This window comes from Pseudomonas neuropathica (assembly GCF_015461835.1).
Lineage (GTDB): Bacteria > Pseudomonadota > Gammaproteobacteria > Pseudomonadales > Pseudomonadaceae > Aquipseudomonas > Aquipseudomonas neuropathica.
Window position 1 is genome coordinate 114,800 of record NZ_JACOPX010000016.1, and the last position, 57,671, is coordinate 172,470.

At 59.2% G+C, this 57,671-nt stretch carries 45 protein-coding genes, 1 pseudogene and 1 riboswitch (2 of these 47 running past the window's edge); of the genes and pseudogenes, 32 read left to right on the forward strand and 14 right to left on the reverse strand.

The features are described 5' to 3' along the window. A protein-coding gene (gene putA, locus H8F23_RS22805; protein WP_194935851.1) for a trifunctional transcriptional regulator/proline dehydrogenase/L-glutamate gamma-semialdehyde dehydrogenase crosses the window boundary here: on the reverse strand, positions 1 to 864 show its 5' portion. 3,090 nt of this gene lie to the left of the window's left edge; 864 of the gene's 3,954 nt are visible here — the first part of the coding sequence; it begins with the start codon at positions 862 to 864; the stop codon falls past the left edge of the window. 457 nt (positions 865 to 1,321) lie between these two features. Here putA and putP point away from each other — a divergent pair, with 457 nt between their 5' ends. From putP to H8F23_RS22840, 7 genes and pseudogenes are all read left to right on the forward strand, one after another. After that, a complete protein-coding gene (gene putP, locus H8F23_RS22810) occupies positions 1,322 to 2,806 on the forward strand; it encodes a sodium/proline symporter PutP (protein ID WP_194935852.1) in 1,485 nt (494 codons plus the stop codon). A gap of 351 nt (positions 2,807 to 3,157) precedes the next feature. Continuing rightward, a pseudogene (locus H8F23_RS22815) lies at positions 3,158 to 5,164 on the forward strand (type VI secretion system Vgr family protein); the annotation flags it as partial. A 1,040-nt stretch (positions 5,165 to 6,204) separates the two neighbouring features. Then, on the forward strand, positions 6,205 to 6,594 hold the full coding sequence (locus H8F23_RS22820; RefSeq protein WP_194935853.1) for a hypothetical protein: 390 nt from the start codon (positions 6,205 to 6,207) through the stop codon (positions 6,592 to 6,594). 185 nt (positions 6,595 to 6,779) lie between these two features. Beyond that, positions 6,780 to 7,115: a hypothetical protein gene (locus tag H8F23_RS22825; protein ID WP_194935854.1), complete on the forward strand. Its 336-nt coding sequence runs from the start codon at positions 6,780 to 6,782 to the stop codon at positions 7,113 to 7,115. A 57-nt stretch (positions 7,116 to 7,172) separates the two neighbouring features. Further along, the gene (locus tag H8F23_RS22830; RefSeq protein ID WP_194935855.1) at positions 7,173 to 7,643 is read left to right on the forward strand and encodes a hypothetical protein; all 471 of its coding nucleotides are present in this window, start codon (positions 7,173 to 7,175) and stop codon (positions 7,641 to 7,643) included. A 10-nt stretch (positions 7,644 to 7,653) separates the two neighbouring features. Next, positions 7,654 to 8,376 carry a DUF4123 domain-containing protein gene (locus H8F23_RS22835; RefSeq protein ID WP_194935856.1) on the forward strand — a complete coding sequence of 241 codons (723 nt, stop codon included), beginning with the start codon at positions 7,654 to 7,656 and terminating at the stop codon, positions 8,374 to 8,376. Positions 8,377 to 8,708: 332 nt separating this feature from the next. Then, a complete protein-coding gene (locus H8F23_RS22840; protein WP_194935857.1) occupies positions 8,709 to 9,029 on the forward strand; it encodes a hypothetical protein in 321 nt (106 codons plus the stop codon). A gap of 90 nt (positions 9,030 to 9,119) precedes the next feature. Here H8F23_RS22840 and H8F23_RS22845 read toward each other — a convergent pair whose 3' ends face one another. Beyond that, positions 9,120 to 9,551 carry a hypothetical protein gene (locus H8F23_RS22845; RefSeq protein ID WP_194935858.1) on the reverse strand — a complete coding sequence of 144 codons (432 nt, stop codon included), beginning with the start codon at positions 9,549 to 9,551 and terminating at the stop codon, positions 9,120 to 9,122. A gap of 423 nt (positions 9,552 to 9,974) precedes the next feature. On the opposite strand from H8F23_RS22845, the gene H8F23_RS22850 reads away from it, so the two are divergent. Further along, positions 9,975 to 10,814, forward strand: a complete 840-nt coding sequence (locus H8F23_RS22850; RefSeq protein ID WP_007915674.1) for a 23S rRNA (adenine(2030)-N(6))-methyltransferase RlmJ — start codon at positions 9,975 to 9,977, stop codon at positions 10,812 to 10,814. A gap of 129 nt (positions 10,815 to 10,943) precedes the next feature. Here H8F23_RS22850 and msrA read toward each other — a convergent pair whose 3' ends face one another. The 5 genes from msrA to aceE all read right to left on the reverse strand — a co-directional run bounded on the left by msrA (position 10,944) and on the right by aceE (position 21,055). Beyond that, entirely contained in the window at positions 10,944 to 11,609 is a 666-nt protein-coding gene (gene msrA, locus H8F23_RS22855) for a peptide-methionine (S)-S-oxide reductase MsrA (protein ID WP_194935859.1), read from the reverse strand. A gap of 202 nt (positions 11,610 to 11,811) precedes the next feature. Next, positions 11,812 to 14,508, reverse strand: coding sequence for a putative bifunctional diguanylate cyclase/phosphodiesterase (locus tag H8F23_RS22860; protein WP_194935860.1), 2,697 nt, complete (start codon positions 14,506 to 14,508; stop codon positions 11,812 to 11,814). A 252-nt stretch (positions 14,509 to 14,760) separates the two neighbouring features. After that, on the reverse strand, positions 14,761 to 16,158 hold the full coding sequence (locus tag H8F23_RS22865; protein WP_194935861.1) for an alkaline phosphatase D family protein: 1,398 nt from the start codon (positions 16,156 to 16,158) through the stop codon (positions 14,761 to 14,763). 275 nt (positions 16,159 to 16,433) lie between these two features. Beyond that, positions 16,434 to 18,398 (reverse strand): dihydrolipoyllysine-residue acetyltransferase, encoded by a 1,965-nt coding sequence (aceF, locus tag H8F23_RS22870; RefSeq protein ID WP_194935862.1) that lies wholly within the window; start codon positions 18,396 to 18,398, stop codon positions 16,434 to 16,436. Between the two features lie 11 nt (positions 18,399 to 18,409). After that, positions 18,410 to 21,055 (reverse strand): pyruvate dehydrogenase (acetyl-transferring), homodimeric type, encoded by a 2,646-nt coding sequence (gene aceE, locus H8F23_RS22875; RefSeq protein ID WP_007915682.1) that lies wholly within the window; start codon positions 21,053 to 21,055, stop codon positions 18,410 to 18,412. Between the two features lie 384 nt (positions 21,056 to 21,439). Between aceE and glnE the strand changes: the two genes are divergently transcribed. The 12 genes from glnE to H8F23_RS22935 all read left to right on the forward strand — a co-directional run bounded on the left by glnE (position 21,440) and on the right by H8F23_RS22935 (position 36,446). Further along, complete coding sequence (gene glnE, locus H8F23_RS22880) at positions 21,440 to 24,379, forward strand: bifunctional [glutamate--ammonia ligase]-adenylyl-L-tyrosine phosphorylase/[glutamate--ammonia-ligase] adenylyltransferase (protein WP_194935863.1); 2,940 nt, start codon at positions 21,440 to 21,442, stop codon at positions 24,377 to 24,379. 310 nt (positions 24,380 to 24,689) lie between these two features. After that, positions 24,690 to 25,724 carry a lipopolysaccharide heptosyltransferase II gene (waaF, locus tag H8F23_RS22885; protein WP_194935864.1) on the forward strand — a complete coding sequence of 345 codons (1,035 nt, stop codon included), beginning with the start codon at positions 24,690 to 24,692 and terminating at the stop codon, positions 25,722 to 25,724. A gap of 1 nt (position 25,725) precedes the next feature. After that, positions 25,726 to 26,787: a lipopolysaccharide heptosyltransferase I gene (gene waaC, locus H8F23_RS22890; RefSeq protein ID WP_077570514.1), complete on the forward strand. Its 1,062-nt coding sequence runs from the start codon at positions 25,726 to 25,728 to the stop codon at positions 26,785 to 26,787. Then, positions 26,787 to 27,908 carry a glycosyltransferase family 4 protein gene (locus H8F23_RS22895; protein ID WP_194935865.1) on the forward strand — a complete coding sequence of 374 codons (1,122 nt, stop codon included), beginning with the start codon at positions 26,787 to 26,789 and terminating at the stop codon, positions 27,906 to 27,908. The genes waaC and H8F23_RS22895 overlap by 1 nt, the downstream gene beginning before the upstream one ends. Continuing rightward, positions 27,908 to 28,714 carry a lipopolysaccharide core heptose(I) kinase RfaP gene (gene rfaP, locus H8F23_RS22900; protein WP_194935866.1) on the forward strand — a complete coding sequence of 269 codons (807 nt, stop codon included), beginning with the start codon at positions 27,908 to 27,910 and terminating at the stop codon, positions 28,712 to 28,714. The genes H8F23_RS22895 and rfaP overlap by 1 nt, the downstream gene beginning before the upstream one ends. Next, positions 28,714 to 29,448 (forward strand): lipopolysaccharide kinase InaA family protein, encoded by a 735-nt coding sequence (locus tag H8F23_RS22905; RefSeq protein ID WP_093430128.1) that lies wholly within the window; start codon positions 28,714 to 28,716, stop codon positions 29,446 to 29,448. Before rfaP ends, H8F23_RS22905 begins: the two co-directional genes overlap by 1 nt. Beyond that, positions 29,445 to 30,197: a lipopolysaccharide kinase InaA family protein gene (locus H8F23_RS22910; protein ID WP_095125331.1), complete on the forward strand. Its 753-nt coding sequence runs from the start codon at positions 29,445 to 29,447 to the stop codon at positions 30,195 to 30,197. The genes H8F23_RS22905 and H8F23_RS22910 overlap by 4 nt, the downstream gene beginning before the upstream one ends. Beyond that, positions 30,197 to 31,648: a lipopolysaccharide kinase InaA family protein gene (locus H8F23_RS22915; protein ID WP_194935867.1), complete on the forward strand. Its 1,452-nt coding sequence runs from the start codon at positions 30,197 to 30,199 to the stop codon at positions 31,646 to 31,648. Before H8F23_RS22910 ends, H8F23_RS22915 begins: the two co-directional genes overlap by 1 nt. 119 nt (positions 31,649 to 31,767) lie before the next feature. Next, entirely contained in the window at positions 31,768 to 32,103 is a 336-nt protein-coding gene (locus H8F23_RS22920; protein WP_194935868.1) for a YceK/YidQ family lipoprotein, read from the forward strand. Between the two features lie 172 nt (positions 32,104 to 32,275). Then, positions 32,276 to 34,030, forward strand: coding sequence for a carbamoyltransferase family protein (locus H8F23_RS22925; protein WP_093430132.1), 1,755 nt, complete (start codon positions 32,276 to 32,278; stop codon positions 34,028 to 34,030). Further along, the gene (locus H8F23_RS22930) at positions 34,023 to 34,931 is read left to right on the forward strand and encodes a glycosyltransferase family 2 protein (protein ID WP_194935869.1); all 909 of its coding nucleotides are present in this window, start codon (positions 34,023 to 34,025) and stop codon (positions 34,929 to 34,931) included. Before H8F23_RS22925 ends, H8F23_RS22930 begins: the two co-directional genes overlap by 8 nt. Positions 34,932 to 35,006: 75 nt before the next feature. After that, entirely contained in the window at positions 35,007 to 36,446 is a 1,440-nt protein-coding gene (locus H8F23_RS22935) for a hypothetical protein (protein WP_324187896.1), read from the forward strand. 3 nt (positions 36,447 to 36,449) lie between these two features. Here the strand turns inward: H8F23_RS22935 and H8F23_RS22940 are convergent, their stop codons facing one another. After that, the gene (locus H8F23_RS22940; protein WP_194935871.1) at positions 36,450 to 37,103 is read right to left on the reverse strand and encodes a toluene tolerance protein; all 654 of its coding nucleotides are present in this window, start codon (positions 37,101 to 37,103) and stop codon (positions 36,450 to 36,452) included. Between the two features lie 125 nt (positions 37,104 to 37,228). Between H8F23_RS22940 and msbA the strand changes: the two genes are divergently transcribed. The 7 genes from msbA (at position 37,229) to H8F23_RS22975 (ending at position 45,508) form a co-directional block, all read left to right on the forward strand. Further along, the gene (gene msbA / locus H8F23_RS22945) at positions 37,229 to 39,055 is read left to right on the forward strand and encodes a lipid A export permease/ATP-binding protein MsbA (protein WP_093430136.1); all 1,827 of its coding nucleotides are present in this window, start codon (positions 37,229 to 37,231) and stop codon (positions 39,053 to 39,055) included. Then, positions 39,049 to 39,945 (forward strand): GNAT family N-acetyltransferase, encoded by an 897-nt coding sequence (locus tag H8F23_RS22950; protein WP_186621211.1) that lies wholly within the window; start codon positions 39,049 to 39,051, stop codon positions 39,943 to 39,945. The genes msbA and H8F23_RS22950 overlap by 7 nt, the downstream gene beginning before the upstream one ends. Before the next feature lie 4 nt (positions 39,946 to 39,949). Further along, on the forward strand, positions 39,950 to 41,350 hold the full coding sequence (locus H8F23_RS22955; RefSeq protein ID WP_194935872.1) for a PIG-L deacetylase family protein: 1,401 nt from the start codon (positions 39,950 to 39,952) through the stop codon (positions 41,348 to 41,350). A 64-nt stretch (positions 41,351 to 41,414) separates the two neighbouring features. Then, on the forward strand, positions 41,415 to 42,836 hold the full coding sequence (gene hldE / locus H8F23_RS22960; RefSeq protein ID WP_093430139.1) for a bifunctional D-glycero-beta-D-manno-heptose-7-phosphate kinase/D-glycero-beta-D-manno-heptose 1-phosphate adenylyltransferase HldE: 1,422 nt from the start codon (positions 41,415 to 41,417) through the stop codon (positions 42,834 to 42,836). Positions 42,837 to 42,966: 130 nt separating this feature from the next. Continuing rightward, positions 42,967 to 43,941, forward strand: a complete 975-nt coding sequence (locus H8F23_RS22965) for a glycosyltransferase family protein (RefSeq protein WP_095047266.1) — start codon at positions 42,967 to 42,969, stop codon at positions 43,939 to 43,941. Then, entirely contained in the window at positions 43,942 to 44,649 is a 708-nt protein-coding gene (locus H8F23_RS22970; protein WP_194935873.1) for a hypothetical protein, read from the forward strand. A gap of 58 nt (positions 44,650 to 44,707) precedes the next feature. Beyond that, on the forward strand, positions 44,708 to 45,508 hold the full coding sequence (locus H8F23_RS22975) for a hypothetical protein (protein WP_194935874.1): 801 nt from the start codon (positions 44,708 to 44,710) through the stop codon (positions 45,506 to 45,508). Positions 45,509 to 45,512: 4 nt separating this feature from the next. Here the strand turns inward: H8F23_RS22975 and H8F23_RS22980 are convergent, their stop codons facing one another. The 4 genes from H8F23_RS22980 to H8F23_RS22995 form a co-directional block, all read right to left on the reverse strand. Next, a complete protein-coding gene (locus tag H8F23_RS22980; RefSeq protein ID WP_093430143.1) occupies positions 45,513 to 46,475 on the reverse strand; it encodes a metal ABC transporter ATPase in 963 nt (320 codons plus the stop codon). A 31-nt stretch (positions 46,476 to 46,506) separates the two neighbouring features. Continuing rightward, complete coding sequence (locus tag H8F23_RS22985; protein WP_194935875.1) at positions 46,507 to 47,319, reverse strand: aldo/keto reductase; 813 nt, start codon at positions 47,317 to 47,319, stop codon at positions 46,507 to 46,509. Beyond that, positions 47,316 to 48,491, reverse strand: coding sequence for an NAD(P)/FAD-dependent oxidoreductase (locus H8F23_RS22990; RefSeq protein ID WP_194935876.1), 1,176 nt, complete (start codon positions 48,489 to 48,491; stop codon positions 47,316 to 47,318). Before H8F23_RS22990 ends, H8F23_RS22985 begins: the two co-directional genes overlap by 4 nt. Before the next feature lie 194 nt (positions 48,492 to 48,685). Beyond that, on the reverse strand, positions 48,686 to 49,018 hold the full coding sequence (locus H8F23_RS22995; RefSeq protein ID WP_007915730.1) for a DMT family transporter: 333 nt from the start codon (positions 49,016 to 49,018) through the stop codon (positions 48,686 to 48,688). 110 nt (positions 49,019 to 49,128) lie between these two features. On the opposite strand from H8F23_RS22995, the gene H8F23_RS23000 reads away from it, so the two are divergent. Both H8F23_RS23000 and waaA read left to right on the forward strand, forming a co-directional pair. After that, positions 49,129 to 50,025, forward strand: coding sequence for a LysR family transcriptional regulator (locus tag H8F23_RS23000; protein WP_093430146.1), 897 nt, complete (start codon positions 49,129 to 49,131; stop codon positions 50,023 to 50,025). An 11-nt stretch (positions 50,026 to 50,036) separates the two neighbouring features. After that, positions 50,037 to 51,311, forward strand: a complete 1,275-nt coding sequence (gene waaA, locus H8F23_RS23005) for a lipid IV(A) 3-deoxy-D-manno-octulosonic acid transferase (RefSeq protein WP_194935877.1) — start codon at positions 50,037 to 50,039, stop codon at positions 51,309 to 51,311. A gap of 91 nt (positions 51,312 to 51,402) precedes the next feature. Here the strand turns inward: waaA and H8F23_RS23010 are convergent, their stop codons facing one another. Further along, positions 51,403 to 52,836, reverse strand: coding sequence for a TolC family outer membrane protein (locus tag H8F23_RS23010; protein WP_093430148.1), 1,434 nt, complete (start codon positions 52,834 to 52,836; stop codon positions 51,403 to 51,405). A 206-nt stretch (positions 52,837 to 53,042) separates the two neighbouring features. Further along, positions 53,043 to 53,148, forward strand: a riboswitch (TPP riboswitch). A 146-nt stretch (positions 53,149 to 53,294) separates the two neighbouring features. Here H8F23_RS23010 and thiC point away from each other — a divergent pair. Together thiC and cytX are read left to right on the forward strand one after the other, a co-directional pair. Then, complete coding sequence (thiC, locus tag H8F23_RS23015) at positions 53,295 to 55,184, forward strand: phosphomethylpyrimidine synthase ThiC (RefSeq protein WP_194935878.1); 1,890 nt, start codon at positions 53,295 to 53,297, stop codon at positions 55,182 to 55,184. A gap of 159 nt (positions 55,185 to 55,343) precedes the next feature. Further along, positions 55,344 to 56,636 carry a putative hydroxymethylpyrimidine transporter CytX gene (gene cytX / locus H8F23_RS23020; RefSeq protein WP_194935879.1) on the forward strand — a complete coding sequence of 431 codons (1,293 nt, stop codon included), beginning with the start codon at positions 55,344 to 55,346 and terminating at the stop codon, positions 56,634 to 56,636. Here cytX and H8F23_RS23025 read toward each other — a convergent pair. Beyond that, on the reverse strand, positions 56,605 to 57,351 hold the full coding sequence (locus H8F23_RS23025) for an RsiV family protein (protein ID WP_194935880.1): 747 nt from the start codon (positions 57,349 to 57,351) through the stop codon (positions 56,605 to 56,607). The two genes, cytX and H8F23_RS23025, sit on opposite strands and share 32 nt — an antisense overlap. A gap of 228 nt (positions 57,352 to 57,579) precedes the next feature. On the opposite strand from H8F23_RS23025, the gene H8F23_RS23030 reads away from it, so the two are divergent. Then, on the forward strand, positions 57,580 to 57,671 hold the 5' portion of the coding sequence (locus tag H8F23_RS23030) for an NUDIX domain-containing protein (RefSeq protein WP_034151670.1). 526 nt of this gene lie beyond the right edge of the window; 92 of the gene's 618 nt are visible here — the first part of the coding sequence; its start codon is at positions 57,580 to 57,582; its stop codon lies off the right edge, out of view.

Here is a 57,671-nt window from a genome sequence, read left to right on the forward strand (position 1 = left end):
CGCTTCACCGAGCATGTCGTAGGAATAACGGAAGCCCTTGGCTTCGAACTTGCTCGCGTTGGCCAAGGCTTCGGCGATGGTTTCGCCGGTCACGAACTGCTCGCCCATCAGGCGCATGGCCATGTCGACGCCCTTGCGGATCATCGGCTCGCCGCTCTTGCCGATGATGCGGCTCAGCGACGACGTCAGGCCGGCTTCGTTGTGCGTCGAGACCAGTTTGCCGGTCAACAGCAGGCCCCAAGTGGCGGCGTTGACGAACAGTGAAGGGCTGTTGCCCAAATGCGGATGCCAGTTGCCGGTGCTGATCTTGTCGCGGATCAGTGCGTCGCGAGTGCCCTTGTCCGGGATACGCAGCAGCGCTTCGGCGAGGCACATCAGCGCTACGCCTTCCTGGGACGACAGGGAAAATTCCTGCAGCAGACCTTGAACAATGCCTGCACGACCGCCGGCACTTTTCTGGTTACGCAGTTTTTCCGCAATGGACGCGGCAAGCTTGTTGGTGGCTTCAGCCATGGCGACCGGCAGGCGAGCCTGTTCGATCAGCATCGGCACCACTTCCGGCTCAGGGCGACGGTAAGCAGCGGTGATCGAGGCGCGCAGAACGGACTGCGGCAGGATGCTTTCCGCAAATTCGAGGAAGCATTGGTGGGCGTGATCGGTGTGGACTTCGCCCGCCTCATCGGCGTCCTTGGCGGTCAAACCGTTCAGCTCGGTCAGGGTTGCACCACCCTCGAGTTTTTCCAGGTAATTGAAAATTGCCTGCTTGATCAGCCAGTGCGGCGTGCGATCAATCGAGGTTGCGGCGGCCTTCAGGCGTTCGCGGGTCGGGTCATCGAGTTTGACCCCAAGGGTGGTGGTAGCCATATTTTTATCCTCATGGTTGCCACAGTTGCGTGGCATCAGCTGGCGGCAAGATTAGCCGTGCGCCGAAAGAGGTGCAACCGGGTGCAACCCTTTTTTTGTCGGAAAAATAAACGCTTCGTCAGGAATTATTTTCTGGTACGGAAGTGCCGCACTTGCTTGGTGCTTTTGCTTCTAGCAACGCGCTGTGACTGCGCTAAAAGGGAGCAAAAACCGCCTGTTTCTCGGAATATCCGACTAGGTGCAACTAATTCGCACGAAACTGGTTGCACCTTTTTTGGTTTGTTGCATAGCATTCGCGCCCTAGGTGCAACCGGGATAACCCGGTGTATCGGCTGGTGGCTTTCCTGGGGAAACATCAGTCCTAAATGCGCGGGATCCCGAATCGTCTGCCAAACGTCGTCGTTTGCGCGCGGTTCATCACCGCTGCTACATAAAAACAAAGCCAGGGCGTAACTTAATGAGCGTAAGCAATCCAACACTGATCACGTTCGTGATCTACATCGCAGCAATGGTGCTGATCGGCTTCATGGCCTATCGCTCCACCAATAACCTTTCTGACTATATTCTTGGCGGCCGTAGCCTGGGCAGCGTCGTGACGGCTCTGTCTGCCGGTGCTTCCGACATGAGCGGCTGGTTGTTGATGGGCCTGCCGGGCGCCATCTACATGTCCGGTCTGTCCGAAAGCTGGATCGCCATCGGCCTGATCGTCGGTGCCTACCTGAACTGGCTGTTCGTTGCCGGCCGTCTGCGTGTGCAGACCGAGCACAACGGCGATGCCCTGACCCTGCCGGACTACTTCTCCAGCCGTTTCGAAGATAAAAGCGGCTTGCTGCGCATTATTTCGGCGATCGTGATCCTGGTGTTCTTCACCATTTATTGCGCTTCCGGCATCGTGGCTGGCGCCCGTCTGTTTGAAAGCACCTTCGGCATGTCCTACGAAACGGCGCTGTGGGCCGGTGCTGCGGCGACGATTGCCTACACCTTCGTTGGTGGTTTCCTTGCGGTGAGCTGGACCGACACCGTGCAAGCGACCCTGATGATTTTCGCGCTGATCCTTACGCCGATCATCGTCCTGCTGGCCACCGGCGGCGTCGACACCACGTTCCTGGCCATCGAAGCCAACGATCCAAGCAACTTCGACATGCTCAAAGGCACCACCTTCATCGGCATCATCTCGCTGATGGGCTGGGGTCTGGGCTACTTCGGTCAGCCGCACATCCTCGCGCGTTTCATGGCGGCGGATTCGGTTAAGTCGATCGCCAAGGCGCGTCGCATTTCCATGACCTGGATGATCCTGTGCCTGGGCGGCACCGTGGCCGTGGGCTTCTTCGGCATCGCCTACTTCTCGGCACACCCGGAAGTGGCCGGTCCCGTGACCGAGAACCACGAGCGCGTGTTCATCGAACTGGCGAAAATCCTCTTCAACCCTTGGATTGCCGGTGTACTGCTGTCGGCCATTCTGGCTGCGGTGATGAGCACCCTGAGCTGCCAGTTGCTGGTGTGCTCGAGCGCCCTGACCGAAGACTTCTACAAAACCTTCCTGCGTAAATCCGCTTCCCAGGTTGAACTGGTGTGGGTCGGCCGCGCGATGGTGCTGCTGGTTGCACTTATCGCGATCGGTCTGGCCGCCAATCCGGAAAACCGCGTACTCGGCCTGGTGTCCTACGCCTGGGCCGGTTTCGGTGCTGCGTTCGGTCCGGTTGTACTGATCTCGGTCATCTGGAAAGGCATGACCCGCGACGGCGCACTGGCCGGTATCCTGGTCGGCGCGATCACCGTGGTGGTCTGGAAGCATTTCGAACTGCTGGGTCTGTACGAAATCATCCCGGGCTTCATCTTCGCCAGCCTGGCTATCCTGATCGTCAGCAAGCTCGGCACGCCGACTGCTGGCATGGTGCAGCGCTTTGAAGCGGCGGAAAAAGATTTCCACCTGAACAAGTAATGCCCTGAGCTTCGGCTTACCCGAAAACGGCCCGTTTCCTACAGGAGACGGGCCGTTTTTTTGTGCCTGTGATTTCTCTGATTCACCGCGTGTCCCTGTAGGAGTGAGTCTGCTCGCGATAGCGGTTCATCAGTAACGAATATGTTGACTGACACACTGCTATCGCGAGCAGGCTCACTCCTACAAGGGATGGAGGTGAACTTGAGAGACTTGTCTGTAGTTGAAGGCGTCGCTTTTTGCAGGGTTTTTCGTCAATGAAAGTAGGGCAAATCTGATTTTCCCGTCACCCATTCATCACCCCTTGCCCCTCATGCAGAATCGCCCGCCCTTCATTCTGCAGAGAGACATCGGATGTTCGCGCCTGCCAATCAACCGCGTTTCACGTTGACCCTCGAAGGCGCCCAACATGACCTCAAAGTCCTTGAGTTCACGGGCAAGGAAGCCATCAGCCAACCCTTTCGTTTCGAGCTGGAACTGGTCAGTGAACGACCGGATCTGGATCTCGAAAGCCTGCTGCATTGTCAGGCGTTTCTGAATCTGGATGCTCAGGGTTCCGGTATCCACGGTCAGATTTATCAGGTCGGGCAGGGCGATTCGGGGAAACGTCTGACGCGCTATCACTTAAGCCTCGTGCCACGTCTGACGTATCTGGGACACCGCATCAATCAGCGGATTTTCCAGCATCAGAGCGTGCCGCAAATTGTTGCGCAGGTGCTTAAGGACCACGCGATCCTTCGTGATGCTTTCGATTTCCGGTTAGGCAGTGAATACCCGGTTCGTGAGTATTGCGTGCAGTACGCCGAGAGCGATCTGGCGTTTATCCAACGCCTGTGTGCCGAGGTCGGCATTCATTACCACTTTCAGCACAGCCCGCAAGGTCACTTGTTGGTGTTCGGCGATGACCAGACCGTGTTCCCGCGTCTCGCCGAGCCAACGGTTTATCTGCCGGGAAGTGGCATGTCCGCTGGGGCGGCGGCGATTCAGCGTTTCAATGTTCGCGTGGAAACCCGCACCAGCGTGGTGACCCGGCGCGATTACAACTTTGAAAAACCACGCCTGCACCTGCAAACCCGTATCGACGGCGAGCAGCGCCCAGTGCTCGAGGACTATCACTTCCCCGGTCAATTCAATGATCGTGAAACCGGAAAGCACCTCGCCCAGCGGGCACTTGAGCGACATGTCGCCGATTACCGTCAGGCCGAAGGCATCGGCGACGAATCCGCACTGGTTTGCGGACATTTCCTGCAACTGACCGAGCATCCGCGCCACGACTGGAATGACCTGTGGCTGCTGACCGCCGTTGAACACCATGGCCGCCAGCCGCAAGTGCTGGAGGAGTCGGTAACCAGCGATGGCGAGGGATTTCAGGGGTACCGTAATAGCTTTCTCGCCACGCCGTGGGACGTGTTTTTCCGCCCGGCGCTGGGGCCGGAAAAACCACGCATGCTCGGTTACCAACCGGGCGTTGTGACCGGGCCGAAAGACACGGAAATCCACTGCGACGAGTACGGTCGGGTCAAGGTGCAGTTGGCTTGGGATCGCGACGGTGAATTGAACGAACACTCGAGCTGCTGGCTGCGCGTTGCCACTAACTGGGCGCACGACCGTTACGGCAGCGTGTTGATCCCGCGAGTCGGCATGGAAGTGCTGGTCGGCTTCATCGATGCCGACGCCGACAAACCCCTGGTCGTGGGCTGCCTGCCCAACGCCGCGACCCCGATCCCGCTGGACCTGCCGGCGGACAAGACCCGCAGCATTTTCCGCAGCCAGAGCAGCCCCGGCGGGGGCGGTTACAACGAACTGCGCATCGAGGATCGCAAAGGCGCCGAGGAAATCTACCTGCGCGCCCAGCGCAACTGGACGCAGCATGTGTTGCACGATCAACAAGTGCAGGTCGATAACCAGCGCAGCATCGTCGTCACCGGCACCGCCCGCCATGAGTTGAAGGCTGATGAACAGCGCATCACTCATGGTCGGCGCCAGACCGAAGTGAAGCAGGACGATCATCTGAGCGTGAGCGGCGACCGGCATATTCGCGTGAGCAATCAGGCGATCAGCGCCAGTGGGCAATTCCACGTCAGCGCCGGTCAGCAAGTGGTCATCGACGGTGGCGCGAGTGCGACGATTCAGGCCGGCGGGCAGTGGATCAACATCGGTCCCGGCGGCATTTTCAGCAGTGTGCCGATTGTCGTGGGCGGCGCGCCGATGGCGGCGATGAGTGCCGCGCCGGTTGTACCGGGATTGCCGGAGAAGCTGGCGGCAGCGTCCGCCGCCATCCTCACGCCGGCACAGATTATGAGCCTGAAAAGCGATGCGCCGTTCTGCGAAGAGTGCGAGCGCTGCAAGAATGGCATTTGCCCGACGCCCGACACGTTGTCGCAACCCCGAAAGTCCTCAGCCCGGCCGGCGCCTTCGGGCGCTGAGCCGGGCTTTCATATTGTTGAACAGGGAATGTCTCGGTCTGCACTGGAATCCACACTGTTCCCGCAGCCGGACCCGGCCGTGCTGGAGAAATTTCGTAGCCTCAATCCGCAACTCACTCAATACGCCAAACCCGGCCAACTGATCGTGCTGAGCGATCCGCGTAATACACAATGCACTCGGGAAGAGGCGTTGCTGATGGAGGCGGCGCAGAAAGTTGATACGGCACTCGAACCTTTGAGCGATGCAGAAGCTGAGTTTGTATCGCGCCACCATGAAGAAATTGGATCGTTTCTATCGCAAGGTTCCACCGGTCTGGGCATAGGCTCGGCGATGTTCGCCACACACTTGGGCAATCTCAAAGACATCCTTGTAGATATAGAAAGCCTGCATAAGCGGACGTTTGACAAACATGGGAAGCTTCAAGGTGCGGAGTTTTTTGCCGAACGCAAAAAGCTGATGGGACGGCTGGATAGCAATCTTGGCCCTTTAGTACGCAAAGGAGTGGGCATACCCAATCATCCGAAACTGAAAAGTGCATTGGGGATTTCAAGTCGCAGCCTTGTACATCATTGGACCAAGGCAGGTACTGCGGGTGGTATTCCAGGTTACGCGACGCACATTGATGGGGTGAGCAGAGCCGGTAAGGTGATGAAAGTAGGTGGGTTGGTTGGTATTGCAATAGGGGCTTCCGCCTCCGGGCTCAAAGTGAAGGAGACCTGCCGGATTGGAACTGAAGCAGCGTGCAGGAAGGTTCGGTTTTCGGAAGGCGGGAAGTTTGCCGGTGCCGTGGGAGGAAGTATGGCAGGCGGGGCTCTTGGATCTCTTGTTTGTGTGGGTATCGGGCTTGTCACTGCAGGAGCTGGCGTAGTCGGTTGCTCTCTTGTTTTAGTCGGTGTCGGAACGCTCGGCGGTGGGGTGGGCGGAGAAGTAGCGGGGGAGAAATTTGGAGAAGTCATTTATGAGGGGGTGTATGAATGACCAATGACGACGAATTTTGGTTTGTTTTGATTTTTGGTGGTTTGTTTTTTGGGCTTGTTTTTATATCTGCTGTAGGCCAGGCATATCTATATTTTTTTAAAAGACAAAGGATTCTAAGTCACCTTGATAATTCCCTGGGCGTTTTGAAGCGTAAGTCTTTTTTGTCTGGGGGGGTGTTTGGTGCTTTTTTTGTATTTGCGTGCTTGGGGTCATGCTTGGTACTGCCGTCTTGGGCAATTAAGGGCGGTTCTTTGGACGAAGATGACTATTTGAATTTTCCTCTCGGTTTACTGAGAGCTATTCGATTTTTTTATCTGGCTGCACTTGGCGGCGGAGTGGCGCTGATCGTTTTTTTGATTGGTTGTAAATATATGGGTTGGATTTAACGTAACAGTCTCACCTACGCAGGGGCTGCTTGTCTGTGGCGTAATCGCAACAGGCGTTGGTGTATTTGGAGGTGCAGTATTAGGCGAAGCTATCGGTGAAGGTGTTGGCGAAAAAATATATCAATGGAGTGAGTGATGTATAACTCGGAGAATATTTTTTTGTAATTGCAATACTCGATATCGGTTTGGGTATTGTGCTGTTTTTTCTTCAGTTGCATTTTTCATATTTAAAATTTGACAGGCTTTTTGAGTTTTTTAGGCATTCATGTGGTATTCAAATCCGTCAGCATTTTCTGAAGAAGGGGATTGCCAGCAGAATGTTTTTAACGATGAATCTAGGTTGGATGATTTTTCGCTACAAGAGATCTATCAGTAATGGCGAATTGGATTCCCGAGATTATGAAGCTGTCCCGTCAGGCCTGAGGATCTATATTCAAGGTATGCATCTTTCAGCGCTCGTGCTGGGTGTGGTTATGGTTGTGCTTTTTGTTATTGGTAAATATATGGGATGGTTGAAATAAGATTTTTCGACATCTTTGGGAACGCAACCTGTTGCGGACTACGCGCGGAATGGATAAGTGGATTTTCTGATTTTAAATGCGATTGAATGGTTTGATGTATACGGTTATGAGGTGTTTCTCTGGATAAAAACCACTGCGGCTCTTCTTTTTTTTGCTGCGATCTTCATGTCGGTTTATTTGGTCTTGTTCAGAATGGAGGAAATATTTGAATCTCTTGGTCAGTCTGAGGCGATAAAGTGTCGGGGTCCGATAAAGGGAGCAAGTTTTCATTCAAAAGGTGAAATATTAGCTGCCGTCTGGACTGTTTTGACATTTTCGTCGCTTTCGATACGGCGAGGGGATTTGAGTCAGGATGATTTCGAAAAATTTCCCGCGGGCTTGAGGGTGTTGATCAAAGTTAATTTTTTGTCCTTTGTTTTTGCATTTTCTTATTCCTTGATTTATGAATTTGTTCTTGAGTATTTGAGCTGGGTTGATTGGATATCAGCAACTCTGCATTATTTTGGTTTGGTGGTGAACTGGGGCTAGAGGAGATTTTATGCAGGGACATAGCAGCAAAGAATGGCTACAAATCCATCCTCTTAACAGCACCGAAAAACTTTTCGCCATATTCAGCAACGTGAGCGATTCCGAGCCATTCAAGGCCTGGCAGGTATCAGCGAAAGCTCAAGCGCCAAGTCCGATTTGGGCGGACACTATTTACGCCGAGTGGGATGCGGTGATGCCCTTCGTGGGAATTGTCCCGGCAGACAGTGAGTTTCTCGATTGGGTGGCGACTACTGAGTCTCTTGATTGGGGCTGGTTGGCGGTGTCTTCGGCGAGCCAGGAAGTGGTGGTTGAGCATTTTCGCAGCCTGACGCAGGTGCTGATGCCGGACGGCAAAGCGGTGTTTTTTCGGTTTTGGGATGGACGTTTTTTGTTGCCGATCCTGCAATCCGATGCCGTAGATGCGGCGCAGTTGTTGCCGGTGATTTCACGCGGACTGATCAATGGTCAGGCCTTGGAAATCGGGGGGCGGGCGCCGGTTTCGGGGCGGGTGTTTCCTTGGTGGGCGGTGCCTGATTCGGTGTTGGCTTCGGCGGGTGATGAAGTCCGGGTCGGCAACGCTGTGCAGTGGCTGAGCGAGGAGCATCCGGCATTGTTCGAGGCATTTCCCGAGGTGGTTTTGCGCTGCAAGGTTGGGCAGTTTTTTCAGAGTTCAACGTCGGAAGAATCGTCGCAATCGGCGTTGTTGGCGTATTTGCTTGCAGAGTCGGAGTGACATTTCCGGGCGAAGGCTTCGGACGTTTCCTTCGAGTTGCGGCGGTTTTCATGAACTGGTGGGCGGTGGGTTGCAGGGATAGTCTTTTCGTTGTCACTGCGAGAGTGGTGACAGGGTGTAGGAACCCTCGCTTTCATGACGTTACAGTTCGTTGGATTTTTGCGGCACTTGATTCAAGTCCGTAAGATCGTTCGCGGCGGCTGTGCGTGGGACACGCTTCGGCGTGACCGAGGTCCATGATTGCTCGGTTCCTACTCTTGCGCACAGCTGCCACCCAAACCTGTAGGAAGGTGCGTTGGCGACTTACGTTTATCAATCATGGAGATAACAAAATGACGACTTTGCATCCCGATCCACCCTACGAAAAAATCATCCCCCATCCCGACAACCGCTTCATGGCCCTGACCGGCAATTGCAGCGACATGCCTACGCTGTTCATCGACACCCACGTGCCCCTCGACATCCTCATGGACGCCGCCAACCATCGTCTGCGCGCCGTGATCCAGGTGCTGGAAAACATGTGCATGCGCGGCTCGGTCGAATGCGACTCCGTCATCCTCAGCGACTTCGCCCAGCTCTGCGTGATCCCTCTGCGTGACGGCTGCGATGTGCTCGATGTCATCGGCAGGCGCCTGCGCAGCATGCCCGCCTGAAAAAGATCAAAAGATCGCAGCCTTCGGCAGCTCCTACACGGGATTGGTGTTTACCTTGTATGAGCTGCCGAAGGCTGCGATCTTTTGACGTTAATGGATATCAACGCGTCGGTCGGAAATGTACGCATCCTGAGTTTTGATAAAACTGTTGAACGCTTCGGAGTTGTAGACCTGCAGGCACCCAGGAAACACTACTTTTTCATTCGAGTATTTGCTGTTTGAAGGTGTCTGCTCGTAAGCCGTCAACACGTAGTTTCGGGTTTCTTCATAGGGATCGTGCAGCACCTGCAGCGTGTCTTCATTTTGCAGAATGGTATGCATGCCTTTGCCCATGAACGAATAGGCATTGGCGGACAGTGCAATGTCTTTTTCCAGCGCGGAGCGTTCTTTGAATGGCTTCAGAATGCAGTGGCTCAGGCCGTAGTTCTTTAGTGTCTGGCGTGCCTGTTCAATGTGGGTTTCGTCGGCAAGGGCGAGGTATGGGCTAAGAAGGCTGAGTAAACAGATGATCAGATATCGCATGAGTTTTGACTTCCTGTCGTTCATGGTTAGCCAGTTTAACGCCATAAAAGCAAAGCCCCTCACCCTAGCCCTCTCCCAGAGGGAGAGGGGACTGACCGAGTTGTCTGGGTGATCTACGCCGGCTTGCGACTTAAGCGGTGAACTTGGCTTGGCCAAGCCTGGAGGGTGGTGTTCTTTCGGGGGACTGACCGAGGTGCCTGGGTGATGTGCGCCGACCTGCGACTTCCGCGCTGATCTTCGCTTGGCCAAGCCTGAGATCACGCTGATCTTTCAGGTCGATGTAACCCGCAAGATCACCACCTTCAGTCCCCTCTCCCTCCGGGAGAGGGTTAGGGTGAGGGAAAGGCTTTTGTCCGCTCAGCCGCCAACCCCTGACTTGCCGCCCGGTAAAAGGTAAACTTTGCGCCCTTCGCAGGAGCAATCATGAATTATCGTCACGCCTTCCATGCCGGCAATCACGCCGATGTGTTCAAACACCTGACCTTGACCCGCCTCATCGCCCTGATGTCGCGCAAGGAGCAGCCGTTTGCCTATCTCGACACGCACGCCGGCATCGGTCTGTATGACTTGCAGGGCGATCAGGCCAACCGTACCGGTGAGTACCTGGAAGGCATCGCGCGCTTGTGGGATCAGCCGGATCTGCCGGCGCTGACCGCCGACTACATGAAGGTGTTGCACGAGATGAACCCGGATGGCCAGCTGCGCTACTACCCGGGTTCGCCGGAGCTGGCGCGGCGCCTGACTCGCCCGCAGGACCGGGTGATGCTCAACGAGAAACACCCCGAAGACGGTGTGCTGCTCAAGGACAACATGGCCGGTGATCGCCGGGTAAAAGTGCATCTGGGCGAGGGCTGGCACGTGGCGCGTGCGATGTTGCCGGTGCAGGAGAAGCGTGCAGTGATGCTGATTGATCCGCCGTTCGAACAGCTCGATGAGATGCAGCGTTGCGCGGCGTCGTTGAAAGAGGCGATTGGCCGCATGCGCCAAACCGTGGCGGCGATCTGGTATCCGGTGAAGGATCAGCGTGCGTTGCGGCGGTTCTATCAGGATCTGGCCGGCACCGGTGCGCCGAAGTTGCTGCGTGTGGAACTGCTGGTGCATCCGCTGGATACGCCGAACAGCCTGAACGGTTCGGGCATGGCGATTGCCAATCCGCCGTGGGGTCTGGAGGAAGAATTGCGTGAGCTGCTGCCGTGGTTGTCGAAGAAACTGGGGCAGACCCAGGGTGGCTGGCAGATGGATTGGTTGATTGCCGAGAGCTGATCAACGGCAAGATCAAAAGATCGCAGCCTGCGGCAGCTCCTACACGGTTCGGTGTCGTCCACCAATGTGCGGACGATCACTGATCTCCTGTAGGAGCTGCCGAAGGCTGCGATCTTTTGCTTTCAGGGTTTAATTACCCGCCAGGCTCGCTGGCATGCACACGCCGGTGCCGCCAATCCCGCAATAACCCTCAGGGTTCTTCGCCAGATACTGCTGGTGATACGCCTCGGCGAAGAACACGGTCGGCGCCTGATCGATCTCGGTGCTGATTTCGCCCAGACCCGCCTTCGACAGTTCCGCCTGATACACAGCCTTGCTCTTCAGCGCTGCGTCCAGATGCTCAGGCGAGGTCGCGTAGATCACCGAGCGGTACTGGGTGCCGATGTCATTGCCCTGGCGCATGCCCTGTGTCGGGTTGTGCAGTTCCCAGAACATCGCCAGCAGCTCTTCATAGCTGACTTTGGCCTTGTCATACACCACCAGCACCACTTCAGCGTGGCCGGTCAGGCCCGAGCAGACTTCTTCGTAGGTCGGATTCGGCGTGAAGCCACCGGCATAACCGACGACCGTGCTGACCACGCCTTCACGCTGCCAGAAGCGGCGCTCGGCGCCCCAGAAGCAGCCCAGACCGAAGATCGCAAAATCGACGTCCTGGAAAAACGGGCCAAGCAGCGGGGTTTCTTCAAACACGAAGTGCTTTTCAGGCAGGGTCATCGCGGTTTCGCGGCCGGGCAGAGCTTGTTCTTTGGTCGGGAGCACGTTTTTGTTCACCAGAATTTCCGAGCGCAGAACCATGATCGTTCCTCTCAGTCAGGTTGGATGTAAAAAGTCAGACCGCCAGTGTGCCGAATGATGCCGAGTTAATCACTACCCAATGTAGGAGCTGCCGAAGGCTGCGATCTTTTGATTTTGCTTTTTAAAAACCAGATCAAAAGATCGCAGCCTTCGGCAGCTCCTACAGGGGGCGGCATGTTATGGCGAGAATGGGGTAGCGGGGTTAGAGGCAGAGCGGGCCGCGCGGATAGCGCTTGAGAGCCTGGATCAGCTCGCCGCCCGGGATCGGCCGGTCGAACAGGTATCCCTGGCCGACGTCGCAACGGTGTCGACGCAGGAACGCCAGTTGCTCGGCAGTTTCGATGCCTTCAGCCACAACCTTGAGTTTCAGGTTGTGCGCCATGGCGATCACCGCCGAGGTGATTTCCATGTCGTCCTGGTTATCGGGGATTTCATGGATGAAGCTGCGATCGATCTTGATGATGTCGATCGGGAATTTCTTCAAATAACTCAGCGATGAATACCCGGTGCCGAAGTCATCCATGGCTAGCGTCAACCCGAGGCGCTTGAGCTGGTCGAGCTGCAAGTGCGTGTCTTCGGTGGCTTCCAGCAGCAGGCCTTCGGTCAGTTCCAGTTCGAGCAGATTGGCCGGCAGCGCTTCTTCCTTGAGGATGTTGGCGATGGAGGCGACCAGATCCGGGTCGGAGAACTGTTTCGGCGAGAGGTTGATCGCCACTTGCAGATTACCCATGCCGGCGGCGGTCAGCGCTTTGCTCATGCGGCAGGCCTGGCGGGCAATCCACTTGCCGATCGGAATGATCAGGCCGGTTTCTTCGGCGACGCTGATGAACTGGTCCGGGCGGATCATGCCGCGTTCCGGGTGATTCCAGCGTAACAGCGCTTCCATGCCCAGCAAGCGTCCGCTGCGCAGGCACAGCTTGGGCTGGTAGAACACGTCCAGCTCGTTCTGCGTCAGGGCGCGGCGCAGGTTGTTCTCGACGAACAGTTTGTAACTGGCCTCGGCGTTCAGTGCTTCGGTGAAGACTTGCACCTGATGTTTGCCGTTGGCTTTGGCTTTGTGCAGCGCCAGACCGGCGTTGCGCATCAGCGTTTGCGGGTCGCGACCGTGCAGCGGCGCGCACGCCAGGCCGACCGAGCCGGTGACGCTGATCAACTGGTTGTCGACGAACATTGGCTTGTCGAGGGTCGCCAGCAATTGGTTGGCGATCTGCTGACCGGTCGCCAGGTCGGTGTCGTCGAGCAGCACGGCAAACTCGTTACTGGCGAACCGCGCGAGGCTGCCACTTGGGCTCAGGCTGTTGCGCAGACGCCGGGCCAGACTGATCAGCAGCTTGTCGCCGGTCTGGTGACCGAGGCTGTCGTTGATCCGCTTGAAATTGTCGATGTCGACCAGCAACAGGCTGATCGGCGTGTCGCTGTCGCGGGCGAAGCGTTCGTCCAGATTGCGGATAAACGCCGGGCGGTTGCCGAGGTTGGTCAGGTTGTCGGTGTAGGCCAGCCGCTCAATGCGCTGCTGCGCCAGTTTGGTCTGGGTGATGTCTTCGTAGATGCCGATGTAATGCGTCAGCTCACGGTTGTCACCGTAGACTTTGGAGATCGACAGCTGACCCCAGTACGGTTCGAGGTTCTTGCGGCGGCTTTTGAATTCGCCCTGCCAACTGTTGCTCTTGGCCAGCGCCGAGGGCGCGTCGAACAACAGTTCACTGAGGTTTTCCAGCGCCGGCAGCTCGGACAGACGCTGGCCGTGGACTTCTTCGGTGGTGTATTGGGTGATCGCGGTGAAGCTCGGGTTGACGTACTCGACCACGCCATCGCAATTGACCAGCAAAAACGCGTTGGCGCTTTGCTCGACTGCACGCTGGAACAGGTGCAGGGCGCTGGTGGCCGTGCGGCGGTTGTGGTTGTTGATGACTTGCGCGAACTGGTCCGCCAGCTCGCCGGCAAAGGCGATTTCATCGGACTGCCAGGCGCGGGTGACGCCGGTCTGTTCCAGGCACAGCACGCCGACCACTTGCCCGTCGACGCGAATACTGGCGTCAAGCATGGCGTTGACGTCGCGCGGGCGCAGGGCTTCGGCCATCTCCCGGGTCCGCGGGTCGCGCATCGCGTTGTTTGCATCAATGGCGCGACTGCCGTGCAGGGCGTCCATGTAATCGGGGAAGCCACTGATGTCGATCACGTCCGGGAGCAGGTATTCCTGGTTCGCGCGATGGTACGCGGAGATCGGCACCAGATGCTGGCCTTCGAGGTTCCACAAGCTGGCGCAGTCGATTTCATAGATATCGCAGGCGCAGCGGGTGATCAGCTCGGCGGCTTCCTGCAACGAGTTGTGCGTGCTGTAGCGCTGGCGCGCGAGCAGCAGAATCAGGTCCTGCTGGGCGCGCACGCGTTCCAGGTGCTGCAGTTGTTCCTGCTGGGCGCGTTGATTCAGTTCAAGGGCGATTTGCAGGCGCGAATTCTGGGTTTCGAGGTCGACGCAGGGCACCTGCGGCACTTCGTCGAACACATCATCGACCGCCAATAGATAGCCGCGCAGCAGATGACGATTGTGCTGTTTATACGCTTCGCCCAATTCGAGGATGTTCAGCTTGCCTGCGGCGGTGTGCAGGGTATAGCGCACCAGATAATGCGGGCTGTCGCGCAGTTGCTGCTGGATCGCGTCGTGCAGTTGATAGCGCGCTTCGGGCTCCATCAGGCTGGCGTAAGGTGAACCGACCAGGGCGCAAAGCTCAACGGCCGGCTGGCCGAACTGGCGTTCACAGTTGGGATCGAGAAACAGCATCGCCCAACTGGCTTCATTCAAGCGCTCGAAACGCAGCATGCCGAGCCGCGAGGGCACAGGCAACTGCGTCACTACCTCGGCCGCCATACGGCTGGCGGCATCGGGTTGGCTCTTCATGAAGGGAACTCGCTTGGAAATATGCTGAACGCGCTGGGCTCTCGCCCTCTTTACTGTTGCCTGCGGCAAGGTTGCATCATTGCGGCACTGACTGACAAGAGACATGAAGGCCAAGTGCTATAAGAATATGTCGGCTGCGTCGGGCATTTCTCCAGCACGTCGTTGAAAAGAGTAAAAGATCGCAGCCTTGGGCAGTGTCTACAGGGGAATGCGCCCTCTGTAGGCGCTGCCGAAGGCTGCGATCTTTAAGGCTTAGCGCAGCTTTATGGCGATCGACTGCAGCCGTTTTCCATCCCGATCATGGTAATTGACCACAAGCTGATCAGCCTCGACCACCAAGTGGGCAAAATTGTCTTCACTCACCACTGTGCTGGTCAGTTCATGCCGATAATCGCCCGCCGCCGTGCGCACCAGCGGCTGATCCAGGATGAACGTGGACGCTTTGGCATATGGCAGCAGTTTGCTGTTGCACAGCGGCGAGGACACCACCGTGTGGATTTCGAAGTCCGGGTCTTCGCTGTGTGTCAAACGAGCCGTCAGCGAGCCATGCACGTCCCCGGAAATGAACACGACATTCTTGATTCGCCGGGTGCGGATGGTTTCCAGCAGGCGCAGGCGTTGTTCGGGAAAGGCTTTCCAGGCGTCATCGCCGTGGCGTTTGCGATCGGGATAGAACATCACGCTGGTGACCACGAACTTGACCCGCGCCGTGCTGTGGCTCAGCCATTTGAGCAGGGCCTGTTCCTGTGCCTCGTCGAGGATGCGTCGGTCGTCGGCTGACAAGTTGCGACGGGTGCGGCTATCGGTGACAAACCATTCGATATCGCCGTCGCTGAATTGATACCAGTAGTGCTCAAGTGTCGAGTGATCTATTTCACCGTTAGTTGTCAGCGGATGTACCGGGCTATGACTGGCCTGATACAACTCATAGGCAGCCATTGCGTTACGGTACAAGTCGCCGTCGGACTTGCTGGCATTGGCAGGCCAGTTATCTTCGATTTCGTGATCATCGAGAATCATGTAAGTCGAAGTGCCAGACATCAACCGTTGAATGTTGGATTGGGAAAACGCGGCGCGGTACTTGTTGAGGATGTCTTTGTATTCGCGATCCGGTGCGACCAAGTTCAAGTCGTCCACGTAAATTTGATCGCCGGTCATCAATACCGCGCTGATCGGGGGTTGTATGCCCTCGATGACCTGATTGATGGATGCAAAGATCCGGTCACCCAGTTGCGGCAGGGAGGCTATGCCAGCGGTCATGCGCAAGTAGCGGCAGGAGCCGACGATGTAGGCTCTGGGGTGCAGGGCTTTGCTGGAGCGGGTGCGCAGGCGATAGATTTCCCGCGGCCATTGCAACGGCAACTCGGCAACGCTGTCTGGCGTATGCACCGGATTCATCGGGCTGAACCAGCCGGTCTGATATTCATATTCGGTGTCGGCACTCAAGTTGTTGAGGGCGAACACATGTGACATGTCGCGTAATTCGCTCAGTTGCGCAAAGTTACCTTTGGACCAATGTTGTGTGCTGGAAGCGCGATAACGGATCCCGGCAAATACCGGCGAGTTGTTCTGACGATCGCCACGCATGAAGATGCGCGCATGATCAGTTGTAACGTGGCCGGTAATTGGGCCGATAGTTGGTTTTAACATGTCGAATCCATTCGAATTAACTTGAATTAACAGGGTTCCAATAAGTTTTATTAGTTGAATTGGTTGCGCCTAGGTTAGTTGCGTATCGAATAAAAAAGATCGGTGCCAAGTCGACCGGAGTTGTGGCCGATGTCAGCGCGACGTGTGGGAAAAGACGAGGGAGGTGTTTCTTCAGGCAAAAAAAAGCCCCGCCAAACTGACGGGGTTGAGGTACGAGCGTGTGGCGCTCGAAAGGGTGCAGCAATCGGCCCTCCGTTGCCGGAGGGCCGATCGAGTTACAGCAGGATCGTGCGGATGTCCGCCAGCAGGCTGCCCAGACGCTGGGTGAAGCGTGCGGCAGCGGCGCCGTTGATCACACGGTGATCGTAGGACAGCGACAGCGGCAGCATCAGTTTCGGCTGGAAGGCTTTGCCGTCCCAGACTGGCTGGATGGTTGCCTTGGAAACACCGAGGATCGCCACTTCCGGCGCGTTGACGATCGGCGTGAAGCCGGTGCCGCCAATGTGGCCGAGGCTGGAAATGGTGAAGCAGGCGCCCTGCATATCGTCAGCGGTGAGCTTCTTGTCGCGGGCTTTGGCGGCCAGCGCAGCGGCTTCGGCTGCCAGTTGCAGCAGGCTCTTCTGGTCGACATTCTTGATGACCGGTACCAGCAGGCCATCCGGGGTGTCGACGGCGAAGCCGATGTTCACGTATTTCTTGCGGATGATCGCTTTGCCGCTTGGTGCCAGCGAACTGTTGAAGTCCGGCAGCTCCTTGAGCATGTGCGCGCACGACTTGAGCAGCAGCGGCAGGATGGTCAGCTTGACGCCAGCCTTCTCTGCAACGGCTTTCTGTGCAACGCGGAAGGCTTCCAGCTCGGTGATATCAGCCGAATCGAACTGAGTCACGTGCGGGATGTTCAGCCAGCTGCGGTGCAGGCTCGACGCGCCGATTTGCATCAGGCGAGTCATCGGCACTTCTTCGATTTCGCCGAAACGGCTGAAATCGACGACCGGAATCGGCGGGATGCCCGCGCCACCGGTTGCGCCAGCAGCAGCGGCCGGTGCTTCCTTGGCCTTCTGCATCATCGCTTTGACGTAAACCTGCACGTCTTCTTTCAAGATACGACCGTGCGGGCCGCTGGCGCCGACAGCGTTCAGCTCGACGCCGAACTCACGGGCCAGTTGACGCACGGCAGGGCCGGCGTGAACTTTCGCGCCTGGCTTGGCCGGTGCGGCGGCTGGAGCGGCAGCAGGTGCAGGAGCAGCGGCAGCCGGAGCGGCAGGTGCTGGAGCGCTCGGAGCAGCAGCGGCGGCAGCTGGAGCCGGGGCAGCAGCAGGCGCTGCGCCTTTGACTTTCAGCTTCAGAATCAGGTCGCCGGTACCGACTTCGTCATCCAGCTTGATGGAAACGCTTTCCACCACGCCAGCGGCAGGCGATGGGATTTCCATGCTCGCCTTGTCGGATTCCAGGGTGATCAGCGACTGGTCGGCTTCAACGCTGTCGCCAGCCTTGACCAACACTTCGATGATCTTGGCTTTGCCGGCCGAGCCGATGTCCGGAACGTGGATGTCCTGAACGCTGTCAACCACCGGTGCTGCTGGCGCGGCTGCCGGAGCAGGCGCAGCGGCAGCGGCCGGTGCAGCAGCCTGGGCCGGAGCGGCAGCAGCAGGGGCCGCAGCACCCGCCACTTCCAGATCCAGAATCAGGTCGCCAGTGCCGACTTCGTCGTTGAGCTTGACGCTGATGGCTTTAACCACGCCAGCGGCAGGCGACGGGATTTCCATGCTCGCCTTGTCGGATTCCAGAGTGATCAAAGATTGATCAGCTTCGACGGTGTCGCCGACCTTGACCTGGATCTCGATGATCTGTGCCTTGCCCGAAGAGCCGATATCCGGCACGTGCACTTGCTGAACCGAAGCGGCAGCAGGGGCAGCGGCTGGTGCAGCGGCAGCAGGCGCTGCAGCCGGTTTGGCCTCCGCTTTTGCAGCCGGCGCAGCGGCAGGAGCAGGGGCCGCTTCAGCGGCGCCCTCGACTTCCAGCTCAAGCAGTTCGTCGCCTTCTTTCAGACGGTCGCCCAGCTTCACTTTCAGGCTCTTGATGACGCCGGCTTTCGGGGCCGGCACTTCCATGCTGGCCTTGTCCGATTCCAGGGTCAGGATGCTCTGGTCGGCTTCGATACGGTCGCCGACCTTCACAAACAGTTCAATTACTTCACCTTCACCGCTGCCGATGTCAGGTACGCGAATGAGTTCGCTCACAAAATGTCTCCTCAGCAGTCCAGTGGGTTGCGTTTTTCCGGGTCGATGCCGAACTTGACGATGGCTTCAGCCACGACTTTAGGTTCGATATCACCACGGTCAGCCAGTGCTTCCAGGGCTGCCAACACCACGAAATGACGGTCAACTTCGAAGAAATGACGCAGTTTCTTGCGGCTGTCGCTGCGGCCGAAACCATCGGTGCCGAGGACTTTGAATTCCTTGGACGGTACCCACTGACGGATCTGCTCGGCGAACAGTTTCATGTAGTCGGTAGACGCGATGACCGGACCTTTACGGCCGTTCAGGCACTCTTCGACGTAGCTCAGCTTAGGCTTCTGGCCAGGCTTGAGACGGTTGCTGCGCTCTACGGCCAGGCCGTCGCGACGCAGTTCGTTGAAGCTGGTAACGCTCCACACGTCAGCGCCGACGTTGAACTCTTCACGCAGGATCTTCGCCGCTTCACGGACTTCACGCAGGATGGTGCCGGAGCCCATCAGCTGGACGTGGTGCGCCGCATCGCGGGTGTCTTCTTCGAGCAGGTACATGCCTTTCTTGATGCCTTCTTCGGCACCGGCCGGCATGGCTGGCTGCTGGTACGACTCGTTCATCACGGTGATGTAGTAGAAGATGTCCTGTTGCTCTTCGGTCATCTTCTTCATGCCGTCCTGAATGATCACCGCCAGCTCGTAGCCGTAGGTTGGATCGTAGGTGCGGCAGTTCGGGATGGTCGCGGCCAGCAGGTGGCTGTGACCATCTTCGTGTTGCAGGCCTTCACCGTTCAGGGTGGTCCGGCCGGCGGTGCCGCCGATCAGGAAGCCACGGGTACGGCTGTCGCCAGCGGCCCAGGCCAGGTCGCCAATACGCTGGAAGCCGAACATCGAGTAGAAGATGTAGAACGGCAGCATCGGCTGGTTGTGGCTGGAGTACGAAGTACCGGCAGCGATGAAGGAGCTCATGGCGCCTGCTTCGTTGATGCCTTCTTCAAGGATCTGACCTTTCTGGTCTTCCTTGTAGAACATCACCTGGTCTTTATCGACTGGCTCGTAGAGCTGACCGACGGACGAGTAGATGCCGAGCTGACGGAACATGCCTTCCATACCGAAGGTACGGGCTTCGTCCGGGATGATCGGAACGATGCGCGGGCCGATTTCCTTGTCCTTGACCAGTTGCGCGAGGATTCGCACGAAGGCCATGGTGGTGGAAATTTCACGGTCGCCGGAGCCGTCAAGGATGGCCTTGAGGGTGTCCAGGTCCGGCGTCGGTACGCTGAAGCTTTGTGCGCGGCGCTGAGGCACGAAACCGCCCAGTGCAGTACGACGCTCACTGAGGTAGCGGGCTTCGGCGCTGTTTGGCTCTGGCTTGAAGAACGGCAGGTTCTCCAGCTCTTCGTCCTTGACCGGGATGTCGAAACGATCGCGGAACAACTTCAGGCTGTCGACGTCGACTTTCTTGGTGTTGTGCGCAGTGTTTTTCGCTTCGCCGGCACCGGTGCCATAACCCTTGATGGTCTTGGCCAGGATAACGGTTGGTTGTTCTTTGTGGTTGACCGCTTCGTGGTAAGCCGCATAGACCTTGTACGGGTCGTGGCCGCCACGGTTGAGTTTCCAGATCTCGTCGTCGGACAGATCAGCAACCATCGCCTTGAGTTCTGGCGTGTTGAAGAAGTGTTCACGGACGAACGCGCCGTCTTTGGCTTTGTAGTTCTGGTACTCGCCGTCGATGACTTCGTCCATGCGACGTTGCAGGATACCGTCGACGTCTTTGGCCAGCAGTGGGTCCCAGAAACGGCCCCAGATGACTTTGGTCACGTTCCACTGAGCACCGCGGAACACGCCTTCGAGTTCCTGGATGATCTTGCCATTGCCGCGAACCGGGCCGTCGAGGCGCTGCAGGTTGCAGTTGATGACGAAGATCAGGTTGTCCAGCTTCTCGCGGCCGGCCAGGGAGATCGCGCCCAGGGATTCCGGCTCGTCGCACTCGCCGTCGCCCAGGAAGCACCAGACTTTCTGTTTGCCCGGCTGGATGAAACCGCGGTGTTCCAGGTACTTCATGAAGCGTGCCTGGTAGATCGCCTGGATCGGACCCAGACCCATGGATACGGTCGGGAACTGCCAGAAGTCAGGCATCAGCCAAGGGTGCGGGTAGGACGACAGGCCCTGACCGTCGACTTCCTGGCGGAAGTTGTTCATCTGGTCTTCGGTGATGCGGCCTTCCATGAACGCACGGGCGTAAACGCCTGGCGAAGTGTGGCCCTGGAAGTAGATCAGGTCGCCGCCGTGTTCGTCGGTCGGGGCCTGGAAGAAGTAGTTGAAGCCGATGTCATACAGGGTCGCACTGGAAGCGAAGCTGGAGATGTGACCACCCAGGTCAGAATCTTTCAGGTTCGTACGCATTACCATGGCCATCGCGTTCCAGCGTACCAGCGAGCGAATGCGGCGTTCCATGAACAGGTCGCCAGGCATGCGTGCTTCGTGGGTTACCGGGATGGTGTTGCGGTAAGGCGTGGTGATGGCGTAAGGGAGCTGCGAGCCGCTGCGGGTCGCGAGTTCGCCCATACGGGTCATCAGATAGTGAGCACGGTCTTCGCCTTCTTTGTCGAGAACCGATTCCAGGGCGTCCAGCCATTCCTGGGTTTCGACGGGATCGAGGTCTTGCATGGCTTGCTCCAGGGCGGAAAGGCTTCCAGAATCGGTTGCCTGAGTTTGCGACTGGCCTTGTGGGCAGACGATTTAAAATTCTTGGATTGCCGATAGGTTGTTCCGGCGGCGTGTAGTTTTACTACAAATCTTCCGGCATTTCAGCCTTTCGAATGTATAGACGAGTAGTAAAACTACAGAAGAATGGCTTGTGGCCTCCGGCTGCGTTGTGAGAATAATCGTTAAGGTTGGTCTTTTACCATCCGAAAAAGGTGAAACTTTGATGTTCGCTGCCAACGAGAAAGAAATTTCAGCTATTTCTAACTTTTGTTCGACAGTCTTCCGGGTAGCGGCTTTTCACCAATCACTACAAGCGGCCATTTACACGCCGATCAAGGATAGACCATGACCCTGCCCGTGCTTGCCGAACTGCCCGCCATTCTCCTGCCGTTGGTCACTCGATCGGAGCAGTCGTTCCGTACGGCCGTCGCCGCGCTGGAAGACGATCACGGCCTGGCGAGCTGGACGCCAGAGCGCTGGGCGCAATTCGCCCGCGTCACCGCCGCCAGCGAATTCGTCATTGAACAGAGCGTTCGTGACCCTTTGATGTTGCTCACACTGGTGCAGTCCGGCGAACTCGACCGGGCCTTCGCGCCGGGTGAATTGTGTGCGCAGATTGCCGCTGCGGTGAACGCTGCCCAGAATGAAGATGAACTCGGTCGCGCCCTGCGCCGCCAGCGCGCCCGTCATCAAGTGCGGATCATCTGGCGCGATCTCACCCGCCAGGCCGATCTGGTACAGAGCTGCCGGGATCTCTCGGACATGGCCGACGCCACCATCGACCAGGCCTATCAATGGTTGTACAGCCGCCATTGCGAACAGTTCGGCACGCCGACCGGCCGCCGCAGCGGTGAGCCTCAGCAGATGGTCATCCTCGGCATGGGCAAGCTCGGCGCGGTCGAGTTGAACCTGTCTTCCGACATCGATTTGATTTTCGCCTACCCCGAGGGCGGCGAGACCGTTGGCGTGAAGCGCTCGCTGGATAATCAGGAATTCTTCATCCGGCTCGGCCAGCGCCTGATCAAGGCGCTGGATCCGATGACGGTCGACGGCTTCGTGTTTCGCGTCGACATGCGCCTGCGCCCTTACGGTTCGTCCGGCGCGCTGGTGCTGAGCTTCAATGCGCTGGAGCAGTATTACCAGGATCAGGGCCGGGACTGGGAACGCTACGCGATGATCAAGGCGCGGGTGGTGGCCGGCGATCAGGTGGCGGGTGCGCAGTTGCTCGACATGCTGCGACCGTTCGTTTACCGGCGTTATCTGGACTTCTCGGCGATCGAAGCGTTGCGCACCATGAAGCAGTTGATCCAGCAGGAAGTGCGGCGCAAGGGCATGGCCGACAACATCAAGCTCGGCTCTGGCGGCATCCGCGAGGTCGAATTCATCGCGCAGGCTTTTCAGTTGATTCACGGCGGCCGCGATCTGAGCCTGCAACAGCGTCCTCTATTAAAGGTGCTGAGCACGCTGGAAGGGCAGGGTTATCTGCCGCCAGCGGTGATCGGCGAATTGCGCGAGGGCTACGAATTTCTGCGTTACACCGAACACGCCATTCAGGCGATCGCCGACCGCCAGACCCAGATGCTGCCGGATGGCGCGCAGGATCAGGCGCGCATTGCGTTTATGCTCGGTTTTGCCGATTGGGACGCCTTCCACGAGAAGCTGATGTTCTGGCGCGGCCGCGTGGCCTGGCACTTCGCCCAGGTGATTGCCGATCCCGACGAGGATGAAAACGCCGAAAGTGAAGTGGTGGTCGGCGGTGAATGGCTGCCGCTATGGGAAGAGGCGCAAGACGAAGAGGCGGCGTGCCGGCAGTTGGAGGAGGGCGGGTTTGCTGATGCGAGCAAAGCCCTGAAAGCGCTGGCCGGATTGCGCAGCAGCCCGCAATTGCGCGCGATGCAGCGGTTGGGGCGTGAGCGTCTGGATGCCTTTATTCCGCGTCTGCTCGCACAGGCTGTGGAACACGCCAACCCGGATCTGGTGCTTGAGCGGGTATTGCCGCTGGTGGAGGCGGTGGCCCGGCGTTCGGCGTATCTGGTCTTGCTGACGGAAAACCCCGGTGCACTGCGGCGCTTGCTGACGTTGTGCGCCGCGAGCCCGTGGATCGCTGAGCAAATTACGCGTTTCCCGCTGCTGCTTGATGAGTTGCTGAACGAAGGTCGTTTGTTCAAGCCGCCCTTGGCGCCGGAACTGGCGGCTGAGTTGCGCGAGCGCCTGACGCGGATTCCCGAAGACGACCTCGAACAACAAATGGAAGCCTTGCGCCATTTCAAATTGGCGCACCGCTTGCGCGTGGCGGCGTCGGAAATCGCCGGCAGCCTGCCGCTGATGAAAGTCAGCGATTACCTGACCTGGCTGGCCGAGGCGATTCTCGAGCAAGTGCTGGCCCTGGCCTGGCGCCAGACGGTGGCCAAGTACGGCACGCCGCTGCGCACCGACGGCACCTTGTGCGATCCCGGCTTCATCATTGTCGGTTATGGCAAAGTCGGCGGCCTGGAACTGGGGCATGGTTCGGATCTGGACCTGGTGTTTATTCACGACGGCGATCCGCAGGCCGAAACCGACGGGCCGAAGTCGATTGATGGCGCGCAGTTCTTCACGCGCCTGGGGCAGCGGATCATTCACCTGCTGACGGCGCAGACCAACTCCGGTCAGCTCTATGAAGTGGACATGCGTCTGCGGCCTTCCGGTGCTTCGGGGCTGTTGGTCAGTTCGCTGGGGGCATTTGCGCGCTATCAGGAAAATGAAGCCTGGACCTGGGAACATCAGGCGTTGGTGCGGGCTCGGGTGCTGGTCGGCAGTCAGGATGTCGGCCAGGCGTTCGAGAGAGTCCGCGCGCAGGTCTTGGGCAAGGCGCGCGATCTGGCCAAGTTGCAACAGGAAGTCAGTGAGATGCGCGCGAAGATGCGCGATAACCTCGGCACCAAGAGCACCGCGGCCGGTACGGCGGCAAATGCCTTCGACGCCACGGCGCCCTTCGACCTCAAGCAGGACGCCGGAGGTATCGTCGATATTGAATTTATGGTGCAATACGCGGCTCTGGCGTGGTCGCAAAGCCACCCGCCACTGCTGCGCTGGACCGATAACATCCGCATTCTGGAAGAGCTGGAACACGAAGGGCTGATGCCTGCCGAAGATGCCAGCCTGTTGCGCGAGGCCTATAAAGCCTACCGCTCCGCCGCTCACCGGCAGGCGTTGCAGAAGGACGCCGGGGTGATTGCAGGTGACCAGTTTGTCGAAGAACGGCGACAGGTTTTACGGATCTGGAAAGAGATGGGGCTAAGCTGAAACACAGATGTGTGAACGAATGCAAAACCCTGTAGGAGTGAGCCTGCTCGCGATAGCGAAGTGTCAGACAACATCAATGTTGAATGTAACGACCCCATCGCGAGCAGGCTCACTCCTACAATAGATCTGCGGTGAGTCGCAGATATGTGAGCAGATGCAAAACCATGTGGGAGCGAGCCTGCTCGCGATAGCGGAGTGACAGTCGACAGTCATGTTGAAGGTAATGACCCATCGCCAGCAGTGCCGCTCCCTCAGTGATTCTCGAGGCGGGGAGGCGTAAATGCCTCCCCGGTTCGTTTTTGGAAACCACATGAATATTCTGATCGTTGGGCCCAGTTGGGTCGGTGACATGGTGATGGCACAGACACTGTTTCAGTGTCTCAAACAGCGCCATCCGCAATGCGAAATCGACGTCCTGGCCCCAGAGTGGAGCCGGCCGATCCTTGAGCGCATGCCCGAAGTGCGCAAGGCCTTGAGCTTCCCGCTCGGCCACGGCGCGCTGGAATTGGCGACGCGTCGGCGCATCGGCAAATCCCTGCGTGGTCAGTACGATCAGGCGATCCTGCTGCCCAACTCGCTGAAGTCGGCGCTGGTGCCGTTTTTCGCCGGCATTGCGAAACGCACCGGCTGGCGCGGCGAATTCCGCTACGGCCTGCTCAACGATGTACGCACCCTCGACAAACAACGCTATCCGTTGATGATCGAGCGGTTCATGGCTTTGGCCTATGAGCCGAACGCCGAGCTGCCGAAGCCTTATCCGCGCCCAAGCCTGCAAATCGACCCGGTCACTCGCGAAGCAGCGTTGGCCAAGTTCGGCCTGACCCTCGACCGTCCGGTGTTGGCCCTGTGCCCTGGCGCCGAGTTTGGCGAGTCCAAGCGCTGGCCGTCCGAGCACTACGCCAAAGTCGCCGAAGCGCGCATTCGTGAAGGCTGGCAGGTGTGGCTGTTCGGTTCGAAGAACGATCATGCGGTCGGTGAAGATATCCGCGCTCGACTGATTCCTGGCCTGCGTGAAGAGTCGGTCAACCTCAGCGGCGGCACTTCGCTGGCCGAGGCCATCGACCTGATGTCCTGCGCCGACGCGGTGGTCTCCAACGACTCCGGCCTGATGCACGTTGCCGCTGCGCTGAACCGTCCACTGGTGGCGGTCTACGGTTCGACTTCGCCGGGCTTTACCCCGCCGCTGGCCGAGCATGTCGAAGTGGTTCGTCTGGGCCTCGATTGCAGCCCGTGCTTCGACCGCACCTGCCGCTTCGGCCATTACAACTGCCTGCGCCAGCTGATGCCGGACGCGGTCAACGATGCCTTGCAGAAGTTGCAGGGCTCTGTGGTCGAGGTTCATTAAGTTGCGGGTACTGCTGATCAAGACTTCATCGCTGGGTGACGTGATTCATGCGTTGCCGGCGCTGACCGACGCCGCACGGGCCATTCCCGGAATCAAGTTCGACTGGGTGGTGGAAGAAGGTTTCGCCGAGATCCCGACCTGGCACCCAGCCGTTGGCAAGGTGATTCCGGTGGCGATCCGTCGCTGGCGCAAAAACCTCTGGAAAACCATCACCAGCGGCGAGTGGAAACGCTTCAAGCAAAGCGTGCGCGCCAATAAATACGACTTGGTGATCGACGCTCAAGGCCTGCTGAAAAGCGCCTGGCTGACCCGCTACGTCAAAGCGCCGGTAGCCGGCCTCGATAAAGGTTCGGCGCGCGAGCCGATGGCTTCGCGTTTCTATGACCGCAAACTGGCCGTGGCCCGTGGTCAGCACGCCGTCGAGCGCGTGCGCCAACTGTTCGCCATCGCTCTCGGCTACGACTTGCCGAAAGGCTTGGGCGATTACGGTCTCAACGTCGAGCGTCTGGTCGAACTGCCGCGCAAAAATGCCTTTGTGGTGTTCCTGCATGGCACCACCTGGGACACCAAACACTGGCCGGAAAGTTATTGGCGTGAACTGACCGAGCGCGTCGGCTACCTCGGCGTCGGCGTCAAACTGCCGTGGGGCAATCCGCAGGAAAAGGCCCGCGCCGAGCGCATCGCCGCCGGTTTCAAACACGCCGAAGTGCTGCCGAAGCTCAATCTCGCCGGCGTCGGCAAAGTCCTCGCCGGTGCGCAAGCCTGCGTCGCGGTGGACACCGGTCTCGGCCACTTGGCCGCCGCGCTGGACGTGCCGACCATCTCTCTGTTCGGTCCGACCAACCCGGGTCTGACCGGCGCTTACGGCAAGCTGCAGATTCACCTGGCCAGCGACTTCCCGTGCGCGCCATGCCTGCAAAAGAAATGTACCTATCAACCGACCGCGCAGGATGCCCGTCAGTTTGACCTGAAGCGTGAACAGCCGCTGTGCTTCACGCGTCTGAACCCCGAGCGTGTCGCCAGCCGACTGAGCACGTTGTTAATGGCTGAGGAGCTGCGCTGATGCAATTGGCATTCGTCCTGTACAAATATTTCCCGTTCGGTGGCTTGCAGCGCGACTTCATGCGCATCGCCCTTGAATGCCAGAAGCGCGGTCACCAGATTCGCGTCTACACGCTGATCTGGGAAGGCGACGTGCCGCCCGGTTTCGAAGTGCTGGTGGCGCCGGTCAAGGCATTCTTCAACCACCGTCGCAACGAAAAACTCAGCGCGTGGATGGCAGCCGATTTGGCCAAGCGCCCGGTCGATCGTCTGATCGGGTTCAACAAGATGCCGGGGCTGGACGTCTACTACGCCGCCGATGGCTGCTTCGAAGACAAGGCGCAGAACTTGCGCAATTCGCTGTACCGCCGTTGGGGTCGCTATCGCCACTTCGCCGAGTACGAGCGCGCGGTGTTCGCCAAAGACGCGAAGACCGAAGTGCTGATGATTTCCGAAGTGCAGCAGCCGCTGTTCATCAAGCATTACGACACGCCGCTTGAGCGCTTTCACCTGCTGCCGCCGGGCATTGCCCAGGATCGTCGCCGTCCGGCAGATGCTGACGAAATTCGCGCCGGTTTCCGCGCTGAATTCAATCTCAAGGACGACGAACTGCTGCTGGTGCAGATCGGCTCCGGGTTCAAGACCAAAGGCGTCGATCGCAGCCTGAAAGCGCTGGCTGCATTACCTGCCGAACTGAAGAAACGCACCCGGCTGTTTGTAATCGGCCAGGATGACCCCAAATTATTCCAGATGCAGAGCGCAACTTTGGGTCTGGGCGATAACGTAACGTTCCTCAAGGGGCGCAGTGATATCCCGCGTTTCCTGCTCGGCGCCGACCTGTTGATCCACCCGGCCTACAACGAAAACACCGGTACCGTGTTGCTTGAAGCGCTGGTCGCCGGTTTGCCGGTGCTGGTCAGCGCGGTCTGCGGTTACGCTCATTACATTGCCGAGGCGGATGCCGGGCGAGTGCTGGACGAACCGTTCGATCAGGCGCAACTGACGCAATACTTGACTGAAATGTTGCATGACGACGCCGCACGCGCGGCCTGGAGCCGCAATGGTCTGGCCTTCGCCGAGACGGCCGACCTCTACAGCATGCCGCAGCACGCGGCCGATGTGATTCTGGCGGAGCACGCTTAATGAAGTTGATGCTGGCTGAACCGTTCAAAAGCCTTTGGGCCGGGCGCGATCCGTTCGCCGAGGTCGAAGGCTTGCAGGGCGAGGTATACCGCGAGCTGGAAGCACGCCGGACACTGCGCACGGAAGTCGACGGCAACGGATTTTTTGTCAAGATCCACCGTGGCATCGGCTGGGGCGAAATCTTCAAGAACCTGCTGACCGCCAAGCTGCCGGTACTCGGCGCGGGTCAGGAGTGGACAGCCATTCAGCGTTTGCAGGAGGTCGGCGTGCCGACCATGACTGCCGTCGCGTACGGCGAGAAGGGCAGCAACCCGGCAGATCAGCACTCGTTCATCGTCACCGAAGAACTGGCGCCGACCGTCAGCCTTGAAGACTTCAGCATCGATTGGGTCAAGCAGCCGCCCGAGCCCAAGCTCAAGCGCGCGCTGATCGCCGAAGTCGCACGCATGACCGGCATGATGCACCGAGCCGGCGTCAACCATCGCGACTGCTACATCTGCCACTTCCTGCTGCACACCGATAAACCGGTGACGCCGGACGACTTCAAACTCTCGGTGATCGATCTGCACCGTGCCCAGACCCGCACGAAAATCACGCAGCGCTGGCGCAATAAAGATCTGGCGGCGTTGTACTTTTCCGCGCTGGACATCGGCCTGACCCGCCGCGACAAACTGCGTTTCCTCAAAGGCTATTTCCAGCAACCGCTGCGCCAGATCCTGGCTGAAGAAGCGCCGTTGCTGAGCTGGCTGGAAGGCAAGGCCAACAAACTCTACGCGCGTAAACAGCGTTACGGGGATGCGCTCTGATGGCGGGTTGGACTCTCGAGCCGCAATACAGCGAGCTCGCCGAAGACTTCGGCAGTCTCGAAGCGGTATTTGCGTTGCAGGGCGAACGCCTGACCCGTGATCCGCTGTCGGAAGTGATTCGCGTGCAGCGCAACGGCGTCAATTATTACGTCAAACGCTATGTCGGTGCCGGTAAAGGCTTGCGCCGTTATCTCGGCAAGCCGCGGGTGAAGATGGAATGGCAGAACCTCAAGCGCTTCGCCAAGTGGGGCATTCCCACCGCTGAAGTGGTGGCCTGGGGGCTGGAACGACGTGGCGCGGCGTATGATCGTGGCGCCATGATTACCCGTGAACTGCCCGACACCGAAGACCTTTCGGCGCTCGCCGAGCGCAAGGATCCGAAACTCAAGGATCGCGCCTGGGTTGACGGCGTCAGTCGGCAATTGGCCGGCTATACCCGGACGATGCATGATCACCGATTTACCCATAACGATCTGAAATGGCGCAACCTGTTGATCGATGATCAGGCGCGGATATTTCTGATCGATTGTCCTAACGGCGAGTTCTGGCGCGGCTTCTGGCTCAAGTATCGGATCACCAAGGATCTGGCCTGTCTCGATAAACTCGCCAAATACCACCTGTCCAATACCCAACGCCTGCGCTTCTACAAGCAATACCGCCAGTGCGATCGGCTTGATAGCGCCGACAAGAAACGGATTCGGCACGTGGTGAGATTTTTCGAGGGACGCGAATGACTGATTTTCTCGCCGCTGAAGACCGCGCACTGCTTGAGCGCCATGGTCTCGGCACTTTTGACGCACTTTGGGCGAAGCAGCTTGAGGCCGTGGACGAACCCAATACCGCCCGTGGCGGTTGGAGCAGCGTCTTCCGTCTGGACCTGGAGGGGCAGGGTTATTACCTCAAGCGCCAGAGCAACTACCTGACGCGGACCTTGCATGCGCCTTTCGGCGAGCCAAGCTTTGCCCGCGAGTTTCGCAATATCAGTCGCTATCGCAAGCTCGGTATCCCGGCGCTGCAAGCAGCGTTTTTCGGTGAGCGTAAGGTCAACGGCGAAGTCCGTGCCATCCTGCTGACTCGGGCACTCGATGGCTGGAGTGATCTGGAATCGCTGTTGCAGCGTTGGGCGCAGCTCAGTACCGCGCAGCATTCAGCCATTCTCAAGGCTTGCGGATTGCTCGCGCGGCATCTGCACGGCGTGCGTCAGGTGCACGGCTGCTTCTATCCCAAACATATTTTTCTGCGAGCCACCGGTGACGGGTATCAGGCGCAATTGATCGATCTGGAAAAGACCCGGCCGTTGTTGTTTGGCATGCGCGACCGGATCAAGGATCTGGAGCCGCTGCAACGTCGCGCACCGGAATGGAACGAGGCGCAACTGCGTGAATTGCTCGCGGCTTATCTCGATCAGCCCACTGACAGCGCGCTGCTGGACAGCTGGCTCGCCCGGCTGACCGCGCGTCGCAGCCACAAGGAGACCCGCTGATGCAATTGTCCGAGCTGGCTAGTGTCGGGCGAACCCCGCAACTGCCGCTGACGGTGACCCTGGCCGATGCCGCCGGCAGTGCGGATCTGCAATTGCTGAGTCTGCTGCGGGTGTTGCCGGGACAGCGTTACGTTGGTGCCGGTGTCTGGCGTGGGCGTCCGGTGTTGGCCAAATTGCTGGTCGGCGGCAAAGCTGCCCGGCATTTTCAGCGCGAGCTGGAAGGCGTGCGCTTGCTGGCCGCGCAGGGCATGACAACACCGTTGCTGTTGGCCGACGGGTTGAAAAATGGCGAAGGTGGCTGGCTGCTGTTCGACTTCCTTGAAGGTGCCGAAAGCCTTGGCGATGCCTGGGCGAAAGTCGAGTCGCTGCCGGTGCTGGCCGATGAACAATCGGCGGTGTTGGCCGAGGCGCTGGGTGCCATTGGCCAGTTGCACGGCAAAGGGCTCTGGCAGGAAGACCTGCACCTGGACAATCTGCTGCGCCACGGCGGCCAGTTGTACCTGATTGACGGTGCCGGGATTTGCGCAGAAACCGCCGGCCAGCCGTTGTCGCGACAAAAAGTCCTGGAAAATCTCGGGGTGTTTTTCGCCCAGTTACCCAAGGCGCTGGAACCGTTCACTGAAGAACTGCTGGTGTATTACCTGTTGAGCAACAGCGAGCACGCGTTGCCGCTGGAGGCCTTGCAGAAACAGATCGACAAAGTGCGGCGCTGGCGTTTGAAAGACTTCCTGATCAAGGTCGGTCGCGAGTGCACGCTGTTCAGTGTGCAGCGTGGCGCGTTCGCTCTGCGCGCGATTCGTCGTGAAGAAGAATCAGCCATGTTGCCGGTGCTGGCGCAGGCCGATGCGTTGCTTGATCAGGGTCACCTGTACAAGACCGGTGGTGCGGCGAGCGTTGGCAAGGTTCAGGCCGGTGCGCGCACGCTGGTGATCAAGCGCTACAACATCAAGGGCTTTGCCCATTGGCTCAAGCGTTTCTGGCGTCCGAGTCGCGCCTGGCATTCGTGGCGCGAAGGCAATCGCCTGGCGTTCCTCGGTATCGCCACACCCAAACCGCTGGCTGTGCTGGAGAAGCGCTTTTTGTGGCTGCGCAGCCGTGCGTATCTGGTGACCGAGTTCTTGCCGGGGCCGGATATCATCGAGCGCTTTGCGCCTTACGTTGAAAGCGGTGAAGCGCCGGAAGCGGAGTTGCAGGCGCTGGATCAGTTGTTCGCCAGATTGATTGACGAGCGGATCAGCCATGGCGACTTCAAGGGACACAATCTGTTCTGGCAGCAGGATCGCTGGGCGCTGATCGATCTGGACTCGATGTGCCAGCATGGATCTGTCGGCAGTTTCGCGCCGGCCTATGCCCGTGACCGTGCGCGATTCATGCGCAACTGGCCCGAAAGCAGCGCGCTGTATCAGATTATTGATCTACGGTTGCCGAAAGATATTTCCAGCGTGGCCTGAGACAAACCAGCAGTAGAGGACAAGATTCAGCGACTTGTCCTACAGCTTCTCCAGAAGCCATGAACTGTGCCCTGTTCAGTCCCGATGCTAATTTGCCCAACGACCTTGGAGGGCGAATTTTGACCATTAAACAGGCTGCAACGCTGGGTGTATTTTCATGGATTCTGGCTGGCTGTGGCAGCGCCATGACTGTCTTGCAGGACGATGCCGACGTGGCGCGGGACATGCGCAAACAAAAAACCTATTGCCAGTCCATTCCGCGGATTTACAGCGGTCTGGCCTTTGATTTCTGCGTGTTGAACGCGCCGCCGGATCCCAGCGGTTTTCTGGTGCCATTCGTGTTGCTGGATCTGCCATTGTCGGGAGTAGTCGATACAGTAGCGTTGCCCTATACGGTTTATCGTCAGCTCACCGACGGTAATCTTGGTATTTACTGGCGCAAGGGCAGTTATTGAGTAGCAGGGTAAGGTTTCTCCAGACCATTCACCCAGAGGGCAATCGCACAGGGTAATTCCCTACTCGTTTACGCTATAATCCCGCCCTTTAGCTGTCACTCGCCCTGTGCGGGGGCACATCAATTTTCAAGGCGCATCGCGCCTGCACGCAGACTAAAGAGGCTAGACCCCTGTGGCATTGACGATTCTTGGCCTGTCCGGCGCCCTTAGCCATGACCCTTCAGCAGCCTTGTACATCGACGGCAAGCTGGTGGCGGCGGCTGAAGAAGAGCGCTTCGTACGCGATAAGCATGCAAAGAACCGCATGCCCTACGAATCGGCGAAGTTCTGTCTTGAGCAGGCCGGCATCAAGCCGTCCGACGTTGACGTAGTTGCGATCCCGTTCGCTCCGATCAGCCTGTTCGGCAAGGCGCGCTGGCACTACGCCAAGCGTTACTGGTACGCGCCGGATCGCGCCCTGGATGCGATCCTGATGGGCAACCGCCGCTACAAGCGCTACCGCAACAAGATTGTCTGGTGCCTGGAGCAATTGGGTTTTGATCCGAAGAAGATCAAGATCGAACCAGTCGAGCACCACTTGGCTCACGCCTCCAGCGCCTACCACTGCTCTGGTTTCAAAGAAAAAACCGCGATCCTCGGTATCGACGGCAAGGGCGAGTACGCCACGACCTTCTTTGGCTACGGTGAAAACGGCAAGATCCACAAGATCAAGGAATTCTTCGATCCGGACTCCCTCGGCGGCCTGTATGGCGCGATCACCGAGTTCCTCGGCTTCGAGATGCTCGACGGTGAGTTCAAGGTCATGGGCATGGCGCCGTACGGCGATGCCAGCAAGTACGATTTCTCGCGTCTGGCCTCGTTCGAAAACGGTGAACTGGTGATCAACACCGACTACGCCAACGTTATCGGCCTGCGCCGCTATAAAGAGAAGGGTAAAGGCTTCTACTTCTCGCCTAAGCTGATCGAGTGGCTGGGGCCGAAGCGCGAAGGCGATATTGCTGACGAACCGTACATTCACTACGCCGCGAGCATGCAAGCGCTGTTCGAGAAACTGGCGCTGCAGATGATTGATCACTACTTGGGTGACGTGCTCAAGGAAACCGGCAAACTGGCCTTCGCCGGTGGCTGTGCGCTGAACGTCAAACTGAACCAGAAAATCATTGCCCGCGACGATATCAAGGAGCTGTTCGTGCAACCGGCGTCCGGCGATGCCGGTACGGCGGTCGGCGCAGCAGCCTATGTGTCCCACGCCCGTGGCGTGCCGGTAGAAAAGATGGAACACGTCTACCTCGGCCCGTCGTACAGCAACGAGGACGTGATCGCCGCCTGCGCCCGTCACGAGAACAAGCCGGCGTGGCGCAAGCTCGATAACATGCCGGAACAGATCGCCAAAATCATGGTTGATGGTAATCCGGTGGCCTGGTTCCAGGGACGTATGGAGTTCGGTCCGCGTGCATTGGGCGGTCGATCGATCATTGGTTGCCCGAGCGTGGCCGGCGTGGCCGACCGCATCAACCATCAGATCAAGTTCCGCGAGCGCTGGAGGCCTTTCTGCCCGTCGATGCTCGACACCGTTGCGCCACAGATGATCAAGATCGATCATCCGGCGCCGTTCATGACATTCACTTTCGAAGTGGCGGACGAGTGGAAGACCCGTGTGCCGGAAGTCGTTCACGAAGATGGCACTTCTCGTGCCCAGGTCCTCAAGCGTGAATACAACCCGCGCTACTACGACATGATGAAGGCGCTGGAAAACCTGACCGGTAACGGCGTATCGCTGAACACCTCGCTCAACCGTCGTGGCGAACCGATGATTTGCTCGCCGACCGACGCGCTGAACATGTTTTTCGGTTCGGATCTGGAATACCTGATCATGGAAGATATTCTGGTCGTAAAAGAGGGTGTGAAAGGATACGAACTTGACTGAAACACTGATCAGCGTCGTCATTCCGGTTTACAACTATGCGCGAACCCTGCCACGTGCAGTGGAGTCGGTGTTGGCGCAGTTGGATGAAACGACGGCGGATCTGCTGGTCATCGACGATGGGTCGACGGACGATACGCCTGAGGTGGTCGAACAACTCCTGCTCAAACATGGCGGGCGTTTTCGCGCGCTGCGTAAAAGCAACGGCGGATTGTCGTCGGTACGCAATCGGGGGCTGGAAGAGACAACCGGGCGATATCTGGTGTTTCTCGACTCTGACGATGAAATGGCTCCCGGTGCATTGGCTGCGCTTGCGCAGCACATTGCCAGTCATCCGCAGACCCTTATGGTGATCGGTGCGCACTGGTCAGTGTTTGCTGACGGGCGCCGCAGCTTGCAGGCGGCCAGGCCTTTGCCTGTGACGCCCCGCCAGCGCCTGCAGGGTTATCTGCTGAACAAGACGGTGTCGATTTCCAACGGTGCCTGCGCGATGCACCGCGAGGTGTTCGCTCTGGGCAATTACCCGGAACATTTGCGCAACGTCGAGGACCTGCCAGTGTTTGCCCAAGTGCTGGCGCGCTACCCCTGCACCGTTCTGGACAAGCCTTTGGCGCTGATCCACAAGCACGCCGACAGCATGCGCCATGATTTGCGCCAGAGTCTTGCTGCCGGCACGGAGCAGGTCGTCAGCGAAGTGTTTTCCAGCCGAAGAATGCCCGAAGAAATGTGTGATCTGCGCCAGGCGTTTCTGGCACAACGCTGTTTGTCGCTGTTTCGCGACTGTTATTCCCATGGCGAGTACAAGCTGGCCAGGTCGTTCTATTTCCAGGCTTTGCGTGCAGACTGGCGGACGTTTTCACGCTGGTCATACACCCGCAAGGCTTTGCGGTTGCTGTTTCGGTAAGCGGGTCGCGGTGATGTGCGCGTACCTTGTAACGGATGTCGGTGAGGTGGCTGGGTGAAAGGTACGGGCGGTAGCGTGGCAACTCGAGTCTCCAGAATCATCGATAAATACCCGGTCTGGCTGGCGTTTGTGGGCAGCGCGCTGTTGTCGCTGATAGCCGTCCTGGGCACTGCGACAGTGGGACGTGATGCCGCGCTGTACATCGATATTGCGCAACAGGTCACCGAGCACGGGCCGAATGTGGCCTGGGCTGCTTTCGACTGGCCGTGGTTTTCTTTTCTGCTGGCTGCTACTCACACTGTGTTGCATTTGCCGCTGGAGCTGAGTGCCTATCTTTGGTGTGCACTCTTTTTTGCCGGCACCAGCGCGTTGATGGTCGACTGCGTTCGTCAGCGATCTGCGCAGGTTACCCGTTGGGCGTGCCTGGTGGTATTGGCCATGCCGGCGGTGAATGCCTTCCGAAACGACATCATCCGTGAATGCGGTTTCTGGTTCTTCTGCACACTGACGCTCTGGCTCGCGCTGCGCTGGCAAGCCCGTGGCGGCTGGTTGCGCGCGGCATTCATCCACCTGGCAATCGTCGCAGCAGCCTTGTTTCGGCTGGAGGCCTTATTGCTGGTGCCGGCGTTGGCTCTGTGGCAGTTGCCCAACCTGTGCTCATCTGGCCGACGGATGCAGTTTGCCCAGTTTTCGCTGCTGCCGGTTTTGGGGCTGCTGGCCGTTTCGGTCACCGGTGTACTCATGTCGGCGCGAGTGATGCTGTATCTGGACATGATTGCCCCGCACAGCGTGTTTGCGTCCTTTCAGATGCTGTGCGATCAGTTTGCCAATTCGCTCATCAACAAGTACTCCCAGGATGAAGCCGGGCGGATCATTTTCTTCGGCATCCTGGCGACCATGACCATCAGTTTCGTGAAGTTGATGGGGCCATTTGCTGTCCCGTTCATTCTGCGGCGCAACTGGGGGGTGCTAGGTGTCTACTGGCGCGACTATCGCCCTTTCGCCTGGGCGGCGTTGCTGTATCTGGTCGTGCTGGTGCTGTTTTTCATCAAGCAACAGTTCATGAATACGCGCTACCTGAGTTTTCTGAATCTGTTGTTTGTGCCCGCGCTGGCGATGGGTCTGGCGGCGTTCGTTCGCGAGTTCCCGCGGTGCGGCAAGTGGCTGGTGGCTCTGGGGCTGCTGGTGATGCTGTCGAACGTCATCTCCACCGGCGCCGGCAAAACCCATTACGTCGAGGCCGGGCGCTGGTTGTCGGCCCATGTCGAGCCAGGTGCGAAGGCGTATTTCGAGGATGGGCGGATCAGCTATTACGCCGGTCGTGGCTATGTGATACCGGTATGGACCGCAGAGGAAGCGATGTCGGCAGCGCATGCTGGCGACTATCAATATTTCCTCATCGAGGCCAAGGGTGACGAGCCTTGGCTGAATGAGTGGCTGGTGGCGCACAAACTGCGCATCCTTGAGCATTTCGCCAATCGCAAAGGTGCCACTGTAGTGGTCATCGGCCGCTAAGGTTTAACCGAGCAGCGGACGCAGGCGAGAGATCAGCGGCGCTTGCCGGTTGCTCGGCAGTGCCTGCCGATAGCCCTCGATAAACGTGTCGCCGGCGTCCTGGCCGAGCAGCCATTGGCGGTCTTCCTTGTAGCGCAGCAAATGCGCGAAGTTGCGCAGGCGTTTACTGTCACTGAGCGCGTGCTTCTGGCAGCGCAGGTCGGCAATATCGATCAGGCCCAAACGCTTGTCCGGGGTCTGCACGACGTTGCCAAAGTGCAGTGATCGAAAGTACACACCTTTGTCGTGCAGCAGGGCGAAGTACCCGCCTAGCTGGAATCTCAGTGTGTCAGCCTCTTCGTCAGTGCCTTGTAGCTGACGCACTGTATTGCCTTCCAGCGGGCTGTAATACACGCAGTCACGTTCGATGCTCGGGATGCGGTAGACCGCGATGACTTTGGGGCAGAGGATGCCGCGTTGTTCGAGGGCCCGGGTATTGTCGGCAAAGCGCTGCGCATAGGGGTAGAACAGCGCCGAACTGAGCAGCCGCTTGCGGCGGAACAGCTTGAGGATGCGTCCATCGGCCAATCTGAGCACCTTGTCGCCGGAACCGTCGGCTTCCAATACGTGTGCACCCTCGCGCAGTGCCTCGTAAGTGCTGTGATCAATCGATTGCATATCGGGCTCCCCATCATTAGCGGGGTATCTTAACCGACTTGGTCGAAGGCTGGCTTGAAGTCATGTTTATCGGGGCAAAAACGCGTGTGATATCATCGGCGCCTCACTGAATTGCGCGGATCACCATGAGCAGTCCTGAACCGAAAGCCCAGTCCACGCTGGCGATCTATTTCCGCCTTTTGGCTTACGTGCGGCCTTATGCCGGCCTTTTCCTTCTCAGCATCGTCGGGTTTCTGATCTTCGCATCGACTCAGCCGATGCTCGCTTACATCCTCAAATACTTTGTCGACGGTCTGGCCAATCCTGAAGCCAGTCTGTTTCCGGGCAACCCTTACCTGGGCAAGCTGCAGTTGCTCGAAACCGTGCCACTGATGATCGTCTTCATCGCGTTGTGGCAGGGCGTGGGTTCTTACCTGGGCAACTTCTTCCTGGCGCGGGTTTCCCTGGGCCTGGTGCATGACCTGCGGGTGGTGTTGTTCAATAAATTGCTGGAGTTGCCCAATCGCTTCTTCGACAAGAACAATTCCGGCCACCTGATTTCCCGGATCACCTTCAACGTGACCATGGTCACCGGCGCGGCAACGGATGCAATCAAAGTCGTCATCCGTGAAGGCATGACCGTGATTTTCCTGTTCTGCACACTGTTGTGGATGAACTGGAAGCTCACGCTGGTGATGGTCGCCATCCTGCCGTTGATCGGTTTGATGGTGAACAGCACCAGCAAAAAATTCCGCAAGCAAAGCAAGAAGATCCAGGTCTCGATGGGCAACGTCACGCACGTCGCGTCCGAGACCATTCACGGCTATCGCGTCGTGCGTAGTTTTGGCGGCGAGCAGTACGAAAAGGATCGCTTTCGCGATGCCAGCCAGAGCAACACCGACAAGCAGTTGACGATGACCAAGACCGGCGCGGTTTACACGCCGATGCTGCAACTGGTGACTTACAGCGCCATGGCGGTGGTCATGTTCCTCGTCCTGTACCTTCGCGGCGACGCTTCGCCGGGCGATCTGGTGGCTTACATCACCATGGCTGGCTTGTTGCCCAAGCCGATCCGTCAGTTGTCGGAGGTCAGCTCGACGATTCAGAAAGGTGTCGCTGGTGCCGAAAGTATTTTCGAGCAACTGGATGAACCGGCGGAAGTGGATCAGGGCACGGTCGAGCAAGACCGTCTCGAAGGCCGTCTGGAAGTGCGCAATCTGAGCTTCCACTACCCTGACACCGATAAAGCGGTACTCAACGACATCAGCTTCGTCGTCGAGCCGGGGCAAATGGTCGCTTTGGTGGGACGTTCGGGCAGTGGCAAGTCGACCCTGGCCAGCCTGATTCCGCGCTTCTATCAGCATGATCATGCGCAGGGCCAGATCCTGCTCGATGGCGTGCAGGTGCAGGACTTCACCTTGCGCAGCCTGCGTCGGCAGATTGCTCTGGTGACCCAGCAGGTCACGCTGTTCAACGATACGGTGACCAACAACATCGCTTACGGCGATCTGGCTGGCGCACCGTTCGATGAGGTCAAGCGAGCGGCCACCGAAGCCTATGCCGATGAGTTCATCATCAAGATGCCGCAAGGCTACGAAACCATGGTCGGCGAAAACGGCGTGCTGCTGTCCGGCGGCCAGCGTCAGCGCATCGCCATTGCCCGGGCGTTGCTCAAGGATGCACCGCTGCTGATTCTCGACGAGGCCACTTCCGCGCTCGATACCGAATCGGAGCGGCATATTCAGGCCGCCCTGGATCATGTGGTGAAGAACCGCACGACCCTGGTGATCGCCCACCGTTTGAGCACCATCGAGAAAGCCGACCTGATTCTGGTCATGGACGAAGGGCGCATTGTCGAGCGCGGCTCTCACGCACAATTGCTCGAACAAAACGGTTATTACGCCCGTCTGCACGCCAAAGAGTTTGAAGAGGGTGACGAGCCTCAGCCGGCGCACGCGACCGACGTATGCTGACGATGTTTCGCAGCTTTCGCGAGCGTGGCTGGACCGAAATCGACCGGGACAGCTACGCCCGCGCCTGGCAACGTTTCGGTGGCAGCTTTGCTACGCACCCCGAAGTCGTCGAGCGCTTGTCGACGTTCCTTGGCATCGAGTTGCGCTACCTGGGCTGGGTCGTTGGCGGTGATGTGCTGGCCGCCATCCCTTGCTGGGGGCGGCATGTTGCCTTGTCCAAGGAAGTGCTCAAGCGCGAGGGCAAGCGTGGCTTGCTGGACATGGGCAATGCGGAAATCATTCTGCCGATCGCGCCAGACGTCATCGTGCCGCTGCGCCAGCGCGTGGCTTATGTGTCCCAGCTCAATGCCGGGCAGATCAGCACGCTGAAGCCACAGCCTGAGGGCCTGGCGCTGGCCCGGTTGCCGGAAGAGTATTCGAAGAAATTCCGCTACAACCAGCGTCGCGAACAGCGGCTGCTGGAAGAGGCGGGCGGATCGCTGGTGCCGATGTCCGACTTTACGCCGCAGGAACAGGCTGCCGCTTACGGCGATTTGTTCCAGCGTCGCTGGGGCTTCGAGGTGCCGGGCAAGGCCGGGTTGGTTGAGGTCTTTACCTTGCTGCGCGAGTTCATGACCGGTTCGGTGGTGATGCTCGAATCGGCACCCGTGGCCATTCAGGTGCTGTACCGCGTCGAGGCCCCGCAATGGGTTTCGCTGGAATACATCAACGGTGGTGTCGACCCGCAGAGCCGCGAGTTCAGCCCCGGCAGTGTGCTGAGCTTCGTCAATACCCAAGAGGCCTGGGCGCACGCGCAAGCGCTGGGCAAACCTCTGCGTTATTCATTCGGTCGTGCCGATCGAGAGTACAAGGATCGCTGGTGCCACACGGTGCCGGTCTACAAGGTCTGAATTCATGAGCGCTCGCAAGCAACAGCTTCTCAAGGCCCATCGGCGCAACAAGCGTCTGTTCCTGATCGCCTTTGTGCTGGTGCTGTTGCTGATCGGCGTGCTGATCGCGTGGTGGCTGGTGCCGCTGTTGCTGGTGCTGGCCTGGGTCGCTCACGAGGCCTGGTTTGCCGACCATTTGTTCTACCGGCCTACCGACGACTATCGATACGACTTTCCGCCGCAAACCGCGCGGCAGGCCGTGAGTCTTGAGGGTGGCGTGGTAGGCCTGAGCGAACCGCTGGCGCTGGGCGAGACATTGGTACTCGAACTCGAAGTGAAGTCCACCTGGCTGGGGCGCTGGCTCGATCCCTATGTTGAGGTGGGCGATGATCGTCAGGATCTGGAACGGGGCGTCAGAGGGCGGCGTTTCCTCAATCTGTCGGGGCAGGGTGATGCACTGGCGCAAGGAACTCTGACGCTGCGTGGCCGATATTGCGTACCCGCTGCGACGGGCGTGTTGTGGGTCATGGCCAATCCGGACTACAGCCGCCAGCGGGTCATGATCATCGCGCCCCATGCCGATGATGCAGAACTCGCCGCCTTCGGTCTGTACAGTCGATGCGAAAACGTCAGCATCGTCACCCTGACCCAGGGTGAGATCGAGGCTGAAGACTTTCAACGGCTGGGCCTTGATCAAGCCGCAGCCGCTCGATTGAAGGGCCGCTTGCGCAGTTGGGACAGCCTGGTGATTCCGCTGTGGGGGGGCGTGCCTGCCGAGCGTTGTGTGCAATTGGGCTATTACTGCCTGCAACTGCCGTCGATGGCCAAAGCGCCGACCCAGGCGTTCGGCTCCCGGGAATCGCAGGAAAACGATATTCGCAGTGTGCGCCAGCATAACCCGTTGACCCTGCCCGCCGACGTTGACGGGCAGCCGACCTGGCAAAACCTGCTGGGTGATCTGACGGCCCTGCTTGAGCACTATCGCCCGGAAGTGGTCGTTACACCGCATCCTGAACTCGATCCCCACAGTGATCATGTAGCGTCGACCCAAGCGCTGCTTGAGGCTATCGAACGCAGTAGCTGGAAACCGGCGACCCTGCTGCTGTACGCCAATCACCTGCACGACAATGATCGCTGGCCGATGGGGCCTGCCGGTGCGGGTGTTGCGCTGCCTCCCGCCATCGAGCCGCTACCGGCTGATCGCCTGTGGAGTCCGCTGCTGTCGGCTGACGTGCAACTGGACAAAGCCATGGCGCTGGCCATGGAGCACGATCTGCAGGGCGGACAGGCGTTCAAACGGCAATTGCGCCGCAGGATCCAGCAGGCTCTGGCCGGCCGTCGCTGGCCTGAAACGGGCAGTAACGAGTTTTTCCGCAAGGCGGTCCGGCGTCACGAGTTGTTCTGGGTGCGCGACCTTTCAGATTGAGGCGGACGGCGCTTTACCCTGTGTTAATATCGCGCCCCTGTTCATTTTGTATGTGGGTTGCTCCATGAAGTTGTCCATGCCGCGTTTCGATCAAGCCCCGGTCTTGGTAGTCGGCGATGTCATGCTCGACCGTTACTGGCATGGCGGAACCTCACGGATTTCCCCTGAGGCGCCGGTGCCGGTCGTTAAGGTCGAGCAGATCGAAGACCGTCCGGGCGGTGCCGCGAACGTTGCCTTGAACATTGCCGCGCTGGGTGCGCCGGCGTCGCTGGTCGGTGTGACCGGCGATGACGAAGCCGCCGACAGCCTGAGCAACAGTCTCAAAGGCGCGGGCGTACGCGCTCTGTTCCAGCGCATCGCGCACCAGCCAACCATCGTCAAGCTGCGGGTCATGAGCCGGCACCAGCAACTGCTGCGTATCGACTTTGAAGAGCCGTTCGCCACCGACGCCCTGGCCCTTGGTTCGCAGGTCGACGACCTGCTCGAAGGCATCAAGGTGCTGGTGCTCTCCGATTACGGCAAAGGCGCCCTGAAAAACCATCAGGCGCTGATCCAGGCCGCCCGCGCGAAGAACATTCCGGTGCTGGCCGATCCAAAGGGCAAGGACTTCTCGATTTATCGCGGCGCCAGCCTGATCACCCCCAATCTCAGCGAATTCGAAGCCATCGTCGGCGGTTGCGTCGATGAGCATGAGCTGGTGAGCAAGGGCGCCGCCCTGATGCACGACCTCGAACTCGGTGCGCTGCTGGTAACGCGCGGCGAACATGGCATGACCCTGCTGCGTCCGGATCAGCCGGCGCTGCACCTGCCGGCCCGTGCCCGTGAAGTGTTCGATGTCACCGGTGCCGGTGACACGGTGATCTCCACCCTGGCGGCAGCGATTGCCGCCGGTGAAGACCTGCCCCACGCCGTTGCACTGGCCAACCTGGCCGCCGGCATCGTGGTCGGCAAACTCGGTACGGCCGCCATCAGCGCCCCGGAACTGCGTCGCGCCATTCAGCGTGAGGAGGGTTCTGAACGGGGTGTCCTGGGTCTGGAGCAGTTGCTGCTCGCCGTGGCCGATGCCCGTGCGCACAACGAGAAGATCGTCTTCACCAACGGCTGCTTCGACATCCTCCACGCCGGCCATGTGACCTACCTGGAGCAGGCGCGGGCACAGGGCGACCGGCTGATTGTCGCGGTCAACGATGATGCCTCGGTCAGCCGTCTCAAAGGCCCGGGTCGCCCGATCAACAGTGTTGACCGACGCATGGCGGTTCTCGCCGGCCTCGGCGCTGTGGACTGGGTGATCAGTTTCCCTGAAGGCACCCCGGAGAACCTGCTGCGTGAGGTCAAACCGGACGTGCTGGTCAAGGGCGGCGATTACGGCATCGATCAGGTAGTCGGCGCTGATATCGTCACTGCTTATGGCGGTACCGTAAAGGTGCTGGGACTGGTGGAAAACAGCTCGACAACTGCGATTGTCGAGAAGATCCGCAGTCGTTGATCAGATGAATTTTTACCGTTGTGTACTGCGTGTGAACGGATTTTGCCTTGGGGATTTTACCGTTTCCGTTGATGTAGGCAGCTTTGAATCCGATGCGCTTGCCTGCCTACGTCGCGTGGTCAATTAACCTATGAAAGTCATGCTCCTGGTGATGGACGAGCAGCGGGTCATTCTCGACCGGCTCTACGACATCGTGCAGCAGAACTGTGATGAGTGTTTCATCTATCGTTTGAGCAAAAAACAGCAGTTGAATCTGGGGTCGTTTCTGGCCTCGGTCGATTACCAGACCTTCGATCGCGTGGTGATTTTCTCCCGGGTCAAGCGTCTGGCCACGCAACTGCAGGTGCTCAAATGCATCCCCGGGCTGGTCTTCCTCGAACACGACGCCTACCAGAACTACATGCCAGCGAGTAAATACCGCGGCGTGTATTCACGGCTCTACCGTCGCCTGCCGAGTTGCCGGGCGCTGGTGTCCGGTGCCGTGGTCGCGCGCAAGATGCTTGCTGAAGGCATCGATACGGTGTTCGTCTCCAAAGGTTATGACGAGCAGATGTTGCACAATACCGGCGTCGAGCGGGACATTCCCATCGGTTTTCTTGGCAGCTTGAAAAGCACCGAATATGCCGAGCGCAAAGCCATGCTCGAGTCGCTCTCGCAGCGAACCGGGATGCTGGTGACCCGTACCAAGTCGGGTGCGGAATACCTGCAGACGCTCAATCGCATCAGGATTTTCGTCAGCGCCGACATCGGCATGAACGAGTTCATGATCAAGAACTACGAAGCCATGGCCTGCGGTTGTGTGCTGCTGGCCTGGAGTCAGGGCGAAGAAGACCGTCTGCTCGGCTTTGAAGACATGCACAACACCGTGTTCTACCGCAGCGAAGATGAAGCGGTGGAAAAGATCCAGCTGCTGCAGAGCGACCCGGAACTGGCAGAGCGCATCGCCCGCAATGGCCAGGAGTTCGCGCAAAGCCGTTATTCCTTTGCCCGTGTCGGTCAGGCACTGGCCACGGAAATCCAGCGTGAGATGCGACCATGGCAGCCGCCCTCGGCGTTCACGCGATTCTGGGTGAAGCTGCGTTACGGGATGAAGGTGCCAGTCTGAATGAAGGATCATCTATCGTCGCAACCCGGCGAGCACATGGCGCTGGATGCGCTGCCTGGTGGTGATCAGTCCGTTCTCGGGGCATTGCCCGCAGAGCTTCTCGACTGTCTGAACCGCGCGCCCCGGGTCGTGTTGATTGCCAACAACCCGGCCATCACCGCGGCGGACTTTCAGGCGCTGAACATTGGCGTCGATGACGTCGTCGTCAGCTTCAATACCTGCATCAAAGCGGCGCTGCTCAACAAGCAGAGCGTCAATGTCTTTGTGCATGGCTACAACGCGCCGGACGCGTATTTTTTTGGTCTGCCTTACGCGCCGCCGGTACAGCAAATGTTCGAGCAGGCGAGCGAACGTTGTTTCAGCATGCTGGTGGGCTGCGCCGCACCAATGTGTCCCCTGCCACGCGTGGCCATGTATTGGGATCGCATTCCACTGCCGCCACTGTGGAACTACCCGGTCGATCGCCCGGGTGGCAAGCGCTACGTTGGGCCTTCTACCGGTTTCAACACGCTGGTGTTGTTCGACTGGTTGCGCGCTCATGCCGGTTATGACTATCAGCTCATGACCCTGGGGTTTTCCAACGAAGCAGGAAAACTGTGGGGCGGCCATGCCTGGGACTATGAGCGTGACTGGCTGCAAAAGTCGGACATCATCGTGGTGCCGCTGCAACCCCGTCGCTGGTGGCAAAAACTGTTTCGACAGAAGTAAGCGACATCGTCTGTCCGGTTGCCAGCAGGCCCGAACTACTTTCAAAAGGTGCTGTTGAGTGTTGAAAATTGCCGTGGCTTTTTTCGGGATACCGAGAAATTCGCCGATCTGTTTCCCCTCCATCGAGCAGAATGTGCTGGCGCAGTTGCCTGCAGGCAGCGACGTAAAGTGCTTCTACCATCTGTACAAGATTGATGAGGTGCAGAACTCGCGATCCGGCGAGAAAGGCGAATTGGCGGCGGACAACTACCAGCCTTTCGAATCGATGACCGGCGCGCTTACCTCGACCGAGGGCGTTCTGGAGCGCTGGGATTTCGAGCAGGTCAAAGCTCAGGGTGACACCTGGGCCGATGACTATGCGTCGTTGCGCAATTTGATCTATCAGCTCAACTCATTGCACACCGTGACCACCATGATCGAATCCTTCAAACCGGATTTCGTCGTGTTCGTGCGTCCGGACAATTTCTTTCACAGCGCATTGCCTGGCTATATCTTCGCTCATCCTGAGGTGCGCCAGCACAACGCTTATATTCCTGACTGGCAATGGTGGGGCGGTTTGAACGACCGTTTTGCCGTGTGCGGGCGCGACACGTATGTCGCGTACGGCAAGCGGATCGAGCGCATTTTCGATTTCTGCAAGGCAACGGGCAGAAAGCTGCATTCCGAACGCTTGCTCAAATATGCCCTGCAGCAGGTCGATGCCAAAATCTGCACGCTGCCGACGCAGGCATCGCGGGTGCGCATTACCGGTGCATTTGCCGAAGAATCGTTCTCGCCCAAGCGTGGCATGGGCAAGCGCGAAAACCGCTACTTTCATTTCTTCGCCGGGTTGCGTACCTGGTGGGACCGTCGCCGCTAAACCGTTATTTGCCGGTTTTCTTGCCCAGACCGACCAGTCGCAGCGCCTTGATACTCAGTTGCTTGAGTCCCTGACGCGGGGCTTTCGCCGGTTGCAGGCCCTGCTGCACCAACCAGTCCTTCCAGCGAATCCGCTCTTCGCGCACAACCCAGCCGGTTTGTGTGGCAAAGCTCTCGGCCAGATAAAGACCCCGGGTGCTGGCCGGTACCAGTTTGTCGCGCTTGAGCGTGTACAACTCTGCCAATGGCGCGCCGTCCTTGAGTGGCATCAAGTACAGGTCGGGCCGTTTGCGGTCGAGTCGGGCCACCAGTTGATCACCCTCCAGGCGTTCGTCGACGTGGAACAGGCTCAGGGACTTGGCTTCCTTGGGCACATCCAGACGCAAGTCGTAGATCAATTGCAGCGATGCGGTCGGCAGATGCACGTAGGCCCGTGGGCGTTCGAGCAATTGCAGATTGGCGCTACGTATCGGTCGCGCTGAGCCGGACAACGGGGTCAGGCGAAACGGCAGCGCTTCGCGATAATGCAGTGCAGCGGAGTAGGGCGCCGGCAGCCAGGTGTCGTTGAAACGTCCACCGAGCCAGCCTTCCGGTGTTTCCAGCAAACACTCTTCGGCAATTTCCTGAATGGCCGTGTGTAGCGGAATATTCAGTTCATGCGCCGGCACGTAACCGGAAATCAATTTGAGCACGACGTCGCCACGATCCTGACGGCGCTGGCGCACCAGCACCCAGTAATCGCGATTCTGCCAATGCAGGGTCAGGCGCACGGAAACCCCGAGGTTGGCCAGTTCCAGCGAGAAGCGCTCGGTGTCAGCCACGCTCACCGGTTTACGCCGCTGCAAGGTCTGCGCAAAGTTCAGCGGCATGCCGACGCTCTGGTAGGTCAGACCTTCGGGGGTGGCTTCGACGTACAACGGCAGGGTCTTGAAGTTGCTCGGGTTCTTTCTGATGAGCGTGCGCGGCATATCGGCTCCTGCTTAAGGCCGCGAAGCGGCGTCAGTGACCACGTAGGACCTGGGCAACGGTCGCAACGTTGTGGGCGAGGTGCAGCGGATTGATCGTCCCGACAATAGCACTGGCCACGCCTGGTTGCGCGAACAGCAATTCGAAGCTGGCGCGCACCGGGTCCACGCCCGGGCTGAGGCATACGTGACCGCTGGCCAGGGCTTTTTTCACCAGAATGGCTTTGCCGTGGGCAGCAGCATAGTCAATGACAGCCTTCTCGTTTTGTTCGTTCAGATTGTAGGTGACCATCGCGCAGTCGCCTTGCTCCAGAGCTTTCAAGCCACCTTCGACGGTTTTGCCAGAGAAGCCGAAGCCGCGAATCTTGCCCTCGGCCTTGAGCGCCGCGAGTGTCGCGTACACCTCAGTGTGCTCAAGGATCGCCATGTCGTTGCCGTCGGAGTGCACCAGCACCAGGTCGATAAAATCGGTTTCAAGACGTTGCAGGCTGCGCTCAACGGACATGCGCGTGTGCGCGGCGCTGAAGTCGTGGTGCGACAAGCCATCGGCAAACTCTTCGCCGACCTTGCTGACGATCACCCAGTCTTGTCGTTGGCCGCGTAGCAACGGGCCAAGGCGTTCTTCGCTGCGACCGTAGGCCGGGGCGGTGTCGATCAGGTTGATGCCCAATTCCCGCGCCTGACGCAGCAGCATCCGCGCTTCATCGTCGCCGGGGATCTGAAAACCGTTGGGGTATTTCACCCCTTGGTCACGGCCGAGTTTGACCGTGCCCAGGCCCAGTGGCGAAACCGTCAGGCCGGTGCTGCCCAGCGGGCGATGAAAGTCATGCAGGCTGGCAATGGTCATGGCAGCAGTTGCTCCCAGGCGGGAATGCCCATCGGTGGTTTCGGCAGGGCCGGTAAAGGCTCGCTGGTTTGCGGCTGGATACCGTCGCGCTCCAGTGCGGCGATCACCCGGTCAGCGAAGTCCGGTGCCAGCGCCAGTTTGGTCGGCCAGCCGACCAGCAAGCGGCCTTGCTCGGCAAGGAAGGCGTTGTCCGGGCGCGTCAGCCCGGTTTGCAGTGGCTCGGCACGGTCAACCCGCAGGGTCGCCCATTGCGTAGTGCTGAGGTCGATCCACGGTAACAACTGCGCGATCTCTTTCTGCGCGGTGGCAATCTGCTCGGCCGGCTCGCGGTTCACACCTTCGCTTTCGGCGATGTCGCCGCCCATGTACCAGACCCACTGGCCGTCAGCGGCTGGATGCGTGGTCACAGTGATGCGCGGTTTGGTGCCGCCGCCCAGGCAGTGGGCGTACAGCGGCTTCAGACCTGGGCCTTTGGCGATGATCATGTGCAGCGGGCGGCGTTGCATGGCCGGCTGGCTCAAACCGAGGTCTTCGAGCAGTTGGGCAGTACCGGCACCGGCGCTGAGGACAATGCGTTGCGCGCGGATTTCGCGACCATCGACTTTCAGGCCGACCAGCACGCCGGCCTCCAGCAGTGGCTCGATAGTTTGCCCGGCGAGCAGGCCATCGCCGGCCAGATCGGCCAGGCGCTGGATCAGGCTCGGTACGTCGACCACCAGTTCGGCAAGGCGATACACCTTGCCCTTGAAGCGTTTGTCTTGCAGGGCCGGCGGCAATTGCTCGCCCTTGACCTGGTCGACCCGGCCGCGCACGGCCTTACTGGCGAAGAAACTGGTGAGGTTGCCCGCCAGAGTACCCGGCGACCACAGGTAATGGGCCTCGGACAGCAGGCGCACGCCGGACAGATCCAGCTCGCCACTGCCGGCCAGCGCTTCACGCCAGCGGCGTGGCATGTCGGCGATGGCTTCCGAGGCGCCAGTCAGCGCGCCGTGCAACGCGTACTTGGCGCCGCCGTGGATGATGCCTTGGGACTTCACACTCTGCCCGCCGCCGAGGCTGGCGCTTTCCACCAGCACGGTCGAAAAACCCTGGCGGCGCAGACGCGCATTCAGCCAGAGGCCGGCGACACCAGCGCCGACAATCAGAACGTCGGTGGAAATAACGGATGGCATGCAGCGACCTCAGTGTTCAAGACGAGGGCGCAGTATACAGACTCGGGAAAGGGGCGGATTTGTCGATGATCAACAGGTTGAACGCAAATCTGTAGGAGTGAGCCTGCTCGCGACGGTGTACCAGACGACACAAGTGTTGAATGAAAGACCGCTATCGCGAGCAGGCTCACTCCTACAAGGGAATGTGTTTGTCGTTAGTGGCCGGCAGTCTTGGAGAACAGCTGGATCACCACGACACCCAGCACGATCAACGCCATCCCGAGCATCGCCGGGATATCCAGTTTCTGCCCGTAGATAAACAGCGCCGCGACGCTGACCATCACAATCCCCATTCCTGCCCAAACCGCGTAGGCCACGCCGACCGGAACGGTGCGCACCACCAGCGTCAGCATCCAGAACGCAATCGCGTAGCCGACGATAACCAGCACCAACGGCAGCGGCGTGCTGATGCCTTTGACGGCTTTCATCGACACGGTGGCAATCACTTCGGCGCAGATGGCAATGGCCAGGTAGGCGTAGGCGTTCATGGTTCAAATCCTCAATGTGAAACGTTGCTTGCTGAGGCGGCATTCTAGTGATTCGCCAGATGGGGTAAAGTCATTACCTATCTACTACAGAGATGGGTTGGTGAATCAGCATGCAGTGGAATCTGGATCAACTGCGGGTGTTTGTCGACGTCGCCGAACACCGCTCGTTTTCCGCCGTGGCGCGCCAGCAGCGTAAAGCGCAGTCGGCGATCAGCAGCGCGATTGCCATGCTCGAAGATGACCTGGGCGTCAGCCTGTTCGAGCGTAGCAGCGGCCGTCAGCCAACGCTCACCGAGGCGGGCGAAGCGCTGTTGGAAGAGGCACGTGAAGTCCTGCGTCAATGCGAGCGCCTAAACGGTCGGGCGATGGCGATGCTGCGCGGCCAGGAAGCACAACTGCGCGTGGCTCAGGATGAGGCGATGCCCTATCAGGCGCTGGTGGAAAGTTTCGGTGAACTGGCCGAGCAGTTTCCCAGTCTTGAAGTGCAACTGACCAGCGCCGCGCAAGGCGAAGTCGCACGCAAACTGGTCGAGCGTCGTGCCGACCTCGGCCTGTTGTTCTATCACGATGAAATCCCCGAAGCGCTGGAGCGCCGGGTACTCGGCAGCGTCGAAATGGTCACGGTCTGCGGCATCAATCATCCGCTGGCGAAGCAGTCTTACGTGACCTGCCAGCAACTGGCGCAGCACCGGCAATTGTTGATGTCGACGCAAACCAGTGTCTATCCCGGCAACGAGCCGGCCAGCCCGCAGGTATGGCGCGCCGACAGTTTTTACGTGATGTCCGAATGGCTGGTGCGCGACCTCGGCTGGGCCTGGTTGCCCCGGCATGTGGTGCAGTACTCGGCCTATCAGGGCTTGATGGTCGAACTCGACAGCGAATGGACCCCGCCGGCACTGGTGGTGGAACTGGTCTGGCGCCGCGACGAACCGCTCGGCCCGGCCGCGCGTTGGCTGGCGGAACGTTTTGCCGTGCACTTGCGGGCGATCGGCGACAAAAGTCGATAAACTCCGCCGCCATGAATAGAACTCTGTACACCGCGCTGTTTTACCTGGGACTGCCATTGGTGGCGATTCGGCTATGGCTGCGGGCGCGCAAGGCGCCGGCGTATGCCAAGCGAATTGGCGAACGTTTCTCCTACGGGATGCCGACGCTGCAACCCGGCGGCATCTGGGTGCACGCAGTGTCGGTGGGCGAAAGCATTGCTGCGGCGCCGATGATCCGTGCGTTGCTACAACGTTATCCACAACTGCCGATCACCGTGACCTGCATGACCCCGACCGGTTCGGAGCGGATTCAGGCGCTGTTCGCCAATGAGCCGCGCATCCAGCATTGCTATCTGCCCTACGACTTGCCGTGTGCGGCGGCGCGTTTTCTTGATCGCGTTCAGCCCAAGCTTGCGGTGATCATGGAAACCGAGCTGTGGCCCAACCACATTCATCAGTGCGCCAAGCGCGGTATTCCGGTGGCGCTGGCCAATGGACGTTTGTCCGAGCGTTCGGCGCGCGGCTATGGCCGCTTTAGCAAACTCACCGCGCCGATGCTCGCCGAAATGAGTTTGTTCGCCGTACAGACCGAAGCCGAAGCCCAGCGCTTCCGCGATCTCGGTGCACGCCCGGAAACCGTCGAGGTCACCGGCTCGATCAAGTTCGACCTGACCATCGACCTGCAACTGCTGCAACGTGCCGCTGACTTGCGTGGCCAGTGGCAGGCGCTGGAGCGTCCGGTGTGGATTGCCGCCAGCACCCATGAAGGCGAGGACGAAGTGATCCTTGACGCCCATCGCCGCTTGCTGACCAATCACCCGGATGCGTTGCTGATTCTGGTGCCGCGTCACCCGGAACGTTTCAACTCGGTGTTCGAACTGTGCCAGCGCGAAGGCTTTACCACGGTGCGGCGGTCGACCGGCTCAAATGTCGATGCGCAGACGAGCGTGCTGCTCGGCGACACCATGGGCGAGTTGCTGTTTCTCTATGCCTTGGCGGACAGCGCGTTTGTCGGCGGCAGCCTGGTGGCCAATGGTGGGCACAATCTGCTGGAGCCGGCAGCCTTGGCCAAACCGGTGATCAGCGGCCCGCACCTGTTCAACTTCCTCGACATCGCCGCGCAATTGCGCGAAGCCGGAGCGTTGGCCGAGGTCGATGATGCCGAAGGGCTGGCGGTGGAAGTGCAGCGGCTGTTTGAGCTGCCGCGCGATGCGCAGCGTATGGCCGACGCCGGGCTGGCGGTGATGCGCCGTAATCAAGGCGCATTGCAGCGTTTGCTGGATGGTTTGGGCCGACTGATCAAGTAAAGCAAAAAGATCGCAGCGTGCCGCAGCTCCTACATTGGAATGTATTTTCCTGTAGGCGCTGCGGCACGCTGCGATCTTTTGTTTTTAAGGCTTAAGGCCGGGCCTTGAGCTGCGCTTCGGCCGCTTTGGCCAGATCCGGCGGCAGGAAGTCCTTGTCCGGGTTGTAGTCGGCTTTCAGATAACGCCGCAGATCTTCCAGATCCCCCGGATTCAACGTTCCCGCCGCCTGCTTCAAGCGCAGGTTGTCGAGGATGTAGTCATAACGCGTGTTGTTGTAGTTGCGCACCGAGGTGTACAGCTGGCGCTGCGCATCGAGCACGTCGACGATGTTGCGCGTACCGACCTGATAACCGATTTCCGTGGCTTCCACCGCACTCTGGTTGGAAATGATCGACTGGCGACGCGCCTGCACCTGCTCGACGTCGGTGTTCACCGCGCGGTGCAGGTTGCGGGTGTTCTCGACGATCTGCCGACGCAAGGATTCGCGCTGCTGTTCGCTCTGATTCAGTTGCTCATAAGACTGGCGCACTTGCGAGCTGGTCAGCCCGCCGCTGTAGATCGGGATGTTCAGTTGCAGGCCGACCGTGCTCTGCTCGACATTGTCACGGTACGGCACGCCAAAGGCGTTCGGGTTGGAAAAGCCGAGGGCGTCGTTGTCGCCTTTTTCGTATTTGGCTACGGCATCGAGGGTCGGCAAGTGGCCGGCTTTGCGCTGCTTGAGGGTCTGCTCGGCGGAGCTGACGGCGAAGTTGCTCGCCAGCAGATTGAGGTTCTGTTTCGCCGCGGTATCAACCCACGCCTTGGCGTCGTTCGGCGCTGGCGGCAGGATCGGCAGCGTGTGGACGATGCCCTGAATCGAGTTGTACTGGCGGTTGGTCAGGGTGATCAGCGCTTCGAAGGCATCATCGACCTGACGCTGGGCAACGATGCGGTTGGCCCGTGCGGTGTCGTAGCTGGCTTGCGATTGCAGCACATCGGTCTTGTCCGACAGGCCGACATCGAAGCGTTCGTTGGACTGATCGAGCTGGCGCTTGAACGCGGCCTCTTCAGCTTTGGTCGAGGCGAGGTTGTCCTGGCTGCGCAGCACGTTGAAATAGCTTTCGGCCGATTGCAGGATCAGGTTCTGTTCGGTCGCCGACAGTTGCAGCGCTGCTTGCTCGTTGACGTCCTTGGCCGCCTGGTACTGGAACCAGCGATCGGCGCGGAACAACGGCTGGGCCAGAGTCGCCTGGTAGGAGTGAGCGCTGCGGTTGGCAGTGGCCGAGGGCTGATCGATCGACGTCCGCACATTGGCCACTTCAGCACCGCCTGACAGGTTCGGCAGCAGACCGGCGCGGGCTTGTGGCACCACTTCTTTCTGTGCGCCGTACTGCGCGCGGGCGGCGGCGAGGTCGGCGTTGTTGTCGACCGCCTCCTGATAGACGCTGACCAGATCGGTTTTGGTCGACAAGGGCGCTTCTGCTGCCCAGGCCATTGCGTTGGACGCACAAGACACGGCAAGAGCCAGTGAGAGTTTGCGCAGCATGAGGCGATCCCTAGCATTAATATTATGGAAGTAATCCGGGCGCCAAAGGTAAGGCGCAGGCCCCACAGCGTCAAGGCGTGGCGGGGCAAAGCGAGTGTAGTTGTGCATTTGCCTCACAACAATCGGCCAAGCCCCTGTATTTATGCCATTCATCATGGTGTTTGCTGCGGTGTTGGCGTTCTTTGCCGGTTGTGTCTAGACTGGCCGGGTTCTTGTCGGGGTGCCTTGCTATGAGGCTGAGATCGAATAATTTCGGATCCCGTTGAACCTGATCAGGTTAGCGCCTGCGTAGGGAACAAGATTTCTCGTCACCCGGCGAGTCCTCTTGTGCTTCGTCCGGGAAATTGTTCGACAATCGAACGCTCGACGACGAGGCACAGCACCGGTCCTGGTGCGTCCGTGCCTTTCAGGTTCTGCTCCGACAATCCACTGCCTGGATGCTGTCTGGAGAGCCCGTGATGACGACAAAATCAAAAAACGCGATCAACCTGAGTGACTCGGCCAAGGTCGATGAACAATCGGTCAAACCGTTCACCCGTTCGCAAAAAGTCTACGTTCAGGGCTCGCGCCCGGACATCCGCGTGCCGATGCGCGAAATCACCCTCGACGTGACGCCGACCGATTTCGGCGGCGAAATCAACGCGCCGGTCACCGTGTACGACACCTCAGGTCCGTACACCGATCCGAACGTGGTGATCGACGTGCGCAAAGGCCTGGCCGACGTGCGTTCGGCGTGGATCGATGACCGTGGCGACACCGAGCGCCTGGCGGGCCTGAGTTCCAACTTCGGTCGCGAGCGCCTCGCTGATCCGGAATTGACCAAACTGCGTTTTGCCCACGTCAACAACCCGCGCCGCGCCAAGGCCGGTGGCAATGTCACGCAGATGCACTACGCGCGTCAGGGCATCATCACGCCCGAGATGGAATTCGTCGCCATCCGCGAAAACATGAAGCTTGAGGTGGCCCGCGCCGCCGGCCTGCTGGATCAGCAACACCCGGGGCACAGCTTCGGCGCCAGCGTGCCGAAAATCATCACCCCTGAATTCGTCCGTGAAGAGATCGCCCGTGGCCGCGCAATCATTCCGGCCAACATCAACCACACCGAACTGGAACCGATGATCATCGGCCGTAACTTCCTGGTGAAGATCAACGGCAATATCGGCAACAGCGCGCTGGGTTCGTCCATCGAAGAAGAAGTGGCGAAACTGACCTGGGGCATTCGCTGGGGCGCGGACAACATCATGGACTTGTCCACCGGCAAGCACATTCACGAAACCCGCGAGTGGATCATCCGCAATTCGCCGGTGCCGATCGGCACGGTGCCGATCTATCAGGCGCTGGAAAAAGTCGGCGGCGCGGCCGAAGACCTGACCTGGGAGCTGTTCCGCGACACGCTGATCGAGCAGGCCGAGCAGGGCGTCGACTACTTCACCATTCACGCCGGCGTGTTGCTGCGCTACGTGCCGCTGACCGCCAAACGTGTGACCGGTATCGTTTCCCGTGGTGGTTCGATCATGGCCAAGTGGTGCCTGGCGCATCACAAGGAAAACTTCGCCTACACGCATTTCGAAGAAATCTGCGAAATCATGAAAGCCTATGACGTCAGCTTCTCGCTGGGTGATGGCTTGCGTCCGGGTTCGATTGCCGACGCCAACGATGCCGCGCAATTCGGCGAACTGGAAACCCTCGGCGAACTGACCAAGATCGCCTGGAAGCACGACGTGCAAACCATGATCGAAGGCCCGGGCCACGTGCCGATGCAGTTGATCAAGGAGAACATGGACAAGCAGCTGGAGTGCTGCGACGAGGCGCCGTTCTACACCCTCGGCCCACTGACCACCGACATCGCGCCGGGCTACGACCACATCACCTCGGGTATCGGTGCGGCAATGATCGGCTGGTTCGGTTGCGCGATGCTTTGCTACGTGACGCCAAAAGAACACCTGGGCCTGCCGAACAAGGATGACGTGAAGACCGGGATCATCACCTACAAGATCGCCGCCCACGCAGCGGACTTGGCCAAAGGACATCCTGGCGCACAGATTCGCGACAACGCCTTGAGCAAGGCGCGCTTTGAGTTCCGTTGGGAAGACCAGTTCAACCTCGGTCTGGACCCGGACACTGCGCGTTCGTATCACGATGAAACCCTGCCGAAGGATTCGGCCAAGGTCGCGCACTTCTGTTCGATGTGCGGGCCGAAATTCTGCTCGATGAAGATCACTCAGGAAGTCCGCGAATACGCGGCCAACCAGCGGATCGACGCGGTCGACGTGGACGTCGCCCAAGGCCTGGCGGAACAGGCCGAGCGGTTCAAGAAGGAAGGCAGTCAGCTGTACAAAAAGGTTTGATCTGACCTGACATTGATGGTGCCTGTGATGGACCCTTCGCGAGCAAGCTCGCTCCCACATTGGAATGCATTTCAACTGTGGGAGCGAGCTTGCTCGCGAAGGCGTCAGAACAGACACCTGAGATTTCAATGAAAAAAATACTCCTCCGAGATAACACCCTTGAGCATTCAACCCAGCACCTATTCTCCCGACCTCGCCGTACCCGCCGACAAGCGTGTGTTCGGCGGTCGCGATCTGTTTTCCCTGTGGTTCTCCCTCGGCATCGGCCTGATGGTTTTGCAGACCGGCGCATTACTCGCGTCTGGCCTGGGCTTGTCCGGTTCACTGCTGGCGATTTTCCTCGGCACGCTGGTCGGCGTACTGTTGCTGGCCGCCGTCGGCGTGATCGGCAGCGATACCGGCCTGTCGTCGATGGCCGCGCTGAAACTGAGCCTGGGCAGCAAAGGCGCGAGCCTGCCGGCGTTGCTCAATCTGCTGCAACTGATCGGTTGGGGCTCGTTCGAAATTATCGTCATGCGCGATGCGGCCAGCCTGCTCGGTACCCGCGCGTTCAGCGAAGGTTCGCTGTGGTCGAACCCGCTGTTGTGGACGCTGTTTTTCGGCGCGCTGGCGACCTTGCTCGCGGTCAGCGGGCCGCTGACTTTCGTCCGGCAGATTCTGCGCAAGTGGGGCATCTGGCTGTTACTGGCGGCGTGCCTCTGGCTGACCTGGAACCTGTTCGCCAAAGCCGATCTGGACGATCTCTGGTCGCGCGCCGGTGACGGTTCGATGCCGTTCGCCGTGGGCTTCGACATTGCGATTGCAATGCCGCTGTCATGGCTGCCGCTGATCGCCGACTACTCGCGTTTCGGCAAGCGGGCGAAGAATGTTTTCGGCGGTACTGCGGTCGGTTTCTTCATCGGCAACTTCTGGCTGATGAGCCTCGGCGTTGCCTACACCCTGGCCTTCGCGCCAAGCGGTGAAGTCAATGCGCTGCTGCTGGCATTGGCCGGTGCCGGTCTGGGCATTCCGCTGCTGCTGATTCTGCTCGATGAGTCGGAAAATGCCTTCGCCGACATTCACTCGGCGGCGGTTTCCAGCGGGATTCTGTTGCGCCTGAAAGTCGAACATCTGGCCTTGGCCATCGGCGTGATCTGCACGCTGATCGCACTGCTGGCGCCGTTGGCGCAGTACCAGAATTTCCTGTTGCTGATCGGTTCGGTGTTTGCGCCGCTGTTCGGCGTGGTGCTGGTCGATCACTTCATCCTGCGCAAGCGCAGTGCTCAGGTCGCGTCAGCCGCATTGCGCTGGCCGGCGTTGTTGGCGTGGCTGGGTGGCGTGAGCACCTACCACTTGCTGGCGAATCTGTATCCGGATGTCGGCGCAACCCTGCCGGCGCTGGTCCTGGCAGGGCTGTTGCAGCTAGTGCTGGGCCGGGCTTTCAGTTACGGCCGGGAAACAGCTCGGGCTTGAGAATGCCGTTCAGACGCGGATAAGGAATCTTCAGTTCGACGTGGCCCAGCGCGTAAGGCGCAATGGTGGTCACGTCGTACTTGAGGATCACACCACCATAAGTCAGCGCCACGTTTGGGGTTTTCACGAACGGCCAGTTCGCCACGAACTCAGGCTCCTGATCGAGCTTGGTGCTGATCAACCAGCTGTTGTGCGCGACCTGCGCCGCTTTCCAGAACGCCTCTTCCTGACCCGGCATCAACATGTCGGACAGGTTCAGCACCTTGTGCTGCTGGCGCGAATAGTTGATGAAACCGCGACCCGGGGTGCCATGGGCGCCGCCGGTGTCGAGGTAGCTTGAGAGTTCGATGATCACCAAGCCGTCATGCTGCTCGCGTACTTTTGCTTGCAGGTAGCTGCTGTTGCGCGGGCCGGCGCTGGCCAGAAACTGATCGCGATAAGCCGCCAGGGTTGGCGCTACCGGGGCGTTTTTCTCGGTGCGGGTCATTTGCAGCAGGCGTGTTTCGATGATGCCGTCCAGCGCAGGTTCGGCCGGGAAGCGCAGGGTGTCGATGTTCACCAGCGGGCAATCCGGGTTGGAACAGCCCGGTTTCAGTTGTTCCGATGCATCGCGGGTGGTTTCCAGCGGTGTGCGGTAGTTGGGCTGGAACAGGCTTGCGCACGCGCCGAGGGTCAGGGCGATGGCGGCCACGGAGGCAATTTTGAAAAGCGACATGGGCGTCCTTTCGAAAGCAGGGGAAGGCAAAAAGATATCCGCTTCGACTCTCGCAGAAGCAGTCAGTTCGCCACTAAGCTAATTAGAGTGGGTTTCGCCTCCACCGTCCATCCCGCTGACGGTAAAGGGGCTGCATCAAACCGTTCGGGCGCGTTAGGATGGCGCGAAGTCGAGGTTGCCAGTCACCAACAGCAACCTCGTAATGGATCTGCAGTAAAGAGGATGCTCATGACTGATTTTGCCAACGCCATTCCGACCACTGTCGACGTCGTGCGACGCGAGCGCTGCTACGAGGGTTTTTACAAACTCGATCGTTTGCA

Excerpts from the sequence above, each read along its gene's own strand:
- putP (WP_194935852.1), top strand. The coding sequence starts at position 1,322 with ATGAGCGTAAGCAATCCAACACTGATCACGTTCGTGATCTACATCGCA.
- H8F23_RS22820 (WP_194935853.1), top strand. The coding sequence starts at position 6,205 with ATGACCAATGACGACGAATTTTGGTTTGTTTTGATTTTTGGTGGTTTG.
- H8F23_RS22835 (WP_194935856.1), top strand. The coding sequence starts at position 7,654 with ATGCAGGGACATAGCAGCAAAGAATGGCTACAAATCCATCCTCTTAAC.
- H8F23_RS22840 (WP_194935857.1), top strand. The coding sequence starts at position 8,709 with ATGACGACTTTGCATCCCGATCCACCCTACGAAAAAATCATCCCCCAT.
- H8F23_RS22845 (WP_194935858.1), bottom strand. The coding sequence starts at position 9,551 with ATGCGATATCTGATCATCTGTTTACTCAGCCTTCTTAGCCCATACCTC.
- H8F23_RS22850 (WP_007915674.1), top strand. The coding sequence starts at position 9,975 with ATGAATTATCGTCACGCCTTCCATGCCGGCAATCACGCCGATGTGTTC.
- msrA (WP_194935859.1), bottom strand. The coding sequence starts at position 11,609 with ATGGTTCTGCGCTCGGAAATTCTGGTGAACAAAAACGTGCTCCCGACC.
- H8F23_RS22860 (WP_194935860.1), bottom strand. The coding sequence starts at position 14,508 with ATGAAGAGCCAACCCGATGCCGCCAGCCGTATGGCGGCCGAGGTAGTG.
- H8F23_RS22865 (WP_194935861.1), bottom strand. The coding sequence starts at position 16,158 with ATGTTAAAACCAACTATCGGCCCAATTACCGGCCACGTTACAACTGAT.
- aceE (WP_007915682.1), bottom strand. The coding sequence starts at position 21,055 with ATGCAAGACCTCGATCCCGTCGAAACCCAGGAATGGCTGGACGCCCTG.
- glnE (WP_194935863.1), top strand. The coding sequence starts at position 21,440 with ATGACCCTGCCCGTGCTTGCCGAACTGCCCGCCATTCTCCTGCCGTTG.
- waaF (WP_194935864.1), top strand. The coding sequence starts at position 24,690 with ATGAATATTCTGATCGTTGGGCCCAGTTGGGTCGGTGACATGGTGATG.
- H8F23_RS22895 (WP_194935865.1), top strand. The coding sequence starts at position 26,787 with ATGCAATTGGCATTCGTCCTGTACAAATATTTCCCGTTCGGTGGCTTG.
- rfaP (WP_194935866.1), top strand. The coding sequence starts at position 27,908 with ATGAAGTTGATGCTGGCTGAACCGTTCAAAAGCCTTTGGGCCGGGCGC.
- H8F23_RS22905 (WP_093430128.1), top strand. The coding sequence starts at position 28,714 with ATGGCGGGTTGGACTCTCGAGCCGCAATACAGCGAGCTCGCCGAAGAC.
- H8F23_RS22910 (WP_095125331.1), top strand. The coding sequence starts at position 29,445 with ATGACTGATTTTCTCGCCGCTGAAGACCGCGCACTGCTTGAGCGCCAT.
- H8F23_RS22915 (WP_194935867.1), top strand. The coding sequence starts at position 30,197 with ATGCAATTGTCCGAGCTGGCTAGTGTCGGGCGAACCCCGCAACTGCCG.
- H8F23_RS22940 (WP_194935871.1), bottom strand. The coding sequence starts at position 37,103 with ATGCAATCGATTGATCACAGCACTTACGAGGCACTGCGCGAGGGTGCA.
- msbA (WP_093430136.1), top strand. The coding sequence starts at position 37,229 with ATGAGCAGTCCTGAACCGAAAGCCCAGTCCACGCTGGCGATCTATTTC.
- H8F23_RS22950 (WP_186621211.1), top strand. The coding sequence starts at position 39,049 with ATGCTGACGATGTTTCGCAGCTTTCGCGAGCGTGGCTGGACCGAAATC.
- H8F23_RS22955 (WP_194935872.1), top strand. The coding sequence starts at position 39,950 with ATGAGCGCTCGCAAGCAACAGCTTCTCAAGGCCCATCGGCGCAACAAG.
- hldE (WP_093430139.1), top strand. The coding sequence starts at position 41,415 with ATGAAGTTGTCCATGCCGCGTTTCGATCAAGCCCCGGTCTTGGTAGTC.
- H8F23_RS22965 (WP_095047266.1), top strand. The coding sequence starts at position 42,967 with ATGAAAGTCATGCTCCTGGTGATGGACGAGCAGCGGGTCATTCTCGAC.
- H8F23_RS22970 (WP_194935873.1), top strand. The coding sequence starts at position 43,942 with ATGAAGGATCATCTATCGTCGCAACCCGGCGAGCACATGGCGCTGGAT.
- H8F23_RS22980 (WP_093430143.1), bottom strand. The coding sequence starts at position 46,475 with ATGCCGCGCACGCTCATCAGAAAGAACCCGAGCAACTTCAAGACCCTG.
- H8F23_RS22985 (WP_194935875.1), bottom strand. The coding sequence starts at position 47,319 with ATGACCATTGCCAGCCTGCATGACTTTCATCGCCCGCTGGGCAGCACC.
- H8F23_RS22990 (WP_194935876.1), bottom strand. The coding sequence starts at position 48,491 with ATGCCATCCGTTATTTCCACCGACGTTCTGATTGTCGGCGCTGGTGTC.
- H8F23_RS22995 (WP_007915730.1), bottom strand. The coding sequence starts at position 49,018 with ATGAACGCCTACGCCTACCTGGCCATTGCCATCTGCGCCGAAGTGATT.
- H8F23_RS23000 (WP_093430146.1), top strand. The coding sequence starts at position 49,129 with ATGCAGTGGAATCTGGATCAACTGCGGGTGTTTGTCGACGTCGCCGAA.
- waaA (WP_194935877.1), top strand. The coding sequence starts at position 50,037 with ATGAATAGAACTCTGTACACCGCGCTGTTTTACCTGGGACTGCCATTG.
- H8F23_RS23010 (WP_093430148.1), bottom strand. The coding sequence starts at position 52,836 with ATGCTGCGCAAACTCTCACTGGCTCTTGCCGTGTCTTGTGCGTCCAAC.
- thiC (WP_194935878.1), top strand. The coding sequence starts at position 53,295 with ATGACGACAAAATCAAAAAACGCGATCAACCTGAGTGACTCGGCCAAG.
- H8F23_RS23025 (WP_194935880.1), bottom strand. The coding sequence starts at position 57,351 with ATGTCGCTTTTCAAAATTGCCTCCGTGGCCGCCATCGCCCTGACCCTC.